The sequence below is a fragment of the Streptomyces atratus genome, from assembly GCF_040655115.1.
GTDB lineage: Bacteria > Actinomycetota > Actinomycetes > Streptomycetales > Streptomycetaceae > Streptomyces > Streptomyces atratus_D.
Genome location: NZ_JBFAJH010000049.1, coordinates 1 through 55,992, shown reverse-complemented (window position 1 = coordinate 55,992; position 55,992 = coordinate 1). Strand labels below are relative to the sequence as shown.

The following is a 55,992-nucleotide window of genomic DNA, read 5'->3' as shown; positions in this document are numbered from 1 at the left end:
AGGGGCAGATCTTCGTCAAGGGCGAGATCATCAAGACCGTTCCCGAGTCGAAGATCGTCGAGACGCTCATCGAAGAAGCCCTGAAGATCGCCGAGCAGATGGAGAAGGACGGCATCGCCTCCGGCGAGCCCGAGGTCTCCATCAGCTGAGACCGAAGTGGCTGAGGCCGAATTGACCGAGGCCGAATTCCCGCTCCAGTGACCGTGCCCCGTCCGACGAACAAGCCGTCGGGCGGGGCACGGTCGTGAGAGACCTCACGGTGGCCCGTGGATGCTGTTGACGGGCATGGGGCGGCGCCTGCCAGCCTCTTTCGGTACAGTGCGGAAATCAGCAGACCGCATGGTGAGGCCCCCTTGTGTTGACGCAGACCACCACCCGGGTCCTCGAACCCAGTGACCTCGGCGCCGCACTCGCCATCCTGGAGAGCGACCCCGTCGCCAATGCTTTCGTGACATCCCGGGTCCACATCGCAGGGCTCGATCCGTGGCGCCTCGGCGGTGAGATGTGGGGCTGGTACGCGGACGGCCGGCTGCGTTCGCTCTGCTACTCCGGCGCCAATCTCGTACCCATCTGTGCCACCCCCGAGGCCATCAGGGCGTTCTCCGACCGGGCCCGCCGGGCCGGCCGCCGCTGCTCCTCGATCGTGGGTCCCGCCGAGCCCACCGCCCAGCTCTGGCGGCTGCTCGAACCGGGCTGGGGTCCCGCCCGCGAGGTCCGGGCCCGCCAGCCGCTCATGGTGACCGAGAGCCCCGCCGCCGGCGTGACGCCCGACCCGCTCGTACGCCGCATCCGCAAGGACGAGATAGAGGTCCTGATGCCGGCCTGCGTGGCGATGTTCACCGAGGAGGTGGGCATCTCGCCGATGGCCGGTGACGGCGGACTCCTCTACCAGGCACGCGTCGCCGAACTCATCGGCACCGGCCGCTCCTTCGCCCGCATCGAGGACGGCAAGGTCGTCTTCAAGGCGGAGATCGGCGCCGCCACCCCGCAGGCCTGCCAGATCCAGGGCGTCTGGGTCGCCCCCGAACACCGCGGCCGCGGCCTCTCCGAGACAGGGATGGCAGCGGTCCTGCGCTATGCGCTGGCCGATGTCGCACCGGTCGTCAGCCTGTACGTGAACGACTACAACACCGCGGCCCGCAGGGCATACACCCGGGTCGGCTTCCGTGAGGTCGGCGCGTTCATGAGCGTGCTCTTCTGACCGGGACGAAGCGGCCGCGGCCGAGAACGGCACGGCCTCGCCGAAGTGCGCGCTCGACGCCGCCGTCGTCAGCGCTCCTCCCCGTCACCGCGAGCACTCCTGACACGTACCCCACAGCCCGGTGCGGACAGTAGGGTTCGGCGCATGGCAGCTGATTCAGGGGGCGGCGCCCACACCCCGCATGTTCTGGTCGGTCCGATCGATCTCGCCGCGCGGGTGGACGAGGCGCTTGCCGTGCAGGCCGTCGCCTTCGGCCTCGGCCGGGACGAGGTCGAGGTACGCCGCCGTATCGTCCTCAGACACCTCGAGCACCCCCGCTCCCGCGCCCTCGGCGCCACCACCGAGACCGGCCGGCTCGTCGGGTTCGTCTACGGCATGCCCAACGAACGCGGCCACTGGTGGTCCACCGTCGTCGAGCCCTATCTGCGAGCCACCGGCGCCGAGGACTGGCTCGACGACTCCTTCGTGATCACCGAACTGCATGTCCATCCGGAGTTCCAGAAGCGGGGGATCGGCCGCGCGCTGATCACCACCATCACGGACGCCGTCGACCAGCCGCGCTCCATCCTCTCCGCCATCGACACGGAGAGCCCGGCACGTGGTCTGTATCGCACACTCGGCTACCGGGACCTGGCCCGGCAGGTGCTGTTTCCCAGCGCTTCCAAGCCGTACGTGGTGATGGGAGCACCTCTCCCGCTGCGCCGCCGGGACCGGGGCTGAACCAATCGATTTCCGCCCGCCCCCGCCACCCGGCTAACCTCCTGCACATCACCCTTCCGAGCAGGAGTTCATCATGGCCCAGGTCCAGCGCATGTCCCGATTGATGATCAAGACACTGCGCGACGACCCGGCGGACGCCGAGACGCTCAACCACAAGCTGCTCGTCCGGGCCGGTTACGTACGCCGCACCGCGGCCGGCATCTGGACCTGGCTGCCCCTGGGCAAGAAGGTCCTGGAGAACATCACCCGCGTCGTGCGCGAGGAGATGGACGCCATCGGCGGTCAGGAAGTCCTGCTGCCCGCGCTGCTGCCCAAGGAGTCGTACGACGCGAGCGGCCGCTACGACGAGTACGGCGACCTGCTTTTCCGGCTCAAGGACCGCAAGGGCGCCGAGTACCTCCTCGGCCCCACGCACGAAGAGATCTTCACCCAGGTCGTCAAGGATCAGATCACGTCCTACAAGGACCTGCCCGTGATCCTGTACCAGATCCAGACCAAGTACCGCGACGAGGCCCGCCCCCGCGCCGGTGTGCTGCGTGGCCGTGAGTTCCAGATGAAGGACTCGTACTCCTTCGACACCACGGACGAGGGCCTCATCGAGGCCTACCAGCTGCACCGCGCCGCCTACATCCGCATCTTCGAGCGGCTCGGTCTCGACCACCGCATCGTCTCCGCGGTCTCCGGAGCCATGGGCGGCTCGGCGTCCGAGGAGTTCCTGGCGCCCGCCCCGGCCGGTGAGGACACCTTCGTCGACTGCCCCGCCTGCGACTACGCGGCCAACACGGAGGCCGTGACCTTCAAGGCCACCCCCGCGGACGGCTCGGCACACGGCCCGGTCGAGGAGCTGGACACCCCCGACACCCCGACCATCGAGACGCTCGCGGCGCACCTCGGTGTCCCGGCCTCCGCGACGTTGAAGAACCTCCTGGTCAAGGTCGACGGCGAGATCGTCGCCGTGGGCGTACCCGGCGACCGCGAGGTCGACCTCGGCAAGCTCGGCGAGCACCTCGCACCCGCCGTGGTCGAGCTGGTCACCGCAGAGGACTTCGAGGGCCGTCCCGACCTGGTGCGTGGCTACGTCGGCCCGCAGGGTCTGGAGAAGGTCCGCTACATCGCCGATCCGCGCATCGCGCCCGGCACCGCCTGGATCACCGGCGCCAACAAGCCCGGCACCCATGCGAAGAACGTCGTCTGCGGCCGCGACTTCGAGGTCGACGACTATCTCGACGTCGTCGTGGTCGAGGCGGGCGACCCGTGCCCCAAGTGCGGCACCGGCCTCAAGCTGGACCGTGCCATCGAGATCGGCCACATCTTCCAGCTGGGCCGCAAGTTCGCGGACGCGTTCCAGCTCGACGTGCTCGGCCAGAACGGCAAGCCGGTGCGGGTCACCATGGGCTCGTACGGCATCGGCGTCTCCCGCGCTGTCGCCGCACTCGCCGAGCAGACCGCCGACGCGCAGGGTCTCTGCTGGCCCCGCGAGATCGCCCCGGCCGATGTCCATCTCGTCGCCGCCGGCAAGGCGCTCCAGACCGAGCTGGCTCTCGACGTCGCCGAGAAGCTCGGCGCCGCGGGCGTGCGGGTCCTGGTCGACGACCGTGCGGGCGTCTCGCCCGGTGTGAAGTTCACCGACGCAGAGCTGATCGGTGTTCCGCAGATCCTGGTCGCGGGCCGCCGCTCGGCCGAGGGCGTCCTGGAGCTCAAGGACCGCCGTACGGGCGAGCGCGAGGAGCTCACGGTCGACGAGGCGATCGCCCGTCTCGTCGCCCAGGGCTGACACACAAAATCGCCGAAGGCCCCCGCGCTGTCCGACAGCGCGGGGGCCTTCGAGCCTGTCGGGTGACCTTCGATCGGAGAGCGGACGCGGCATGGTGCGTGCGATTCCAGGGCGCCGGGATAGCCTTGGACGGGGTCTCCCCTGCTCGAACGAAGCTGAGAGCTTGGGGAAGGAGCTACCAGGGCATTTCGGCAACGCCGGAAGTGTGCGTGCCAGGGCGTGGCCGCCCGGTCAGAGGTCACCCGACAGGCTCTGAGGCCGTTCTGCGGGGCCGGGGCGCTACAGCCAGCCCGCGAACTCCAGCGACAGTTCGCCTTCCTGACGACGGCCGGCGGTCAGCGCACGGGTGCCCGACTCCACCGCACGGAACAGCGTCCAGCCGTGCAGCCGTTCGCGGTCCACGTCCAGCGAATCCGCGAGCTTGTTGATCCGGCGACGGGCTGTCACGGGGCCGCCCGGGGAGGCGATGAGGTCCTCCACCCGGTCCCGTACCAGCCGCGCCAGGTCATAGGCACGCTCGCCGACCAGCGGCTCGGGGCCGACCGTCAGCCACGGCGCCCGTTCCCCCGCCAGCACCTTGCTCTGGCGGAAGTTGCCGTGCAGCAGCAGGACTTCGGGGGAGTGGGTGACGAGCTCGTCCCGCGCGGCCAGGGCCGCGGAGACCAGTGGTTCGAGCGTCGGGTCGGCTGCGGCTGCGGTCCGCATCGGTCCGGTGCACCGGCCGGTCCGCTCGGTGACCGTTTCGAAGGAGTGCCCGCTGGGTGGCTCGACCCACAGCCGTCGCACCGTACCCGCCGCCTCCAGGAGCGCCTTCGCCTCCGGCAGCGAGCGCAGCGACACCTCGGGATGCAACCGTTCCAGCAGCAGTGCGTCGCCGCCGGAGCCGAGAAGCCGCACCGCTCCCCAGCCGTTCCAGTGCGCCAGCGCCGCCTGCTCCAGGTCGGGCGCCGCCCCGGCCGGAGCGATCTTCAGCACGGCCGGGGTGCCGTCGGCGCGGCGCACCAGCAGAACCAGGCTGCTGCGCCCACCGGGGGCGGCCATACGCTCGACAGTCAGCTCCGGCCCGTTGGCGGACAGCGACTCGTCGATCAGCTCGGGGAGCCGCGCGAGCCAGTCGGCGGCGGCCGTGTCCCCGTACACCTCGCCGAGCGCTCGCACCAGACGCTGCGGCGGTTCGAAACCCATACGTGCTGTGTTCCCTTTCAGAGACTTCATGAGTGCGTCGGACCCGTCCCGGCCCTCGCATCGGTCACGTCCGTCGGACCGGTCCCGGCCTTCGCTTCGGTCATGCCCGTCGCACCGGCCCCGTGGGCCCGTCCGCTCAGGCGGTGCCGTCGGCGGACCGCTCGGTGAGTCCGGGAAAGGTTACGCCGCTGCCCCGCCAGCGAACCGCACGCACCGCGGCCTCCCGGAGTGCGTCTGCGGCCTCTTGCCTGAGCGGCCCCCCGGCAGCCCGTACGAGATCGGAGTAGACGCCCGCGATCCGGTCCTCCAGCGCGGCGGCGAGTTTCACCGCCGCCGCCGAATCCGGCACCGCGAACGGCAGAGCGTACGCGGACTCCGCCGCCACCGGCTCACCGCCCAGGTCACGCACGGTGCGCACGAGCGCGTCGCGCCGGGCCCGGTGCTGGTGGTAGGCGGCCGTCGCCTCGGCCCGGCGACCGTCGGCGACGCGGCCGCCGACCACCCCGTACCCGTACACCGCAGCATGCTCGGCGGCGAGAGATGCCTGCGCCGCCTGCAGCGTCTGCGCACTCATGACGAGGTCTCCTTGGCCAGTTCGGTCAGCAGGTAGGCATGGGCTGCGTCGGCGGCCGCGATCGACGCGAGCAGCCGGGCCAGCTCGGGCGGCGCTGTCAGGAGCGTCGCCGTATGTGCGTCCGCGGTGCGGCGTTCCGCCGCGGCCAGTTCCTTGACGGCGGTCTTGGCGTCGGCGGCGGGAGAACTCGAAACGGGGGGCGAACCCGAAGGGGTGGGCGAACCCGAAGCGGCCGGTGCCCGGTCCGCGCCGCGCAGCGCAGCCGTGCCCGTGGTTTCGCCGGCACCCGTCCGCACCGTCTTGTCCGCCCCGGGCGACAGCGCCTCCATATGGGCCCGTACGGCGTCCCGCAGCGGTGCGAGCCCGGCCGCGGTCGACGGATGGGCCGTGACGACCTGCTCGTACCGGGCGAGCAGGGTGCCGCTCGTGCGCGCGGCTGTCATCCGCAGCGAGCTCTCGGCCTTCGCCGCCGCCTCCCGCGCGTCGGCCGGCGCAGAACCCTTTCGGCCCTCGCCGCTGTCACCGTCCCCGCAGCCGGCCAGCGCCGCCACCAGGGCGATCGCCCCCGTTACGGTGAGGGCACCCCTGCGCGTCGTCCCCGTGCGCCGCACCTGTTCTCCTTCGGGCGTTGATCTGTCCTGACTGGATCTGTCCTGAAGTGATCACTGCAGGCGAGCGTACCTGCGGTTGAGCAGCCGACGGACGGCAACACCCCTCGGGACCGGATACCCTTTGACCTGACACGCGATGAACCACACAACAGCACACGCGGCCGAGGAGTCACCCGGATGAGCACCACCCAGAGCGAAAGGCTGCGCGGGCTGCTCGAGTCGCTCGTCAGCGCCAAGCAGCTGGATCTTGAAGAGATCGAGGTGTCCCGGGCCGGCCGCCGACGTGTGCTGCGTATCGTCGTGGATTCCGACGAGGGCGTGGAGCTCGACGCCTGTGCGGAGCTGAGCCGCGCGATCTCCGAGAAGCTCGACGAGACCGACGCGATGGGTGAGGACGAGTACGTCCTCGAAGTGAGCTCTCCCGGTGCCGACCGTCCACTGACGGAGCACCGCCACTACGTGCGCGCCACCGGCCGCCTGGCCAAGCTGCAGCTGCATGAGGGCGGCGAGCTGGTCGCCCGTATCCTCGCTGTCGACGAAGAGGGGCTCGACCTCGAAGTGCCGGGCGTCAAGGGGCGTAAGCCCACGTCCCGCCGGGTCCCCTTCGACGGGATCGCCAAGGCGCGCGTGGAGATCGAATTCAACCGCAAGGACAAGAAGGAAGAGGAGGCGTAGCCGTGGACATCGATGTGAAGCTCTTGAGGGGCTTGGCACAGGACAAGGAGATCCCCTTCGACGTGCTCGTCGAGGCGATCGAGTCGGCCCTCCTCATCGCCTACCACCGCACCGACGGGAGCTACCGCCGTGCGCGCGTGGAGCTCGACGAGCGCGGCCATGTGACGGTGTGGGCGAAGGAGGACCCGGCCGACCTCGAAGAGGGCCAGGAGCCGAAGGAGTTCGACGACACCCCGTCCGGCTTCGGCCGGATCGCCGCGACCACCGCCAAGCAGGTCATCCTGCAGCGGCTGCGCGACGCCGAGGACGACAGGACGTTCGGCGAGTACGCGGGCCACGAGGGTGATGTCGTCACCGGTGTCGTCCAGCAGGGCAAGGACCCGAAGAACGTCCTGGTCGACATCGGCAAGCTGGAGGCGATCCTGCCGGTGCAGGAGCAGGTGCCGGGCGAGGAGTACAGTCACGGGCTGCGGCTGCGTACGTATGTCGTGCGGGTCGCCAAGGGCGTCCGCGGTCCGTCCGTGACCCTCTCCCGGACGCACCCCAACCTGGTCAAGAAACTCTTCGCGCTGGAGGTCCCGGAGATCGCCGACGGTTCCGTCGAGATCTGCGCGATCGCCCGCGAGGCCGGCCACCGCACCAAGATCGCGGTTCGTTCGACCCGCTCGGGTCTCAACGCCAAGGGCGCCTGCATCGGCCCGATGGGCGGCCGTGTGCGTAATGTCATGGCCGAGCTGCACGGCGAGAAGATCGACATCGTGGACTGGTCGGACGACCCGGCCGAGATGGTCGCCAACGCACTGTCACCCGCCCGGGTGAGCAAGGTCGAGGTCGTGGACCTCGGGGCGCGGTCCGCCCGGGTCACCGTCCCCGATTACCAGCTCTCGCTCGCCATCGGCAAGGAGGGCCAGAACGCCCGCCTCGCCGCCCGCCTCACCGGCTGGCGCATCGACATCCGCCCCGACACCGAGACCGACGCCGAGCGGGACATCGCCGACCGTGAGCGGGCCGAGCGCGCCCAGGACCGGTCCGAGCGCGGCTGAACCGGTACGGAACCGGCCGACGCCGGTCCGAGCAGTGGACCGGCGCCTGCCCGGACGATGGACGGAATCGGTCCGGAGACCGGCCGGGCCCGAGTCCGGAGTGCGGGACCGATGCCGGTCCCGGGGAATAGATCCACGCGGAATGCCGCTGAGATCACGACAACATCCGTTCGATTCTTGCCCCAAAGGGGTGAGGTCGGTGCGGGGAGGTAGACTTAACCGTGTCTGGCCGGACGCACGCCCGCGCTTGCCCCGAACGAACCTGTGTGGGATGCCGGGAGCGAGCGGCCAAGAGCGAGCTGCTGCGCATCGTGGTGGATGAGGACGCATGCGTCCCCGATCCTCGCGGTACGCTGCCCGGCCGGGGTGCATATATGCACCCCGTCACTGTCTGTCTCGATCTGGCGGTTCGCCGTCGGGCATTCCCCCGGGCCTTCAAGGCCATGGGGCCGTTCGATTCCGCGGCACTGCAGCGGTATGTCGAGCGGGTGACACCGTAAGAAACTAGAACGGCACGGGACCCCGTGCGGTCAGGTACCTCGCGAGTTGGAAGTAGGTCGAGATTGCGATGAGCACTCGATGAGTACGCGATGAGTACGCCCATGAAGTAGCGACGGTCCGGCGGTAACCCGGACCTAAAAGGAGCGAAGTGGCTAAGGTCCGGGTATACGAACTCGCCAAGGAGTTCGGCGTCGAGAGCAAGGTCGTCATGGCCAAGCTCCAAGAACTCGGTGAATTCGTCCGTTCGGCGTCCTCGACGATCGAGGCGCCGGTTGTACGCAAGTTGACTGACGCACTGCAGGGGCCCGGCGGCAACGCCGGCAAGTCCGCTGCGAAGCCGGGCGCGCCCCGCAAGGCCGCGCCCGTAAGGCCCGCAGCGCCCTCCCCGGCAGCTGCGGCACGTCCCGCTGCCCCGAAGCCCGGCGCCCCGGCCCCCAAGCCGGCCGCAGCCGAGGCACCCGGCAGCACCCCTTCCGCTGCCGCGCCTTCCGCGCCGTCGGCGGGCCCGCGTCCGGGCCCCAAGCCCGCGCCGAAGCCCGCTCCGGTCACCCCGGTGCCCGCGGCAGAGTTCTCCGCTCCGGCCCCGGCTCAGCCGGCCACGCCGCAGCAGGCCCCGCGTCCCGCGGGTGCCACCCCCGGTCCTCGCCCCGCCCGTCCGGCCGGCGGTCAGCGTGACGGCGGCCGTGGTGGCGAGCGCGACGGTGGCCGTGGCGGCGACCGTCCGGCCCGTCCCGCAGGCCAGGGCGCCCCGCGCCCCGGCGGCGCACGTCCGGCCGGTCCCCGTCCGGGCAACAACCCCTTCACCTCCGGTGGCTCGACGGGCATGGCCCGTCCGCAGGCACCCCGTCCCGGTGGCGCCCCGCGTCCCGGTGGCGGCCAGGAGCGTCCCGGCACCCCGCGTCCGCAGGGCGGCCCCGGTGGCGCACAGACCGGACGGCCCCAGGGCCCCGGCGGTGCCCGTCCGACTCCGGGCGGCATGCCCCGTCCGCAGGCTCCGCGTCCGGGCGGTGCGCCCGGTGGTAACCGTCCGAACCCGGGCATGATGCCGCAGCGTCCCGCTGCCGGCCCGCGTCCCGGTGGTGGCCCCGGCGGTGGCCGTGGTCCCGGTGGCGGCGCAGGCCGTCCCGGCGGCGGTGCTGGTCGTCCCGGCGGCGGCTTCGCCGGTCGTCCGGCCGGTCCCGGTGGCGGTGGCGGCGGTTTCGCCGGTCGCCCCGGTGGCGGCGGTGGCGGTGGCGGCGCAGGCCGTCCCGGCGGTGGTGGCGGCGGCTTCGGCGGTCGTCCCGGCTTCGGTGGACGTCCCGGCGGCCCCGGTGGCCGTGGTGGCACACAGGGTGCGTTCGGCCGTCCCGGCGGTCCCGCGCGTCGTGGTCGCAAGTCGAAGCGGCAGAGGCGCCAGGAGTACGAGGCCATGCAGGCCCCGTCGGTGGGCGGCGTCATGCTGCCCCGCGGCAACGGACAGGCCGTCCGTCTGTCGCGCGGTGCCTCCCTCACCGACTTCGCGGAGAAGATCAACGCCAACCCGGCGTCGCTCGTCGCCGTGATGATGAACCTCGGCGAGATGGTCACCGCCACGCAGTCGGTCTCGGACGAGACGCTGAAGCTGCTGGCCGAGGAGATGAACTACGTCCTCGAGATCGTCAGCCCCGAGGAGGAGGACCGCGAGCTGCTCGAGTCCTTCGACATCGAGTTCGGCGAGGACGAGGGCGGCGAAGAGGCTCTGGTCTCGCGTCCGCCGGTCGTGACCGTCATGGGTCACGTCGACCACGGTAAGACCCGACTGCTGGACGCGATCCGCAAGACGAACGTCGTTGCGGGCGAGGCCGGCGGCATCACGCAGCACATCGGTGCGTACCAGGTCTCCTCCGAGGTCAACGGTGAGGACCGCAGGATCACCTTCATCGACACCCCGGGTCACGAGGCGTTCACCGCCATGCGTGCCCGTGGTGCGAAGTCCACCGACATCGCGATCCTCGTGGTGGCGGCGAACGACGGTGTGATGCCCCAGACGATCGAGGCGCTGAACCACGCCAAGGCGGCCGACGTGCCGATCGTGGTCGCGGTCAACAAGATCGACGTCGAGGGTGCCGACCCGACCAAGGTGCGCGGTCAGCTCACCGAGTTCGGTCTGGTGGCCGAGGAGTACGGCGGCGACACGATGTTCGTCGACATCTCCGCCAAGCAGGGCCTCAACATCGAGGCTCTTCTGGAGGCCGTCGTCCTCACCGCCGACGCCTCGCTCGACCTGCGGGCCAACCCGGAGCAGGACGCGCAGGGTATTGCGATCGAGTCCCACCTCGACCGCGGCCGCGGTGCCGTTGCGACCGTCCTGGTCCAGCGAGGCACGCTGCGGGTCGGCGACACGATGGTGGTCGGCGACGCGTACGGCCGAGTCCGCGCGATGCTCGACGACAAGGGCGAGAACGTCGAGGAAGCGGGTCCGTCGACCCCCGTCCTCGTCCTCGGTCTCACCAATGTCCCGGGCGCCGGCGACAACTTCCTGGTCGTCGACGAGGACCGTACGGCCCGTCAGATCGCCGAGAAGCGTGCCGCCCGTGAGCGCAACGCCAACTTCGCCCGCAAGGGTGTCCGGTTCTCCCTGGAGAACCTGGACGAGGCGCTCAAGGCCGGTCTGGTCCAGGAACTCAACCTCATCATCAAGGGCGACGCGTCCGGTTCGGTGGAGGCTCTCGAGTCCTCGCTGCTCCAGCTCGACGTCGGTGACGAGGTCGACATCCGGGTCCTGCACCGCGGTGTGGGTGCGGTCACCGAGTCGGACATCGACCTGGCGACCGGCTCCGACGCCATCGTGATCGGCTTCAACGTGCGCGCCGCAGGGCGTGCGCAGCAGATGGCCGAGCGCGAAGGTGTGGACGTCCGGTACTACTCGGTCATCTACCAGGCGATCGAAGAGATCGAAGCGGCCCTCAAGGGCATGCTCAAGCCGGAGTACGAAGAGGTCGAGCTCGGTACGGCGGAGATCCGCGAGATCTTCCGCTCGTCCAAGCTGGGCAACATCGCCGGTGTGCTGGTCCGGTCCGGCGAGGTCAAGCGCAACACCAAGGCGCGCCTGCTGCGCGATGGCAAGGTCATCGCGGAGAACCTCAACATCTCCGGTCTGCGCCGCTTCAAGGACGACGTCACCGAGATCCGCGAAGGCTTCGAGGGCGGTATCAACCTCGGAAACTTCAACGACATCAAGATCGACGACGTCATCGCGACATACGAGATGCGCGAGAAGCCGCGAGGCTGACCCGTACCTCAACAGTCGGGGCCGGTCGACGGGTCATAACTCCGTCGATCGGCCCCGGCCGTTCCGTGTACGGTTCTTGTGTCCCTGCCAAGCGCTGGTAGGGCGCGAACCCGAACCGGCGGGACATCCGGGCATCCATGTATGTGGGGACACTGTCCTTCGATCTGCTCCTCGGCGACGTACGGTCGTTGAAGGAGAAACGCTCCATCGTCCGGCCGATCGTCGCCGAACTCCAGCGCAAGTACGCGGTGAGTGCGGCGGAGACAGGCGAACAGGATCTCCATCGCAGGGCCGAGATCGGTCTTGCCGTGGTCTCCGGGGACACCGGACACCTCACGGACGTACTGGACCGGTGCGAGCGGCTGATCGCCGCCCGGCCCGAGGTGGAGCTGCTGTCGGTTCGACGGCGGCTGCACAGCGACGAAGACTGAACAACGTCAGAACTGCTCGACGTGGAATCGTCCGACGCGGAAGCGCAGGACGCCGGAAGCGTCGGACCGTAAGCAACCCAGAAGGAAGAGTGACGGACCGGTGAGCGACAACGCGCGGGCCCGAAAGCTGGCCGATCGCATCCAGGTCGTGGTCGCGGAGACCCTGGACCGGCGTATCAAGGATCCGCGGCTCGGATTCGTGACGATCACGGACGCCCGGGTCACCGGCGACCTGCGGGAGGCCACGGTCTTCTACACGGTCTACGGCGACGACGAGGAGCGGGCGGCCTCCGCCGCGGCGCTGGAGAGCGCCAAGGGCGTGCTCCGTTCCGAGGTCGGCCGGCAGACCGGGGTCCGGTTCACGCCGACCCTGGCCTTCGTCCCCGACGCCCTGCCGGACAACGCACGCACCATCGAGGACCTCCTCGACAAGGCGCGGGCCAAGGACGCGGAGGTGCGCGAGGTGTCGACCGGTGCGAAGTACGCGGGCGACGCCGACCCATACCGCAAGCCGGAGGACGCCACCGACGAGTCCGACGAGAACGAGGGCTCAGCCTCCGAATGACACAGCAGAACAGGACGCCCGGTCAGAGGAGCGGGAGCGAAGCGACCTCGGGCAAGGGTGGCGGCGGGCGAAGGGAGGGCGGTCTTGTCATCGTCGACAAGCCGTCCGGCTTCACTTCGCACGACGTCGTCGCCAAGATGCGCGGCATCGCCCACACCCGCCGCGTCGGCCACGCCGGCACGCTGGACCCGATGGCGACGGGCGTTCTCGTGCTCGGCGTCGAGAAGGCCACCAAACTTCTCGGTCACCTCGCGCTGACCGAGAAGGAGTACCTCGGCACGATCCGCCTCGGCCAGGACACCGTCACGGACGACGCGGAGGGCGAGATCACGTCGTCCACCGACGCTTCGGGCGTCACGCGTGAGGGCATCGACGCGGGTGTCGCGGCACTGACCGGCGCGATCATGCAGGTGCCGTCCAAGGTCAGCGCCATCAAGATCGGCGGCAAGCGGTCGTACGCACGGGTGCGCGGCGGTGAGGAGTTCGATATCCCGGCCAGGCCGGTGACCATCTCGTCCTTCAACGTCTACGACGTCCGCGAGGCGGTCGCGGAGGACGGGACCCCGGTCGTCGACCTGGTTGTCTCCGTCGTCTGTTCCTCCGGTACGTACATCCGTGCCCTCGCCCGCGATCTCGGCGCCGGGCTCGGCGTCGGCGGGCATCTGACCGCGCTGCGGCGCACCCGCGTCGGTCCGTACGGTCTCGATGCTGCGCGGACACTCGATCAGCATCAGGAGAAGCTGACCGTGATGCCGGTCGCGGAGGCCGCCGCCTCGGCGTTCCCACGCTGGGACGTGGACGAGAAGCGGGCCAGACTGCTGCTGAACGGCGTGCGGCTGGACATGCCCTCGTATCCGCCGGGGCCGGTCGCCGTCTTCGGGCCCGACGGGACCTTCCTGGTGCTCGTCGAGGAGCAGAAGGGCAAGGCCAAGAGCCTGGCCGTCTTCGCCTGACGGGACGGGTTCCGCCGGTCGCGGATCCGGATTCCCCTCGTGGAGCGGGCAGCCCCCGTGCCCGCTCCACGATCCCCCTGTGGTGTCTGTCCACCGGAACTCGCCGATTCACCTGAACGGGCAGGCGCTCGGAGTGACTCGGGGTGCACTTGGGGGCGCTTTTTCTCCGAGTGGCTCTCGCGCCGATCATCGCCGACCTCGCGTCGGACCATGGAGAGGCCGGTCAACGCTGGTACGTATCTGCGATCCGGCCGGCCGGGTGCGGGAAACCGGGTTCGTCGCGGACGACTGCGGCACGGTCGTGACCGGTCATGAAGCGGTCGACGGGATCGCCCGACTTGTCCTGTACGGAACAGGCGACCGGAGCCGCTCCGTGGGGGCCGAGGCGATCACCGCGCTTCCCGAGCTGGACCTCGCACCGGTGCGCACCGGGGGCTCGATGTACTCGGTGTGGAGCCGCCGATCGTCCCGCGGGAGCGGATCGAGCCCGGTACGTACGTATCGCCGTCCATGGGTGGCGGGAGGCGCGGGTGCTGGGCGTGGTGCCGGTGACGTACGGCGCGGCCGGTCGTGCGCACCGGGTCGGCGCCGCCCTGGAGCTGGCGCTCGGCACGGACGGCAGTGACGCGCTGCGGCTGCGCGGCGCGGCCATCGGCGGACCCGTGCTCGATCCGGAGACCGGCGCCGTCTTCGCGATGCTCGGCACCGCCCTGCGCGCCGCACACGCTGCCGCCGGATTCGCGGTGCCGCTCGCGGCCGGGGGTGAAGGGCCGCTGGGTGCCCTGCTGCGGCGCAACGCGACGCGCGTCCCCGGGTACGGGCATGACCTCAACCTTGCGGGCGCCCTGCAGCTCACCGCGATGTCGATCGGTTCGGCGGGCGGCCCCAGCGCCTGGCCCGACCCGGTCGAACGCCCGCACACCACTGCGGAGTTCACGGCGTTCACGGCCGCCGGGGAGCGTCCCGACGTCGTCCTCGGCCTGGTCGGACTGCCGGGTACCGGCCGCACCGCCGAACTCGCCGCCCGCCGCTCCGACCCCGCCCTCACCGTCTGGCCGCGCAGCGCCGACCTGCTGGCCGAGGACACCTCGGTGGCCGACGCGATCGCCCGTACGCCCGGACAGGCCGGGTGGATCGTCAGCGCGGCCGGGGCAGGGGGGACATGGCGACCGCCACCCCCGAGCGAGTGGCACGGCTCGCCACGGACTCGGGAAGCCCGCTCCTCCCGGCCCGGCAGTCGTCGGGCACTGCCCAGTGCGGAACGAACAGTTCCGGCGGCGTCGCGGGAGCCCCGCACCCTGCCCGTACCGCGTCATGGGATCGGCCCGGTGTCCAGGCGCTCCTGCTCCTGGGCCGCCGACAGGGCTCCGCCGCGTTCGCCCGCCGGCTCACCGATCTGATCGAGGCGATGGACCGGCAGCCGCCGCGGCAGATCGATCCGGTCCGCCTCGGGCAGCCGCAGCCGCAGCCGCAGCCGCCGCCAGAACCGAGCGCCGGACGATGCGCCCCGCGAGCAGCCGTGCCACCTCGAGGTACGGCTGATCACCGGGTGGCCGGCCGATGCCACGCGGGAATGGGCGGCGGTCATCGGCCCCCGCGCGCGGCGGACCGTGGAGGCGGTGTCCACCGCGATGCCGATGCCGATGCAGGCCGCAGGTCGCGGGCATGGCAGTCTTAGACCTGCATAAGAGGTACACCCACGTACACAGGTTCGGGCGAGGAGCGGTCAGAGTGCAGCGCTGGCGTGGCTTGGAGGACATCCCCCAGGACTGGGGACGCAGCGTCGTCACCATCGGCTCCTACGACGGGGTGCACCGCGGGCACCAGTTGATCATCGGCAGAGCAGTCGACCGGGCGCGCGAGCTCGGCGTGCCGTCGGTCGTCGTGACCTTCGACCCGCACCCCAGCGAGGTCGTACGGCCCGGCAGCCACCCGCCGCTGCTCGCCCCGCACCACCGGCGGGCGGAGCTGATGGCCGAGCTGGGCGTGGACGCGCTGCTGATCCTGCCGTTCACCACCGAGTTCTCGAAGCTGGCACCTGCCGACTTCATCGTGAAGGTGCTGGTCGACAAGTTGCATGCGCAGCTCGTCATCGAGGGGCCCAACTTCCGTTTCGGTCACAGGGCAGCGGGGAATGTGCAGCTGCTCAGCGAGTTCGGTGCGACGTACGACTACGGCGTCGAGGTCAACGATCTGGTTCTGAGCGGCGAGGCGGGCGGCGGCGAGCCGTTCTCCTCCACCCTCACCCGCAGGCTCGTCGCCGAGGGCGATGTGGCGGGCGCCGCCGAGGTCCTGGGCCGCCCGCACCGGGTCGAGGGCATCGTCGTCCGCGGCGCTCAGCGCGGCCGTGAGCTGGGCTTCCCGACGGCGAACGTGGAGACCCTGCCGCACACCGCGATCCCTGCCGACGGCGTGTACGCGGGCTGGCTGAACGTGGACGACGAGGCGATGCCCGCCGCGATCTCGGTCGGCATGAACCCGCAGTTCGACGGCATGGAGCGGACGGTCGAGGCGTACGCGATCGACCGCGTCGGTCTTGATCTGTACGGGCTCCATGTCTCCGTCGACTTCCTCGCGTACGTCCGCGGGATGAAGAAGTTCGACTCGATAGACGACCTGCTGGTGGCGATGGCCGCCGATGTGAAGCGGGCCGGCGAGCTGATCGCGGCGCACGACCGCGGCTGACCTTCCTCGGGTACGCCTCCGGCCGGGACCGCGGACAGCGGTCCCGGCCGGAGGCGTACCGGGCACGGGTCGGCCTACACCTCCACGCCGGCCATCGCGTGCGCCCAGTGGCACGCCACCTGCGTCTCCCCGCCGCCCGCGAGCACGGGAAGATCCTTCGTACGGCAGGCATCCGCCACCCCCGCCCGCTCGGCCTCGCCCGACGCGAGGACCTGACAGCGGGCATGGAACCGGCAGCCGGACGGCACCTTCGACGGGTCCGGCGGCTCGCCGGTGAGGATCACCGGATCGCCCTCGGCCTCCGGCAGCACCGACAGCAGTGCCTGGGTGTACGGATGCTGCGGAGCCGTGAGGATCTGCTCGACATCGCCCGTCTCCACGATCCGGCCGAGATACATCACCGCGACCCGGTCGGCGATGTTCCACGCCAGCCCCAGGTCGTGCGTGACCACCAGCGCGGACAGTCCCAGTTCCTCCCTCAGCCGCAGCAGCAGGGCCAGGATCTCGCCGCGCACCGAGGCGTCGAGCGAGGCCACGGGTTCGTCGGCCACGATGAGTTCCGGTTCCAGGACGAGGGCGCCCGCGATCACGACGCGCTGGCGCTGACCGCCCGACAGCTCGTGCGGATAGCGCAGGAAGAACCGCTCGGGAGGCCGCAGCCCCGCCCGCGACAGCGCGTCCGCGACCGCCGTCCGCTCGTCACGCGCGTACCCGTGGATTCGCAGGCCTTCCGCGACCGCGTCGTACACCGTGTGCCGCGGGTTGAGTGAGCCGCTGGGGTCCTGCAGTACCAGCTGGACCCGCTTGCGGTACGCCTTCAGGGCGCGGCCCGAGTAGTCGAGCGGCGTGCCGCCGAACGTGACCCGGCCGGACGTCGGAGGGACGAGCCCCAGCAGGGAGCGCGCCAGCGTCGTCTTGCCGCACCCGGACTCGCCGACCAGCGCGACGATCTCGCCGGGCCGGATGTCCAGGTCGACACCGTCCACCGCGCGCGCTGTCGCGGCTCCGCGTCGGCCGGGGAAGGCGACCTTCAGATCCTCCGCGCTGAGCAGGGGAGTGGGGGTGGTCATGTTGTGCTCCTTGCTTCCTCGGCACCCTGCCGGGGCGCGGCGCCGGCCGCCCCCGGCTCCACCAGCACACAGGCGGCCCGCCGCAGGGCATCGGACTCCCGCAGCTCCTGGTCCTGCGTGGTGCAGGAGTCCAGCGCCACCGGACAGCGCGGGTGGAACGTGCAGCCGGCGGGCAGCGCCGACGGGTCCGGCGGATCGCCGGGCAGCCCGCGGGGCGCGAACCGGGACGCGGGGTCCCCGATGCGCGGGAACGCGCCGGACAGGGCCTTGCTGTACGGATGGTGAGCGTCCTCGTAGACCGCGGACGCCGGGCCCTCCTCCACGACCCGGCCCGCATACATCACCGCGAGCCGGTCGCAGGTGTCGGAGAGCACGGCCAGGTCATGGCTGATCATGATCAGACCCAGGTCCTCTTCGGACACCAGCTGCTCGATCAGGCGCAGGATCTGCGCCTGGATCATCACATCGAGGGCGGTCGTCGGCTCGTCGGCGATGATCAGACCTGGGTCGCAGGCGAGCGCCATCGCGATCATCACGCGCTGCCGCTGCCCGCCGGAGAGCTCGTGCGGATAGGCGTCGGCCCGGGCGGCCGGCAGCCCCACCTGCTCCAGGAGTTCGCCGACCTTCTTCTTCGCCCCTGACGGCGTGGCCTTCCTGTGCAGCAGGATCGGCTCGGCGATCTGTTCCCCGATGCGGTGCACGGCATTCAGCGAATGCATCGCGCCCTGGAACACGATCGAGGCGCCTGCCCAGCGCACGGCCCTGACCTGGCCCCACTTCATGGTGAGGACGTCCTCGCCGTTCAGCAGGATCTGGCCGGAGACCTTCGTCCCGGCGGGCAGCAGCCGCAACAGTGCCAGCGCCAGCGTGGACTTGCCGCAGCCCGACTCCCCGGCGATGCCGAGCTTCTGGCCGGCGTCGACGGTGAGGTTCACGCCACGGACCGCGCGGGCACCGCCGGCGTACGTGACCGAGAGGTCGCGCACGTCCAGCAGGGGCGCTTTCTGTGTGCTCGGTGTGTTCAACGGGCCACCCCCAGCCTGGGGTTGAGGACGGACTCGATCGCGCGGCCGCACAGAGTGAACGACAGGGCCACCAGGGCGATGGCGACACCGGGCGGTGCCAGGTACCACCAGTCGCCCGCGCTCACCGCGCCCGCCTCGCGTGCGTCCTGGAGCATGCCGCCCCAGGAGGTGACGGTCGGGTCGCCGAGGCCGAGGAAGGCGAGCGTGGCCTCGGTGAGGATCGCGCTGGAGATCACGAGCGTGGTCTGTGCGAGCACCAGCGGCATCACGTTCGGCAGCACATGACGGGTCATGATGTGCCCGTGCCCGCCGCCCAGCGCGCGGGCGCGCTCGATGTACGGGCGTGACTCCACGGCGAGCGTCTGGGCGCGGACGAGCCGGGCCGTGGTCGGCCAGGTCGTGACGCCGATCGCGATGATGATCGTCCAGATGGAGCGGTCCATCACGGTGGCGAGCGCGATCGCGAGAACCAGGGTCGGCATCACCAGGAACCAGTCGGTGACGCGCATCAGAACCGTCGAGTACCAGCCGTGGAAGTGGCCCGCGACGATCCCGACGATCGTGCCGATCGCCACGCACAGGAACGCGGCGAGCAGCCCCACGGTGAGCGAGACGCGCGCGCCCCACACCAGGAGTGCCAGGACGCTGCGTCCGAACTGGTCGGTACCGAGCGGGAATTCTCCGCTGGGTGATTCGAGGGCGCCGCCCGGTGCGGCGGTGACGCTCTGCGAGTCGGGGCCGGCCAGCGTGGGCGCGAACACGGCGATCAGCGCGATCAGGACGAGCCCGGCCAGCCCCCACAGGCCACCCCGGTGCGTGCGGTACTCCCGCCAGAAGCGGGCCACGGACTGGCGCTTACGGGCCCGGGCGAGGGCGCGCGGGTTCGTGGTCACGCCCGCCTCGTTCTGCACGGGCAATGGTTCGGTCGTCATCGGCCCACCCGGGGATCGAGCAGCGGATACAGCACGTCGGCGAGGGTGTTCGCCAGGATCACCGCAGTGGCGAAGACGAAGAACAGTCCTTGGACGAGGGGAAGGTCGGGAACGCTCAGCCCCTGGTAGAAGAGACCGCCCAGACCTGGCCAGGAGAACACTGTCTCGACCAGGATCTGGCCCGCCACCACTTGCCCCAGATTCACGAACATCAGCGTGAATGTCGGCAGCATCGCGTTAGGGACGGCGTGCTTGCGCCGTACGACGTCGTCACGGAGCCCCTTTGCGCGGGCCGTCGTCAGATAGTCGCTGCCCATCTCGTCGAGGAGCGAGGAACGCATCACGAGAAGCGTCTGCGCATAGCCGACCGCGACCAGTGTGATCACCGGAAGGACCAGGTGATGGGCGACATCGATGACGTACGCGAAGCCGGTCTCCCCGCCCGACTCCAGGCCCCCCGTCGGGAACATGCCGGGGATCGGGCCGATGCCCACCGAGAAGACGATGATGAGCAGGAGACCGAGCCAGAACGACGGCACCGAGTAGAGGGTGAGCGCGAACGCGGTGTTGAAGCGGTCGCTGCGGGAGCCGTTGCGCCAGGCGGTACGGGTGCCCAGCCAGATGCCGAGCGCCGTGTACAGGACGTACGCCGTGCCGGTGAGCAGCAACGTCGCCGGGAGCGCCTCGGAGATCTTGTCGATGACGGGGGCGTGGAACTGGAACGAGGTACCGAAGTCCCCGGTCAGCGCGTCGCCCACGTAACTCGTGAACTGCTTCCAGAGCGGCTGGTCGAGGCCGAACTGATGTCTGAGCGACTCCAGCTGCTCGGCGGAGACGCGGCGGCCGCCGGTCATCTGCTTCACAGGGTCGCTGGGGATGAGCCGGAAGAGGAAGAAGCTGGTGACCAGAACGGCGAACAGCGAGACGACCGCTCCCGCGATCTTGGCTGCCACGTACTGGAGATAGGCCTTGGTGTTGCGCGCCCGTGGGCCGCGGGCGGCCGACGGCCCGGCCGGAGCCGGGCCGTCGGTGTCCGCATCCGCGTTCCGCACGAGCGCCGGAGTGCTGTCAGCTGTCATGAGGGAACTCTCGCTACTCGTGCTGCACGTGGAGGGACCGGCAGGGGGGGTGTCGCGACCCCGTGCCGCCGGTCCCTCTCATCCCGTCCGCGTGATTATTCGCGGTCCTCCGCCGTGGTGCGGCGGCGACGCGTGATGAGGAACCCGCCACCGGCGAGCACCACCACGGCGACGACGATGCCGATGACGACACCGGTGGAGTTGCCACCGCTGTCACTGCCCGAACCGCTCTTGCCGTCGGCCGCCGGAACGGCCGACCACCAACTCCAGTACCCGTCCTGGCCGTAGATGTTGCCGGCCGCCTCGGGCATGGTGGTGATGGACTTGATCTGGTCCGTCCGGTACGCCTCGACCGCGTTCGGGTACGCGATGATGTTCATGTACCCGGAGTCGTACAACCACGACTCCATCTGCTTGACGGTGTCCGCCCGCTTGGCCGGGTCGTACTCGGCGAGCTGCTTCTTGTACAGCTCGTCGTACGTCTTGTCGCAGATGAAGTTGTCCGTGGCGGCGCTCTCCTTGGCCTTGGCGGGCAGGGCGGAGCAGGTGTGGATGCCGAGGACGAAGTCCGGGTCCGGGTTGACGGACCAGCCGTCGAACGCGAGGTCGTACTCACCGGCGTACCAGGGCACGGAGACGTCGTCGAGGCAGTCCACCTTCAGCCCGATGCCGAGCTTGCCCCACCACTCCTTGAGGTACTTGCCGATCGCCTTGTCGTTGGGGTCCGTGGCGTGGCACAGGATGCGCAGGTCGAGCGGCTTGCCGTCCTTGCCGACACGCTGGTCGCCCTTGAGCTTGTAGCCCGCCTGGTCGAGCAGCTTGGCCGCCCGGGCCGGGTCGTACGCCAGATTCTGGCTGTCGGACGGCTGCCAGAAGTAGTCCCCGTAGCGCGGCGGGATGTAGCCCTGGCCCTCGACGGCGTGCCCCTGGAAGACCTTGTCGATGATGGTCTTGCGGTCGACCGACAGGAAGAGTGCCTGACGCACCTTCTGATCGAGCAGGGCCTTGTTGCCGTTGCCGAACTTCTTGCCGTCCTTGGTCTGCGCGCCCGGGTTGGTCGCCAGTGCGAAGAAGCGGCGGCCCGGACCCTCGTTGACCTTGATGTTCTTGTCGCCCTTGAGGGACGCGGCCTGGGCGGGCGTCAGCGCGGGAGCGCCCGCGACGAACGACACCTCACCCTTGCGCAGCGCGGCGACCGCGGCGTCCTGGTCCTTGTACGTCTTGAAGACCAGCTCGTCGAACTTGGGCGCACCGCGCCAGAAGTCCTTGTTGGCCTTGAGCTTCACATACTGGTCGACCTTGTAGTCGGTCAGGATGAACGGTCCGTTCCCCACGATGGGGAACTTCGTGTCGTTGTTGAACTTCGAGAAGTCCCCGACCTTCTCCCAGACGTGCTGGGGAACGATCGGTACATCGAGCGCGGCCATGGTGGCCTGCGGTTCCTTGAGCTCGATGACCAGCTTGTCCGGGCTGGGCGCGGTCACCTTCTTGAAGTTGGCGACGAAGCTGCCGTTCGCGGTGGCGGCGCCTTCGTCGGTCATCATCTTGTTGAAGGTCCACGCCGCGTCCTCGGCGGTGGCCTGCTGCCCGTCCGACCACTTGGAGTTGGACCGAATGGTGTATGTCCAGGTCAACTTGTCCGCGGACGGCTCCCACTTGGTGGCGAGGCCGGGGATCGTGTGGTTGTCCTTGGCGTCGTAGTTGGTGAGGAAGTCGTACATGAGCCGGTGGACGCTGGTGCTCATGAGCCGCTGAGCGAGGAACGGGCTCAGCGAGTCGACGCTCTGCGCGACCGCGACGGTCAGCGTCGTCTTGCCGTTGTCGGCGGCCTGCGCCTGCTGAGGGGTGGCGCCGAGGGGCATCCCCGGGACGATCGACCCCGCGGCCAGGGCAAGGGCCGCGGCACCGGAAGCCAGGAGGGTACGCAGACGTGAACGTGGCTGAGCGGAGGGTGGTGGGACTCTTGTGACCATGGACGGGGACCTCGCGTCATGACTCGCACGGAGAAGGCGGTTTGATCTCTGGTTCGCCAGCTGGTGAAGCGAAGGTTTATCAGCGGTGGTCGAGCCGCGTCAACGGTGTGCCAAATGGCGTGTGGGCTGCAGGAATGCGCAGAGGACCCGCATCGTGGAAACGGTGCGGGCCCTCATTGGTTCAGACCTCTGACGCCTTACTGCTGAGGCGCTGGCGGCGGCTGTGGCGGCTGCTGCTGCCAGCCGTTCTGCTGCCCGGGGCCCGGCTGTGGCGGGTACGGCTGCTGGGGCTGCCGGCCGCCGTAAGGTTGCTGCGGCGGGTACGGCTGTCCCGGGCCCTGGGGCTGCTGGGGCGGATACGGCTGACCCGGTTGCTGCGGTGCGTACTGCTGCTGACCGGGCATCTGGTGTCCGGGCATCTGGTGTCCGGGCATCGGCGGAGCGTACTGCGGCGGCGGGTTGCTGCCGTTCGAGGTCCACAGCCCCTGCTGCTGCTGGGCGCGCGCGAAGTCCTCGGCCACCATCGCGGAGAGGTTGAAGTACGCCTCACGCGTTTTCGGGCGCATCATGTCGAGGTCGACCTCGGCACCGGCCGACAGATGCTCGTCGAACGGCACGACGACCACGCCCCGGCAGCGAGTCTCGAAGTGCTGCACGATGTCATCGACTTTGATCATCTTGCCGGTCTCGCGGACCCCGGAGATGACGGTGATGGACCGTTGGACCAGATCGGCGTACCCGTGCGCCGAGAGCCAGTCCAGCGTGGTGGAGGCGCTGGACGCACCGTCGACCGACGGGGTCGAGATGATGATCAACTGGTCGGCGAGATCCAGCACTCCGCGCATCGCGCTGTAGAGCAGACCGGTGCCCGAGTCGGTGAGGATGATCGGGTACTGCCTGCCGAGGACGTCGATCGCGCGCCGGTAGTCCTCGTCGTTGAAAGTCGTCGAGACCGCCGGGTCCACGTCGTTGGCGATGATTTCCAGGCCGGACGGTGCCTGCGAGGTGAAGCGGCGGATGTCCATGTACGAGTTGAGATACGGGATCGCCTGGACCAGGTCACGGATGGTCGCCCCGGTCTCGCGGCGCACCCTGCGGCCGAGCGTACCGGCGTCCGGGTTGGCGTCGATGGCGAGGATCTTGTCCTGCCGCTCGGTGGCCAGGGTCGCGCCCAGCGCGGTGGTCGTCGTGGTCTTGCCGACGCCGCCCTTGAGGCTGATGACTGCTATCCGGTAGCAGGACAGCACGGGTGTACGGATCAGGTCGAGCTTGCGGTGCCGCTCGACCTCTTCCTTCTTGCTGCCCAGCTTGAAGCGGGATGCGGCGGACGGTGTGCGGCTGCTCTTCGCCTTCTGCTTGCCACGGACCAGACGGTCGGAGGAGAGCTCGACGGCCGCTGTGTAGCCGAGCGGAGCACCCGGTACGGACCGCTCGCGCTGGTCGTGCGTGACTGCCGACGGCCAGGCCGCCCCGGTCCGCGGATCGGCGGGCGGCCCCTGCTGCGGCAGTTGCTGCGGCGGCTGCTGGTGGGGCTGTTGCTGCGGCATCTGCTGGTGGGCGGGAGGTTGCGGAGTGATCGGCGCGGGCAGGTGGGGAGCGCCCTGGACCGGCGGCTGGGGCGGCTGGAGCGCCTGGTGGGGCTGTTGCTGCTGCGGGAATCCGTAACCACCCTGTGGCGCCTGCTGCTGCGCAGGCCACTGGGGCGCCTGCGGTGCCTGGGGGAATCCGTAACTGCCCTGCGGCGGCGGTGTTCCCTGAGCGGGCGGCTGCGGTGCGGGCTGCGGGAACTGGGGCGCCTGCGGTGCCTGTGCGGCGTTCGGGAATCCGTAACCACCGGGAGCCTCGCTCGCCGGAGCCGGCTCCGTCGCGGGCCACTGCGGCGCCGACTGGGGCGCGTTGGGCTGCGGAGCGGCGGGCTGGAATGCGGGCGGCAGCGGCGGCAGACCGCCTTGAGCGGGCGGCGCCGGGGTCCACGGCGTCGGCGCGGCGATCGGCATGGCGTCCTGAGGCGCCGGAGCCGGAGCCGGAGCCGTGGGCACGGAGTCGGCGGGCGCGTCGGACGGAGCGTCGGCGTCGGCGCCGTCGCCCGGAGCCTCTTCGGCAACGGAGTCCGTGCCGCTGTCGGCTGCCGCGTCGGAAGACTGTGCGGCTTCGCTCCGGCCGGCCTGCTCGCCTTGCTCGGACCGGACGGAATCCGACGGTACGGAAGCGGCTTCGGCCGTCCCACTCGTGTCCGTACCGACCGGGCCACCGCCAGGGCCTTCGGAACCGGTACCGGACCCGACCCGTGCCCCCTCCGCAGCTGCCTCCCGCTCCGCGATCTCACGCTTCAGCGCGGCGGGTGAGAACCGCATGGTCGCGCCGCTCTCCACATCGCCGCCCCCGAACGGATCCGGGGCACCGTTCCCCGCGCCCTCCGCGGGGGTGGACGAAGGAGCTGCGGCGGAAGCGGCCGGAGACGTCTGACCCACAGGGGCCACAGCGGCGGCAGGTGCCACAGGCGGAACGGGCGCAGGCGTGGGCGGCGCCGGGTTCCAGTCGGGTTCGAAGCCGCCCCGGGCCGGCAGTCCGGGCGCGGACACAGGCGCCCCATGGGGCGGCGGAGGCGGCGCCAGGTGCGTTCCGGCTCCGCCCGACGAGTCCCCCGACGCGCTCTGCGTGTACCAGGCGGGCGGGGTGTAGTCGATGGTGAACTCACCCGTCATCTCGGCGGGCTCCGCGTCGGACGACTCGTCGACGGGCCTGCTCCAGCCCTCTCGGATTTCGTCCCGATCGCCGTTCACTTTGCCTCCTGGTGTGGTCGAGCACCCTTGTGCCGTGGTGGGTGGGGGCGACCGTTCCCGTTGTCCGATCCGCCCGGCTCTCCCCCTTGCGACGCGCAGTGCCTGCCCGCAGGTTTCTCTGCCGCGCCCAGGCCCACCCTAATCGCCATCGGGCTCAGCGCGGCAGGCCGTACCGCGTAGCAGTAACTGTCCCTCAGGTCACGTGCAGCGCTCAAGTGAACCGAGTACGGCAGAACGTGAACGAAGAAGCAGGCGGTGTGTCACAGACCGGGACGTGTCCGGGCGTAGTGAGAGGGCGGCGTCGTCCGGACAGCCGCCCTCGCGCTGGGCTGTTGCCTACGTGAGGTCGAATTCACCGTCCCGTGCGCCCAGCACGAACGCGCGCCACTCGGCCTCCGTGTACCGCAGTACGGTCTCCGGATCCAGCGAAGAGCGCATGGCCACCGCGCCCCCGGGGAGGTGCGCGATCTCGACTCGTTCCTCGACGTTCTCGGTACCGGGTGCGCTCAGCCACTCCACATCCGAGATGTCGAGAGCGTAGAGCTCGTCCTTTTCCTGCTGGGTGCCCATGAGTACGTCCCTTCGATCGAACTGTGTCGTTCCCCCGCCATGATCCTGAAAAGCGGCGGGTCCGGGGTGCAAACGAGACAGGATTCAGTCCATCCTGCGAGCATTGCCCAGCAAGCCGGTCTCGACGTCCGTCGCACTGGTCATCACCCAGTGGCGCTCGCGGCCCGCCACCCAGAGCGTGACACCGTCCGCCAGAGTGGGCAGGGCCTCGCTCTCGACCCGCGCGAGCCCCAGAATCCTGCCGATCTGCTCCGCCTCGGCCGGCGAGACCCGCTGAATGCCCACGAGCGTCGAAGCTCGCAGCAACCGAGGTGCCACGGGGCTCAGATAGGGCAGCAGCGTCAGCACCGACTGCCACGGCGAGGACACCACCCGGCCACGCGGCGGACGCATACCGCAGTCGCGCACCACCACCACCGGGCTGCCCACGGTCGCTCCTGTCGGCGGAACCCGGCCCACGTCATGGAGGGAGATGCACTCGAGACCGGCGCCCGCAGCCTGTGCCACCGTGGTCCACGCCTGGGTGCGCCCCGTCTCGACCGCTACCCGCGCACCGGTACCGGCAGCGCGCAGTGCCAGCACCTGCGCGGTCCACAGTCCGCCGATCAACAGGACGTCGTACGGCACCGGTCGGTGGAACCCGATCATCTGCGGGCGTCCCTCGGCGTCGTCGCCGATGATCACGCCGTCGTCCCCCACCGGCAACGAAAGCGCGCCCAGGTGGTCCGCCGCCAGGGTGTGGCCGGCGTGACGCGGGCCGAGCAGTCCCCGCCTCGGAGCGATGTGCTTCGTCACTGTGCGCCTCCCAGCGGGAGCGTCGCCAGGACACCCGGCAGCTGTTCGCGATCCAGCCGTACGAGGCCGACTTCCGCATGCCGGGCAGCTTGCTCCAATGTCCTTCGTACCCCGACGAGTTCGGTGTCGGAGCCACCGGTGATCCGTACATGGCCGCGTACGGACATGTGGCCTTGGTGTGCGCCGCGGCGCACCGTCAGGCTGAACGTCGTCGCATACGCGGGGACCGAGGTCAGCAGCGAGACGAGCCGCGGGAGCGGAGTTGCTCCCCGGCCCAGCTCGGGCCAGCGGTCCACCGCGTAGGTGGTGTGCCAACGGTCGTCGCAGCGCCAGACCCGTGGTGTCTCCATCGTCCGTCGCTGCGGCGCGGCATCCGGGCGTCCGGCGCGCGCCGACAGGATGGGGTTGGCACACGCGGACGTCGCCACGGCGGAGTTCAGCTCCTCCTGGTCCAGCACCGCGGCCCGGAACCCGTCGCCGGTGATCCGGCTCGCCACGTGGTCCGCGACCCGCACCAGACAGCGCTGAGCTCCTCCGATTCCGCCACCGCGTGCCTCCACGGCCTCCCGGCACAGCTGCGGATCCAGCTTCAACGCCACCCAGGTCATCCGCAGCGCGGGCGCCCCGGTCCGGTCCTGGAGAGGGGCGTACGAGAGCCGGGCCACCGAGCGCTCCGGCAGATGCGGCGCCGGAGCGGGGCGCACCTGCTGCACGAGCTGCGCGGACTCCAGCACGATGTCGTCCACCGTGAGGGCATCGCCCAGGAGGGACAGCGGAAGTGCCCGCGCACCCAGCGCCTGACGGAGCGATTCACCGCTCGCCTCGACCCGTACGACAGCGGTCAGAAACGTGCCGTCCCCGAGCATGCCCACCGTGCGGCGGTCCCGGTCCACATAGATGTACGGAGCGAATCCCGGCACGCTCTCCGCCACCGGCGCCAGCTGCGGCTCCGTCTCCGTGGGGGGCGCCGCAGCGGTCCGCCTGCGATCGCGGAGGGACAGCAGCGTCGACAGCCAGTCCTGTACGGCACGGCCCCGGCGACGTACCACCGCGAGAAGAATCAGCAGGCAGGCGACCGCGACGCCGGGCACCAGCCACGGACCGCCGAGCGCGGCGCCCACCACGGCGACCGCCAGGGCTGTCTCGACGAGCACCATCTGCCGCAGTGCGGGCCCGACGCGACCGGTCCGGGAGATCGAGCGCAGAGTGGTTGCCGCAGGGGCGTTCGCCGACGGATGGGAAGCTGCGTCGGCCGACCCGTTGCTGCGTTGCCGCCGGGAAGGGTCGGACGTTCGGCGGGTAGACCGCCTCGTGCGCTCGCGCGTCGCTGAACCCATCGCCGCGTTGCCCCCTCGTGTCCGTATTTACTGTTTTTTTCACGGGCGTTGATCGGGCGATCACCCTACCTGAGCAGTGAGAGCCAAGTGTCAACAGGCATAGTAGAGAGGCCTGGTCGACGGCAGAGGCTCACGGCGGGTGTGGGAACCTGGTCGCCCACTGGGGAGAAGGGGCAGCGCGCACATGGCATCACGGCGGGACGAACTCAATGCCTACACCTTCGCGAAGCGGAGGTTGATCGCACAGTTCCTGCAGCCCAACCCGTCCGGCTCGGAGGAGGGTGCGCCGCGCCCCCTGCGTGCGGTGATGCCCGGCGCGATCGTCGGCGCGGTCGTCCTGGCGGTCTTCGGAGCCTGGGGGATGTTCAAGCCCGTGGCACCCCAGAAGTGGGACACCCCCTACGAGAACGTCATCATCGCCAGCAAATCCACCACTCGATATGTCGTGTTGAAGACCGACGGCAAGAAACAGCTCCACCCGGTGCTGAACATGTCCAGCGCCAAACTCCTCCTCGCCCCGGACAAGGGCAAGGTCATCAACGTCGACGAATCGGTCCTCGACAGCGGCAAGATCCCGCACGGCGCCACCCTTGGCATCCCGTACGCCCCCGACCGGCTGCCCGACAACCGCGAAGCCGGCTCCACGAAGCGCTGGGCGGTCTGCGAGCGGCCCGGTGAGGGCGGCAGGGCCATCCAGAAGGCCGCGTTCGTCTTCGCGGAGCGCGAGCAGAAGAAGACCGAGGGCACAGGCCGGCTGCACGGCGGTGAACTGATGTACGTCGAGGGGCCGGGACCGGACAGGACCCGCTACATCGTGGACGCCACGGGCAAGGCGTACGCGGTGCAGAAGGGCGAGCTGCTGCTGCGCACCCTCGTCGGCCAGGACCGCGTCCCCCAGCGGGTGTCCGCCCCCTGGCTCGCCACGCTGCACACCGGGGACGAGATCACCTTCCCGACCATAGAGGGAATTCCCGGCGCCGACGCGGGTGTCCCGGGAAAGCTGCAGCCCGACGCGAACAAGGTGGGCATGGTCCTCGCGGCGACCTCCGGTACCAGGACCCAGCAGTACGTGGTCCTGCCGGGCAGGGTCGCCCCGGTATCGGACTTCGTCGCCAAACTCCTGCTCAGCAGCCGCGCCCTGGTCAACCTCGACCAGGACGGCAAGGCGAAGCACGTCAGCGCCGGAGCGTTCGAGCCCGGTGAGGCGTTCGGGCAGGAGAGGGACTGGCCCACGAGCGAGTTGACGCCCGTCAACTCCGCGAGCACGGCGAAGGGAAGCCGCAACACCGTGTGCAACGTCCTGCGCGACGTCGCCGCGAAGAACGGCACCACCACACTCAGCACCTGGGCGGGCACGAGCTTCCCCGCCACGCTCCCCACCGGATCCAGCAGCGCCTATGTGACCCCTGGATCCGGCCAGCTCTTCCGGCAGTTCAAGGGGTCCAGCGCCGACTCCGGGCCTCTCTTCCTGGTGACCGACACCGGTCTGCGCTACGCCATGCAGTCCAACGGCGACAGCGTCCAGGACGATTCCGGCATCGGTGAATCCGGCACGAAGGAGGAGAGGGAGCAGCGTCAGCAGGAGGCACAGCAGGCGCAGAACCGGCTGGGGTACAAGGACGTCGATCCCGCGCCCATTCCGGCTGCCTGGTCCACGTTCCTGCCGACGGGACCGCGTCTGTCGACCGGCGCCGCCCGCCAGCCGCAGGGTTCGTGAGGAGCGACCACGTGACGACGCACCCCTCTCCTCGCCCCCGGCGCCTGCTGACAGCCGCGGCTGCCACCGCCGTCCTCTTCGTCACGCTGCCCGTACTGCCCGCGGCCGCGGATGATTCCACCCAGTGCACCTTCCCTTCGAAGAAGTACGCGGGCCGTCCCTGGGCACTGCAGCGCGTTCTGATGGACGAGCTGTGGAAGCAGTCCACCGGCAAGGGCGTACGGGTGGCCGTCATCGACACCGGCGTCGACGTCAAGAACCCTCAGCTCACCAAGGCCGTGGACACCGGGAGTGGCCGCAACTTCCTGCCGAAGAACCTCAAGGACGACAACGGCACCAAGATCGACCGCGGCAAGGAGAACGGCACCACCGACGTGGTCGGCCACGGCACCAAGGTCGCCGGAATCATCGCCGCGCGAGAGGTGAAGGGCACCGGCTTCACCGGCCTGGCTCCGGACGCGACGATCATCCCGATCCAGCAGAACGACGCCGAGGGCCACGGAACGGCCGAATCGCTGGCGGCCTCCATCCGCTACGCAGCCGACGTCGCCGACGCGGACGTCATCAACATCTCCCAGGACACGGCCAACGCGGTGAAGCCCGCGCCCGTCCTCAAGCAAGCGGTTGACGCTGCTCTGGCCAAGGAGATCGTGATCGTCGCCTCGGCGGGCAACGACGGGCTGGGCGGAAACGTCAAGGAGACCTACCCGGCCTCGTACGACGGTGTCCTGGCAGTGGCCTCGTCGGACCGCAACAACGAACGGGCCGCCTTCTCCCAGTCCGGCGAGTTCGTGGGTGTGGCCGCCCCCGGCGTGGACATGATCTCGACGGTGCCCGGCGGAGGACACTGCGCCGACAACGGCACCAGCTTCTCGGCCCCGTACGTCGCAGGAGTCGCCGCCCTCATCAAGGCCAAGCACCAAGGCTGGACGCAGAAACAGATCGTCGCCCAGATCCAGCAGACGGCGGAACGCTCGGTCGCGGGTCACGACCGCCTGGTCGGCTGGGGCGTCATCGACCCGGTGCGCGCCCTGACCGAGGACGACAAACCCATCGAACACCCGGTGGCGCACGAGGGCGTGAGCAAGGGCGCAGCACCGGTCCCGGCCGCCCTCCACCTGGGCGAGACGGCGGACGAACGCAACGCCCGCCTGGCGACCTACGTCATGGTGGGTGGGGGCGTACTGGTCGCCGCCATAGCGGGTGCGGCCGTGGCCGTGCGCGACATGCGACGACGGGCCGGGCGCCCGGGAAGAGTGGGCCACGCTTGACGAGGCCGTCAACTGGGAAACGGTCTGCGGAAGTTACGTGATGGGCAAGTGAGTTGGTCCTCTCGTAGCCAGTGGCTAGAGTTTATGGAATGAGGCCAGACTTGTTCACGCGGGTGCGATAGCAACGAGTGGCAGTCTGAGCGAACGGGGAGTCGGGGAGGGGGCGGATCGTGACCGGTCCAGGTGGTGGCGAGGGGGGCTCGGGCGACCTCCGGCGTGGTGTTGGCGCGCTGGAGAAGTTCAGGGGGCGTGTCAATACACTCCTTGCGGAGCTCGAGGGTTCGGCAGCCGGTAAGTCGAAGATCGCGGCGCAGACGGTGTCGCGCGCTGCCTTGAGTGGTCAGAATGCGTGCTTCGCAGAGGCGGACGGGCTGTACACGCAGTACAACCGAGTCCACGAGGAACTCGTCTCGCTCTCCAAGTCGCTCGGCGACCAGATCGAATACCTGAGCCTCGGCGTGCACGCGGCGGCCGTCGGCTTCGACAACGTGGACGACGACGTGCGGCGGCGGTTCTACGAGATCCAGGTGCGTTTGGACGCTGAGCGCGAGAGGGCGCAGGCCGAGAAGGCCGACAAGCCTGAGCAGAACGCTGACAAGCAGAGCGACTCGGGGTGGGCAGCCGAATGAGCGAATCGAAGAAGCCGGAACTGACTCCGCAGGAACAGCAGCAGCAGGATCAGGAACGCGTCCAGGGCCAGCTGCTCGTCACGGACGCCAACCGGCAGCTCCAGGGCGTCCTGGAGGTATTCGGCCTCGGGAGCTCCGGCTCCTCGGGACGGACCTCGTTCGAGGGCCATGAGCTCAACGCGATGATCGACTTGATCGAGAACTCCAACCCGGAGCACCTCGAGGAGGCGGGCCAGGCGCTTTTGAAGGCAAGGACCGCGATCAACGACGCCTCGAAGGACCTGGGCGACTTCATCGCGGCTGTCGACTGGGAGGGCGAGTCCGGCACTGCCTTCCGTGACTGGGGCAACGGCTTGGTCGCCCATGCCTACAAGCTGGGTGAGTTCGCGCAGGCGGCCGGCACGCAGATCATGGTCGCGGGGACAGGCCTCGCCTCGGTACGCAACTCACTCCCGCCCCGTGACAGCCGTCTCAGTCGCAAGTCCCCCGACGAGATCGAGGCACCGAAGCGGATCGAGGGCAACCCGGAGTACGCCGCGGCGGTCAAGGTCGAGAAGGACCGCCAGGAGGCCATCAACCAGGCGAACCGACTCGCGTCGTACTACTCGGTTTCGGAGGAGACGCTGGCGGCGCAGGAGCCGCCGCGGTTCGACAAGCAGCTTGATGTTGCGATGCCGCGGCCGGGGGGTCTCAGGGAGAATGACGAACCCGGCGCCTCTTCCGTGGGCTCCGAGGCAATGGGCAACAGCATGCCACGGGGAGGCTCAGAGCGTGCTGCCACGGCTGACACAGGCACTTCTGGCGGCACCAGCAATCGAGCTGCAATCGATGCACTCGGAACTGCACCTGCGCTGGACACAAGCACCTCGACGGAGATCGACAGTGTGGCCGTGCCACCGGCCCCCGTGTCAGTTTCCGACACGTCCCCCATGCCGTCGGCTACAAATCCTACGAGCCCGAGTACAAGCTCGACTCCGCCCATGGCGGATGGCTTTGTGAACCCCGTGACAGGCAGCTCGCGGCGGTACACGGCATCAACTGGTTTGCCCAGAGCAATCGGGCAGCCCGGAAACAGCGGCCCCATGCGCAGCGCGCCTGCGGCGAATGGGCGCACCGGAGCTCCGATTGGGCGTTCGGGTCCCATGGGCGGTGGCTCGGGCTCAGGCACGTCTGGGCGCCCTGGTGGGAGCGGGAGCCAGCCACCCGCTGCTGGTCGGTCTGGTGTGACTGGCGCCAGGCCCATGGCAGGAGGCCATGCCGGTACCTCCAAGTCTCCTGGTCCGCGTACTGGGCGGGCAAGCGGCATCGTAGGTGGGACTCCGCAGCGCACCGTTCCGGGCCCAGGTACGTCTGGGGGAGCTCGTGGTGTTTCGCGCGGAACGGTTATCGGAGCCGGGGGACCAGCGCAATCCGGCGGCTCGGTCAGCGGCGCCGGACAGCGGGGAGTGATCGGAGCCGGCGGAACGAACAGCGTGACTCGTCCTGGTGGGCGGGGAACTCCCAGTTCGAACGGCGTCGTGGGTACGCCTCGTGGTGCTGCCGGATCCGGCTCGGGGGCAAGAGGCTTCACGGCTGGGGGCGCGGGCCTCGTACGTGGGCCCGCAGGCCGACGGGACTCTGACGACGAGGACCAGAACGGCGGCACCTCGCGGCCGGATTACCTGACGGACGACAGAGAGACGTGGGAGGCCGGACGGCGTGGAGTCGCACCGCCGGTGATCGAGTAGGTACAGGGAAGGTTCGGAAGTCAGGATGACAGCAGGAATGAGCCAGACCCGGAAGTGCCGTATGCCTGTCGGATTGCGAGGACGTCTGCTTGGCACGGTGGCCGTGGTCGCTGCATGGAGTGCGGGATTTGCGGGGGTTGTCCCCTCTGCGATGGCCGCAGACGTGCAATCGAAGCAGTGGTACCTCAGCGCCATGCAGGCGGAGGAGATGTGGAAGGTCACCACGGGCGCAGGTATCAAGGTTGCTGTCATCGACTCCGGTGTCAACCCGTCGACGCCGTCCCTGAAGGGACAGGTCCTGAAGGGGTTTGACGCTACAGGAGCCGACGGCGATGAGTACGACGACTACCGCGGACATGGCACAACCATGGCTGAGTTGATTGCCGGAACGGGCAAGGGTGGGGGGCTGCGAGGCCTTGCCCCGGGCGCGAAGATCATCCCGATGCGGATCACCGATACGGAGTTTCAGAATCAGCATTCAGTGAATGCGTATGACTCCGAGGACGCTATCCGAGCTGCGGCGGACAGTGGTGCAAAAATCATCAGCATGTCGTTTGGCAGTGAGTTTCCCACGCAAGGGGAACGAGATGCTGTCCAGTACGCGCAAGATAAGGGGAAGCTGTTCTTTGCGTCGGTCGGCAATGGGGCACAGAGCGGAAACAAGGAAGAGTATCCGGCAGCATATCCCCAAGTCATCGGAGTAGCTGCAGCAGACCGGAACGGCAAGGTTGCCGAATATTCTCAGTACGGTCAGATTGCCGACATCGCTGCTCCTGGTAGTGACATACCGCGCTGGTGTGATGAGACCTTCCAGAGGTATTGCGATGGCAATGGCACCAGCCCAGCCACCGCCATCGCTTCTGCCTCCGCAGCCTTGGTGTGGTCCGCCCACCCCGACTGGACCGCGAACCAGGTCCTCAACGTTCTCTTCGACACCGCTAGCCGTGACTGGGAGAAGGGCACGCTCAGTAAGTACCTCGGCCACGGCCTGATCCGCCCCTCCATGAACATCCTCAAGGGTAAGGGCAACCCCGGCGCCCCGGACATCAGCCCTCTCACCAAGGAAAAGACGTCCGGCTCTTCGGCCTCACCTGCCCCGTCCGCATCAGCTTCGTCACAGCCCGACAAGAATGAGAAGGCTGACGACGCTGCCATGGCAGGCTCCAGCACTGAGAAGGACGACAACAGTCAACTGGGCCTGATCATCGGCGGAGCGGCAGCGGTAATCCTGCTCGGCGGCGGAGCCTTCACGCTCGTCCGTAAGCGCCGTAAGGCCTGACTGTTCGTAGGGTCTTCACCCGTACCCACCGGCGAGTAGAGCCGGACCGAATAAGAGCACCAGGAAGGAAGCCGAAACCATGGCTGATCAAAAGCTCTCAGATGCCGCTCTCCTCAAGCTGGAGGGTGAGCTCTCCACGCGGTTCGACTCCGTGAAGGGCCAGCTGAAGACGCTGCAGGCGACGATCGACAGCCTGGAAGGCGCCTGGAAGGGCATCGGCGCCGGCGCCTTCAACACGAAGCAGGAAGAGATCAACCGGAAGATGGTCAGCATCGCCCATCGGCTCCTCAATTACCAGGAGGCCATCAAGGCGGCGCGAACCATTTCGGGCAACACCGAAGACGAAGTCAGGCAGGCGCTCCAGGGCGTCGACGTCGTCGGCGGTTACTCGGGTGACGCGACCGCGGAGGCCAGGACCTCAAACCTCAACAACTTCTGACCTTGCCGCGCCTGCACCACGTACGAGGCCTTCACACCAAACCTAGATAACACGGGAGGACCGCATGCCGAACAACAACGACGGCACGATGGTTGTCACTTACTCGAGCCTGGATCTCGCAGCCGGTGCCATTGACCGGCAGAGCAAGCAGCTCCAAGAGGACCTTGCGTCCATCAAGCGGATGATCGCCAATGTGTCCGAGCTCTGGGTGGGCGAAGCCAAGAGTGCCTATGACACCGCTCAGCGCGGCTGGGACGCCGACGCCACGGCGATTCACACCGCCCTGAGCGAGATCTCCCGCAAGGTGCGCGAAGCTGGTACCGCTTACCACGCCGGCGACAAGCGGGCGAGGGCCAACTTCGAGTAGAACTCGGCAGAAAACAGGTCAGGGTGGGCACGCACGGGAGGTGCCCACCCTGACCTGTGTCCCGAACACCAAGCCGAGCACAGAGCAGCGCCCCGGCCACCAGGCGGGGGTGCTGTCACCGGACCCCTGAGCAGCCCCATCCCCGTCTCGGAGGCTCAGCAGGTACGGGGCGAAAAAGTTGATCTATATCAACTCGCGGGCGTAATTAGGGTGGTTGGTTCCGGCCACACCAGGCATCCGATGCTTCCCGGGTGCAGGGAAATCAGCTGGGTCGCACGGTCGGGAGTGCGCAGCGACATCCGGAACCCGCCGTCCACAGCGGTGACCTGGGCGCTCCCGTCGTCGTGTGCGACGCCCCACGCGGCGACACGGGCGTCAGGCTCGCCGCTGTCGGTTTCGAACTGCTCTACCACGGCGAAGAGGCGGGGTGCGGTGGCTTCGACGAGGGCGCGGATCTCGTCGGTGAATCGGTCAGGAGGGTCGCTGGGGGAGGAGGGCGGACAAAGTGTTCCGCAGCTGCGGCCCGATGAGGTCGAGCACCGTGCCTCGTTTCGAGTCAAGCGCCAAGCAGTGCTCTTCGGGGAGTACGCGACTCCCTACACCGCTATCGTCCATGAAGCAGCGCTGCGCATGCGGTTCGGTGGGCCCGAGATCACGCGAGCCCAACTGCTTCACATGGCCGCGATGATGGACCAGTGCAACGTCACGATCCAGGTGATTCCCTTCGATCGCGAGGACTTCCCAGCCGCTGGTCAGCCGATCACCTACGTCGCCGGACGGGTCCCACAGTTGGACACTGTTGTGCTGGACTCCGATCACGCTGCGATTTCCTCGACGCCGAGGCGCAGCTTCGACGCTACAGATCAGTCCTGGGCCGCATGGAGGGCTGCGCGCTCAGCCCCGTGCAGAGCCGGGACTTCATCCGGCAGATCGTCAAAAGTATCTGAGAGGCCATTCCATGTCCGAGTACAACTGGCAGAAGTCCTCTTACAGCACCGAAGGAGCGAACTGCGTCAATGTCGCCGGCGCGCCTGACGGGACGTTCCGGTTGCGAGAGAGCGACGAGCCGGATGTGATGCTCGTCACCAGTGGTGTCGGCCTGTCCGCACTGCTCACATCGATCAAAACTGACCGGCTGACCGGCGTGAGGGGAGGGGCCGGGCGACTGCGGAACACCTCGACCTGGGATCGGTAAGGAACGGGTCCATGACCGCAGCGCGTGTGGGGGTATGCCCCGTACCCGTACCCGGACTGGTGCTGACGTTGGAGCATGCTCGAGCAGTGTTCAGGCAGTTCCGCACTTGCGCCCCTGACCCTCACAAGTGGGGGCGTCTCGTCCGGATTTCCCCGCTCCAAAGAGAGCGGCGGTAAGGCCTCCGCCTGACAGTGCTGGAGGCGACGCTGCGAAAGGACCGCTCAGCACTCGCCCTCGCGGCTTGTCACCGCGAACTTGTAACTCGGAACGGTCACCGTCCCGGCGCCGCCCGCCACGCCGGGGGGTTCCCAGTCGTCGTCCTTCGACCTGATCCGTTCGACGTGCACGCAGAATGCCGCGGCCGCGCCGGAGGCACTGACCGTGTAGCGGGCATCGGAGGCCTTGTTCGTGTCTGAGGAGGCGGCGTCCACGCCGGTCTGCGGGGCGCCACCGCCGCCGTGTTCGACGACCTCCTCCTCGATCATCCTCGCGTACTCGTCATCGAAGCTGCTGTCGTCACCGAAGATGTCGCCGAAGCGGGAAGCGCCGTCCAACGCTGTCGTGGCCTGGCTGACCGCACTGGTCAGTTCGTCATCGCTCCACTCCGCGTCGGCGGAGACGGCCATGGACTGGAAGGCCGTATAGACGCCGATGCCCGCCATCCCGAAGAGAAGGACGCGACCGACGACGAAGGCGGAATCGGGAAGTTCGGGCGCCGAAGGGTTGAAGGACCGGCGCCATCCACGGACCCGGGCCGCCTTGAGGCAGCCCATGGCGACGAGCACGGCAACCAGCACAAATATGAGTGTGACCATCGCTGTCAATGACTTCCCATTCTCTCTGGCCTGAGCCTCACGCCTGGTACCTCCACAGCTGTCATGGCAAAGCCCGCGCCAAAACTCATTGACTTCGTACCCTCACCCCATGTCTCGAAAAATGAAGAAGGGATCCGCCAGACCTCATTTGGGTTTCAGATCAATTTTCTCAGTCCATTTTGAAAGGGATGGTGCAACCGGCATCCTTGTGGGCGAACGCGGCCGAGCTGCTGACTATGTCAATCAGCTCCTGGCGGTATCGGTCTTTCGCTCTATCGGGCTCCGCCGAATCCCTCAGTAGTACAACGGTGGTGAGACTCTGTTCTCCTTTGGGGAAGCAAGGGACAACTACGGCTGCCTTGCTCTTCGATGCCACCCCCCATGTATCGGTGCCGAATCTTTCGAAGTTCTTCGGGTCCTCTGTGTCGACCATCTTGCTCGCCGGTCCATTCACCCAGGTGTCGAAGGTGCTGTTTCCCAGCATGGTGAACTCGGTTCTGGTGACGAGGAAATCTACCTCTTCTGCCCGGACGGAGCAGCCGGAAAAGTAGGTGTCCAGTCCCTGGTTTTCCTGTTCGATGAACGAATAATCCGGCTTTGGTGGAGCTATTTCCCTGATGGCTGGGATGACTTTCTCTGGAGAGCCGAGGTTCTTGCACGCCTCTCCTGCCTCGGTGGTCCCGGTGCGCTTGAAAGGTGGGGCGCCCAGGAGGTAGGCGGCGCCGACCGCCAAAACGGCAGCAGTCACCACAGCTGTCGCGAGAATCCGTACCTTGTTCTTCTTCATGAATTACTTCTCCTCCTCGAGCTTCCTCGGGTTTCCCTCACCATCGAGAGAGGAACGAATGTTGGTGCTGGCGTTATTGAACCCCTCTTCTGCTGCGGGTGCCACGGAGGCAACAATGTGCGGCGACGGATTCCCTGACCGCTGCCCGGCTGTTTCGGCAGATTTCTCGACCAGCTTATAGGTCGATTCCTTGGTCGCGTCCATGTCTTGGCCGTTGCTGTAGATGACCTCCCCGGAGCTGTCTTTCATGGCACCTTCTGTGAATGCGCCGATGATCTCGTCCGCAGCGGTGCCCGCCAGCCCTCCTGCCACGGCCCCGCCCGGCCCGATCATCGGGGCCGTGCCCAGTCCGACACCGATGCCGACAGCACTGCCGACCCAGGTACTTGTGGTCTCGATCGCCTTGTTGTAATCGGCGTCCTTGGCTCCGCCCTCTACTTCCACTTCGTACGAACGTCCCGCGCCAATGGTTCCCTGGATCTCACCGGCCACCTCTGCGGTCGATACGATCGCTTGCTTCAGGTTCTCGCTCTGTGAAAATTCAGGGTCTGTGATGAACGCATCAGGGTTGCGGAAGTGGTACTCCATCAGGTTTGCCGTGTAGCTGTGCTGTCCGACATTGACTGCGGCGTATCCCTCCGGGTTTCGTCCCAGCATGTAGAGGAAACGAGTGGTGTCGTGCTCCGTGAGCGAGGCCGGGGAGCCTGCGATGGGGAACAAATTCTCCTGGCCGCTGCGGTTCGCATTCAGTGACCGGTGAATATCCGGCATGTATTCCGCTGCGATCTGCCCGATACTGTCGGACATGTAACTGTGGCCACTCAAGAGTTCGGGCTTCTCCGAAATGGCTTCGACCAGGCTCTTCGTCAGTGCGGCCTGATCCGCATTGTGTGCCGGCGTGTCTTCCGTAGGCATTTCGCCCGCGGGATGGCCGGTCGTCGCTGCTTCCAGAGCCAAGGCCATGGCGTTTCGGCCGGTGACGCTGTCGTCGCCCTTGTCGTTCTGGTCCTTGGGCCAGTCCCGCTCCCCGAAGAGGTAGTCGAAGTTGCTGAGTTCCCTCTTCTCGTTCTTCCCGTTCTTGTCGGCGTCTTCCTCGAAGTCGTGATCCTCATCCTTCGTCACGAAGGTGTCGCTGAAGAAGTCCGTGGCGGCGTCGGGGCTGTTGGAGAGGGCCTTCATGAAGCCGGTCATCGGGTCCGATCCGGAGTCGGTTCCGGTGCGATTGAGGAGAGGATCCATCCCCATGCGCGTCCAGGCGAACCCTCCAGTGTGTGCCGGGAATGCCGGACTTTCGGAATCTCTTCTGGGACAGGCAGCCGCATCAACCACCCGCCCGGTGCCGGGCGAGGGGAGGGCGGAACGGGGCGTACCGACCGCCACCGGTACACCGCCCCGCCACCTCACTCGCCCCTACGGTTCCCCGTCCATGAGCCCCGACTGCACCAGCGGATTCCCCCGCCGCCGCGTGACGAAGACCCCGCGCCCCGGGGGCATCGGGCGCGGTCGTACGTTGCCGAGGACGTCCCCCTCGACGGGGTCGCCCGAGAGCATCAGGCCCTGCGCGCCCAGCTCCATGATGCGCTGCATGAACGGCTCGTACAGGGCCCGTCCGGCCCCCGCCGTGCTACGGGCGATGATGAACCGGACGCCGACGTCACGTGAGAACGGCAGCATCTCCGTGAGCTTGGCCAGCGGGTTCCCGCTCGACGTGGAGACCAGGTCGTAGTCGTCGACGACCACGTACACCGTCGGACCGCTCCACCAGCTGCGTTCGCGCAGCTCCTGCGCCGTGACGTCGGGCGACGGCGTACGACGCTTCATCAGGTCGTACAGCGCGTCCATGTGGTGCTCCATGTTGTTGGACATGGGCACGTACTCCGCCAGGTGCGTCGCAGGCGTGACGTCCAGGAGCGTTCGCCGGTTGTCGATGACGAAGAACTTGCAGACGTTCCCGTCGTACCGCTCGGCCAACTGCTTGATGAGCAGCCGCAGCAGATTGGACTTGCCGGACTCGCTCTCGCCGAACACCAGGAAGAACGGGTCGCGTTCGAAGTCGAGGAAGACCGGCTCCAGGTTGTTCTCGTCGATACCGAACGCGATGCCCCGCTCCGGATGCGCGTAGCCCGCGGGCAGTTCGTGCGCCGGGAGTTCGCGGGGCAGTAGACGGACCCCCGGGGCGGGTGCCGCGGTCCAGTGCCGGGCGACCTCCTGGTTCATGGCCGCCGTCGCCTCGGAGAGGTCGCTGTCGGAGTTGATGCCGTCGATCCGCGGTACCGCGGCCATGAAGTGCAGCTTCTCCGGCGTGAGACCACGACCGGGCACGCCGGCCGGCACGTTGACCGCGGCCTTGCGGTCCAGTTCGGAGTCCATGACGTCACCGAGCCGCAGTTCGAGCCGGTTCATCAGATGGTCCTTGAGGTTGGCCCTGACCTCCATGGAGCGTGACGCCGTGACGATCAGGTGGATGCCGTATCCGAGGCCGCGTGCCGCGATGTCCACGGCTGCCGCTTCCAGGCCCTCGTAGTCCGTACGGAAGTTGCCCCACCCGTCGATGATCAGGAAGACGTCGCCCCAGGGCTGGTCCGTGACTGAGATGTCGCCGCGCGCCCGCAGCCTGCGGAAGGTGGCGATAGAATCGATGCCCGCGCTGCGGAAGTACTCCTCACGCCGCGCCATGATCCCGTACACCTCGGAGACCGTACGCCGTACCCGCTCCGGATCGAGCCGGGACGCGATCCCTCCGACGTGGGGCAGACCGGAGACCGAGGCCATGCCGCCGCCACCGAAGTCGAGCCCGTAGAACTGGACTTCCTGGGGCGTGTGGGTGAGTGCGAAGCCCGCGATGAGTGTGCGCAGCAGCGTGGACTTGCCCGACTGCGGACCGCCGGTGATCTGCATATGGCCCGCCGCACCGGAGAAGTCCCGGTAGAGCGTGTCGCGCCGCTGCTCGTACGGCTTGTCGACCACACCCAGCGGTACGACCAGTCGGCCCGCGCCCTCGAACCCGGGCTGGGTCAGCCCACGGCCCTCGACCGCGGAGAGCCCCGGCAGGAGCTCGTCCAGCGACGGCGGGTTGTCGAGCGGAGGAAGCCAGACCTGGTGTGCGGAGGCCCCTCGGCCCTCCAGCCGGCGCACGATCACATCGAGCACCGTGTCCGCCAGCGCGTCGTCCTCCGCCGTACGCGCATCGGGTACGAAGGTCCCGGGCTGCGGGCTCGGCTGTACGTACCGCACCGGCACCGGAGCCGCCGTGAACACCACCGGCCTGCGGTCCACCGGCAGAGGGCCGGAGGACGCGGCGGGCTGGGCGACCGAGCGGTACACCCCGGAGACGTACGCGGCCTTGAACCGCACCATCTCGTCCGTGCCGTACTTCAAGTAGCCGGAACCGGGGACGTTGGGCAGGTGGTAGGCATCGGGCACGCCCAGCGCCGCCCGGGACTCGCCCGCGGAGAACGTACGCAGACCGATCCGGTACGACAGATAGGTCTCCAGTCCGCGCAGCCGCCCCTCTTCGAGGCGCTGTGAGGCCAGCAGCAGATGGACGCCCAGCGAACGGCCGATACGCCCGATCTGCACGAACATCTCGATGAAGTCGGGTTTGGCCGTGAGCAGTTCGCTGAACTCGTCGATGACCAGGACGAGGGAGGGAATGGGCTGCAGCGGGGCACCCGCGGCACGCGCCTTCTCGTAGTCATGGATGTTGGCGTAGTTGCCGGCGTCGCGCAGCATCTCCTGGCGGCGGTTGAGCTCACCGCTGATGGAGTCACCCATGCGGTCCACCAGCGTCAGATCGTCCGCGAGGTTGGTGATCACCGCTGCGACGTGGGGCATCTGTGCCATGCCGGCGAAGGTGGCACCGCCCTTGAAGTCCGCGAGGACGAAGTTGAGCGTCTCCGAGGTGTGGGTGACGGCAAGGCCGAGTACGAGCGTACGCAGCAGTTCGGACTTGCCGGAACCGGTGGCGCCGACGCACAGGCCGTGCGGCCCCATGCCCTCCTGCGCCGCCTCCTTGAGGTCCAGCATCACCGGGGCGCCGTCCTCGCCGACGCCGATCGGGACACGCAGCCGCTCCGCCTGCGAGCGGGCCCGCCAGGTCCGGCTGACGTCGACCGAGGCGGCGTCGCCGAGATTCAGCAGATCGGTGAACTCCAGATTGGCGAGCAGCGGTTCGTCGTCGTCCCCGCCCGAGGCCACGTGGAGCGGGGCCAGTTGCCGGGCCAGTGCTTCGGCGGCCTCGTGACTCAGCAGGTCGGGAAGACCGTCGTACACCAGTCCGTGTCCGGACTCCAACCGCAACGAGTGGGGGTCCACCACGATGGAGAGGCCGCCGCGCGCTCCGTTGACCTGGCCCGGGACGATCTCGACGACCGTCACGCCCTGAAGGCCCTCGGCCGCGGCGAGCGCGGACGTCGCCGGTACGGACTGGCCGTCGAGCACGACGACGACATGGGGCTGGTCCAGGAGCGGCTGGCCATCGGGCTGGAAGCGCGGCCGCCCGTCGAGACGGCCCGCGAGCATCTCCTCCAGCTCCGCGGCACTCGTGGTGATCAGGCGACGGCTGCCGGCACCGTCGATGGAGCCCGGGGCCTGCACGTGCGGGAGCCACTTCGTCCATTCCCAGTGCGGGGCGGCGTCCCGGCCGGTCGCGACGGTGATGATCAGGTCCTCGGGGGAGTGCAGCGAGGCGAGCGCACCGACCATCGCGCGGGCTGTGGAGCGCACGGACTCCGCCTCGCCGCTGATCGTCAGGTGGTAGAAGGCGCGCAGCGAGACCGCCATCGGCAGGCCGTCCAGCGTGCTGTGGGTCGTGATGAACTGCTGCATCGCCCCGGCGGTCAGCGGCTCCAGCTCATCGACAGGCGCGGTGTCGGGCGCGACGAGCGGCGTGGCGAGTTCCTGGCTGCCCAGGCCTATGCGTACGTGCGCGAAGTCCGCGTCGCCGACGCGGCGCTCCCACACCCGGCTGCCCTCAGCGACGAGCGCCCACAGCTGTTCCGGGGACGGGTGGAGATAGAACTGTGCGTCGCGCTGCATGCGGGCCGTTTTCAGCACGGCGCGCCTGGTCTGCGTCAGATATTTCAGATAGTCACGCCGCATGTCTGCGAGCTGACCCTGGGTGCCGCGCCGGAAGCGAATGATCATCGCAATGGCCATCGCGACCGTGGACGCGATCATGATCATGCCCATGATCCGCATGATCGGGTTCGGCGTCATGAAGAAGAAGACGACGGAACCTCCCATGCCGAGCATCGGCAGCAGTTGCATCATCACCCCCTCCTGCTGGCCACGAGGCAGCTCGGGTGGAGGTTGCAACTGCACCTGCTCGCCCGGAACTTCGGAGGGGAGGGCCCGCGGTGGGCGCTTGACGACAATCTGGCTCACAGCTCACCAATTCCCTTGCCGGACGGAACTGTTCCTATCGGCGCCCCCGTGGCGACGGGCCCCGTCCGCGGGAGGATCCTACTGGCGTACGGGATGACCCGAGGGCGGTAGGGTGTCGCGACGCGTGTACGCATCCGCTAACTACCGCAAAAAAATGGGTCATTCGGGACGCGGGTTGATCCCGTGATCCAGGGGTGCGTTCCAGGAGAGCCAGCAGAACCATGAGGGGGAGCAGCACGTGACTATGACGACCCAAACGGCGGCTACCGGATCCGGTCGACCGGGTCCCGGAGTTCCGGCCGGCAACGGAACCGGTTTCTGCCGGGTCACGGTCGTCGCGCCCGACAGCCGCGTCGACGTGGCGCTGCCCGAGGACATCCCCGTCGCGGACCTCTACCCGGAGATCCTCCGGCTGGCGGGGCAGAGCCCCACGCAGGGCGCTCCGGTCGGCTATCACCTGGTACGCCGCGACGGCGCCGTCCTCGACGGCGGGCGCACCCTGGCCGGCCAGCGCATCCTCGACGGCGAACTGCTGTCCCTGCGGCCCTTCTCCGAGTCGCTGCCCCCCGCGGTCTTCGACGACGTCTCCGATGCCGTCGCCACCGCCGTCGCCCGGGACCGCACCCTCTGGGGCGACAGCCTCATGCGATCGGCCGGGCTCTTCGGCGGGTCGGTCCTGCTGGTCCTGCTCGGTTTCGTGCTGTGGACCTCCGACCTCCGGCACGACATGCACGGCCTGCCGGGCATCCTGGCCGCCGTCACCGCCGTACTTCTTCTCGCGCTCGCCTGCGTACGCGCGCGCGTGTACGTCGACCGTGGATCGTCCATCGCGTTGGGGATCGGCGTACTCGCGAACGCGGCGGTCGCCGGTGCCGGGCTGTTGCCGCTCGGCGAGGGCCAGGGCATCGGCAGGCTCCAGTTCCTGCTCGCCTGCACCGCCGTGCTGGTGGCGGCGGTGATCCTCATGATCGCCGCGCCCGAAGGCGACGGCACCTTCGTCGCGTTCGTGTTCGCCGCTGCCATCGGCGTGCTGGTGACCTTCGTCGCGATCACGACCGGTATGGAGCCGGCCGAGACCGCGGCCGTGTCCGCCCCCCTCTCCGTGGGGCTCCTCGCCTTCCTGCCGGGACTCTCCACCCGCTTCGCCCGCCTCCCCATCGGTTTCGAGCCGCCCCGTACCACCGTCGGTGACTACGGGATGTCCGACCCGGCGCCGCAGGGCCCGGTCGACGCCGACCGCATCGCCGCTCAAGCACGGCGCGGCCACGAGCTGCTCGTCGGCCTGGTCGGCGGATGCGCGCTGGTGGCCGTGGGAGCCGCAGCCGTGCTCGGCTTCTCGGACAGCGTCTGGGGCCAGCTGCTGGCCCTCGCCACCGGGATCGCGATGCTGATGCGCGCCCACCTGTTCCGTTACACCGCCCAGGTCGGCTGCGCCCTGGCGGCGGGCCTCGGCGCACTGGTGCTCCTCGGCCTCGGACTGTCTCTCAACCCGCCGACGGCGCTGGTGCGCGAGGCGTTCGAGGGGGACACCGCAGGGCTCGACATCCGTACGATCTGGTTCACCGCCGCAGTCGCGGGCGTTGCCGCGCTGATCACTGCCGTGGGGCTGATCGTGCCGCGCAAGGGAGTCACCCCGTTCTGGGGGCGCTTCCTGGAGATCGCCGAAGCGTGCGTGCTCCTGACGCTGCTGCCGCTGTGCCTCGCCGTTTTCGACGTCTACCACTCGATCCGCGCACTCACCAGCTGATCCCCAGGTGCCACGGACGGCCGGGGCCTCGGCGACTGGTAGTCTGACTGGTGGCCGTTTGTGTACGCGCCTCCGGGGCCTCCTGGGGACTGCGCTCATCGGACCCTCGCCTCCGAGTCACGGAAGCTCCCCTGAGATCAAGACCAGGGGCACTCGTGGGCGCATCGAACACCAAGAGGAGTACGCGTGCCGCTCGACGCCGCTACGAAGAAGCAGATCATGTCCGAGTTCGCCCAGAAGGAGGGTGACACCGGATCCCCCGAGGTCCAGGTCGCCATGCTCTCCCGCCGGATCTCGGACCTGACGGAGCACCTCAAGACGCACAAGCACGACCACCACTCCCGTCGTGGTCTGCTGATCCTGGTCGGCCAGCGTCGCCGCCTCCTGCAGTACCTGGCCAAGAAGGACATCCAGCGCTTCCGTGCGCTCGTCGACCGCCTCGGCATCCGCCGTGGTGCGGCCGGCGGCGCCAAGTAAGGACGCTGTGAGAGGGAGCGGTACCCCGGTTCCAGGGGGCCGCTCCCTTTGCTGTACGTGCAGGACCGGGGTCAGCCTCAGTAACCTGGACGTACAACACCAGAACGAGGAGAGGCGCGCCACGGCCGCCGCCGGTCCTCGGTAGTGGCCCCCGGGACAACGCCCGGGAGCTTCGATCGAAGACCGGCCCGCACACACGGCGCGCTTCTCCGCGCCGTCCTCCGCCACACGGGCGGCAGGACGAAAGACGACGAGTATGGAGAAAACGCTAGTGGAGAACGAGACCCACTACGCCGAGGCCGTTATCGACAACGGAACCTTCGGCACCCGCACCATCCGCTTCGAGACGGGCCGCCTGGCCAAGCAGGCCGCCGGCTCCGCCGTTGCGTACCTGGACGACGACACCATGGTGCTGTCGGCCACCACCGCGTCCAAGAAGCCCAAGGACCAACTGGACTTCTTCCCCCTCACGGTCGACGTCGAGGAGCGGCAGTACGCCGCCGGTAAGATCCCCGGCTCCTTCTTCCGCCGCGAGGGCCGCCCCTCCGAGGACGCCATCCTCACCTGCCGCCTGATCGACCGGCCGCTGCGCCCCTCCTTCAAGAAGGGCCTGCGCAACGAGATCCAGATCGTCGAGACGATCATGGCGCTCAACCCCGACCACCTGTACGACGTGGTCGCGATCAACGCCGCCTCCTGCTCCACGCAGCTGGCTGGCCTGCCCTTCTCCGGCCCGATCGGCGGCACCCGTGTCGCCCTGATCAAGGGCCAGTGGGTCGCGTTCCCGACGCACACCGAGCTCGAGGACGCCGTCTTCGACATGGTCGTCGCCGGTCGCGTCCTCGAGGACGGCGACGTCGCGATCATGATGGTCGAGGCCGAGGCCACCGAGAGGACCATCCAGCTCGTCAAGGACGGCGCCGAGGCCCCGACCGAGGAGATCGTCGCCGCCGGTCTCGAGGCCGCGAAGCCGTTCATCAAGGTCCTCTGCAAGGCCCAGTCGGACCTGGCCGCCAAGGCTGCCAAGCCCACCGGCGACTTCCCGGTCTTCCTCGACTACCAGGACGACGTCCTGGAGGCGCTCACCGCCGCGGTCAGCACCGAGCTCGCCAAGGCGCTCACCATCGCCGGCAAGCAGGAGCGCGAGGCGGAACTGGACCGCATCAAGGAGATCGCCGGCGAGAAGCTGCTCCCGCAGTTCGAGGGCCGCGAGAAGGAGATCTCCGGCGCCTACCGCGCGCTGACCAAGAAGCTGGTCCGCGAGCGCGTCATCAAGGACAAGGTCCGCATCGACGGCCGTGGCGTCACGGACATCCGTACGCTCGCCGCCGAGGTCGAGGCCATCCCGCGCGTGCACGGCTCGGCGCTGTTCGAGCGTGGCGAGACCCAGATCCTGGGCGTCACCACCCTCAACATGCTCCGTATGGAGCAGCAGCTGGACACCCTCTCCCCGGTGACCCGCAAGCGCTACATGCACAACTACAACTTCCCGCCGTACTCCGTCGGTGAGACCGGCCGTGTGGGCTCGCCGAAGCGCCGTGAGATCGGCCACGGCGCGCTCGCCGAGCGGGCCATCGTGCCGGTGCTGCCGTCGCGCGAGGAGTTCCCCTACGCGATCCGCCAGGTCTCCGAGGCGCTGGGCTCCAACGGCTCGACGTCCATGGGATCGGTCTGCGCCTCCACCATGTCGCTGCTGAACGCCGGTGTGCCGCTCAAGGCCGCCGTCGCCGGTATCGCCATGGGTCTGATCTCCCAGGAGATCGACGGCAAGACCCACTACGTCGCCCTGACCGACATCCTCGGTGCCGAGGACGCGTTCGGTGACATGGACTTCAAGGTCGCCGGTACGAAGCAGTTCGTCACCGCGCTGCAGCTCGACACCAAGCTCGACGGCATCCCCGCCTCGGTCCTGGCCGCCGCGCTGAAGCAGGCCCGCGACGCCCGCCTCCACATCCTTGATGTGATGAACGAGGCCATCGACGTCCCGGACGAGATGTCCCCGAACGCCCCGCGGATCATCACGGTCAAGATCCCGGTGGACAAGATCGGCGAGGTCATCGGCCCCAAGGGCAAGATGATCAACCAGATCCAGGAGGACACCGGCGCCGACATCACGATCGAGGACGACGGCACCATCTACATCGGTGCCCAGCAGGGCTCGCAGGCCGAGGCCGCCCGCGCCACGATCAACGCGATCGCCAACCCGACCATGCCGGAGGTCGGCGAGCGCTACCTGGGTACGGTCGTCAAGACCACCACCTTCGGTGCGTTCGTCTCCCTCATGCCGGGCAAGGACGGCCTGCTGCACATCTCGCAGATCCGCAAGCTCGCCGGTGGCAAGCGTGTGGAGAACGTCGAGGACGTGGTCGCGGTCGGAGCCAAGGTCCAGGTCGAGATCGCCGAGATCGACTCCCGCGGCAAGCTCTCCCTCATCCCCGTGATCGAGGGCGCTGAGTCCGACAGCGGCTCCGCCGCGGGGTCCGAGAAGAAGGACGACGCTGCCAAGTGACGTCCCGTAGTTCCGTGACGACGGCCCGTGCCTCCTCCGAGGCGCGGGCCGTCGCCCGTACCCAAACGCTTCTCAAGGGCAGCAACGGCGTCGGCACCGTCCGCCGCACGATCCTCCCCGGCGGTCTGCGGATCGTCACCGAGACCCTGCCCTCCGTACGCTCCGCCACCTTCGGGATCTGGGCCAACGTCGGATCACGCGACGAGACACCCACGCTGAACGGCGCGACGCACTACCTCGAACACCTCCTCTTCAAGGGCACGGACCGGCGCAGCGCCCTCGACATATCGTCCGCGATCGACGCGGTCGGCGGCGAGATGAACGCCTTCACGGCGAAGGAGTACACCTGCTATTACGCGCGAGTGCTCGACACCGACCTGCCGCTGGCCATCGATGTCGTCTGCGACATGCTGACCGGCTCGCTGATCGCCCCGGAGGACGTCGACGCCGAGCGCGGCGTCATCCTCGAAGAGATCGCGATGACGGAGGACGACCCGGGCGACTGCGTGCACGACCTGTTCGCGCACACGATGCTCGGCGACACCCCCCTCGGCCGGCCGGTCCTCGGCACCGTCGACACGATCAACGCGCTCAGCCGCGGCCAGATCGCCCGCTTCTACAAGAAGCACTACGACCCGACCCACCTGGTCGTCGCCGCGGCGGGCAATGTCGACCACGCCACGGTCGTCCGCCAGGTCCGTCGGGCCTTCGAGCGTGCCGGCGCGCTGACCCGCACCGACGCCATCCCGGTCGCACCGCGCGAGGGCTCCCGCACCCTGCGCACCGCAGGCCGGGTCGAGGTGCTGAACCGCAGGACCGAGCAGGCCCACGTCGTCCTCGGCATGCCGGGTCTGGCCCGCACCGACAAGCGCCGCTGGGCACTCGGCGTACTCAACACCGCCCTCGGCGGCGGCATGAGCTCCCGCCTCTTCCAGGAGGTACGGGAGAAGCGCGGACTCGCCTACAGCGTGTATTCGTACACCTCGGGCTTCGCCGACTGCGGACTCTTCGGCGTGTACGCGGGATGCCGGCCCAGCCAGGTCCACGATGTCCTGAAGATCTGCCGTGACGAGCTCGAGCGGGTAGCGTCCGACGGACTGAGCGACGAGGAGATCGACCGCGCCATCGGCCAGCTCTCCGGCTCCACCGTCCTCGGCCTGGAGGACACCGGTGCGCTGATGAACCGTATCGGCAAGAGCGAGCTGTGCTGGGGCGACCAGATGTCGGTCGACGACCTGCTGTCCCGGATGGCGCGGGTCACCCCCGATGACGTCCGCGCGGTGGCCGGCGAAGTCCTCGGACAGCGACCGTCGCTCTCCGTCATCGGGCCGCTCACGGACAAGCAGGCCGGCCGCCTCGACGAAGCGGTCTCCTAACTCCACCCGTAAGGAAGCAGAGCAATGAGCAAGCTGCGCGTGGCCGTTCTCGGCGCCAATGGCCGCATCGGATCCGAAGCCGTACGAGCCGTCGAGGCCGCCGACGACATGGAACTGGTGGCTGCTCTCGGCCGGGGCGACAAGCTGGAGACCCTCGCCGAGAACGACGCCCAGGTCGTGGTCGAACTCACCACGCCCGGGTCGGTGATGGGGAACCTCGACTTCTGCATCCGGCACGGCATCCACGCGGTCGTCGGCACCACCGGCTGGACCGACGAACGGCTCGCGCAGCTGAACACCTGGCTCTCCGGCTCCCCGGAGACCGGTGTGCTCATCGCGCCGAACTTCTCGATCGGCGCAGTCCTCACCATGAAGTTCGCCGAGCAGGCAGCCCGCTACTTCGAGTCCGTCGAGGTCGTCGAACTGCACCACCCCAACAAGGTCGACGCCCCGTCCGGCACCGCCACCCGCACCGCCCAGCTGATCGCCGAGGCCCGGCGGAAGGCCGGCTGCGCCCCGCAGCCGGACGCCACGGCCACGGCGCTCGACGGCGCCCGTGGCGCGGACGTGGACGGGGTCCGGGTCCATGCGATCCGGCTCCGCGGCCTCCTGGCCCACCAGGAAGTGCTGCTCGGCGGTGAGGGCGAGACCCTCACCATCCGCCACGACTCCCTGCACCACAGCAGCTTCATGCCGGGCATCCTGCTCGGAGCACGCCGCGTGGCGACCACTCCGGGCCTCACGTTCGGCCTGGAACACTTCCTCGACCTGAACTGACTGAGCCCACCGCCATGCGCGCAAAGATCACTTACCTCGTCACCGCTGCCGTTCTGGTCTTCTACTTCGGCCTGGTCGGCAGCCGTGGCCTGCTGCTCATCGAGCACGGCACGCTGATCACCGTCACTTTCGGGGTCGCGGTGCTGATCCTGCCGGTGATCGGTATCTGGTTCCTGTGGAAGAACACCCAGTTCGTCCGCAGGGCCAACGCCCTTGCCACCGAGCTCGACGCCGAGGGCGGCCTGCCGGTCGACGAACTGGTCCGTACCCCGGGCGGCCGTATCGACCGCGACTCGGCCGACGCCGTGTTCGCACGGCGCCGCGAGGAGACCGAGGACTCCCCGGACGACTGGCGCTGCTGGTTCCGCCTCGCCGTCGCCTACCAGGACGCCCGGGACACTCCGCGCGCCCGCAAGGCCATGCAGCGCGCCATCGCCCTGCACAGGAACCCGGTGCCGACAGGTGCACCGGGCTCGTCCGCCGGCTCGGTGCCGTCCGGCGACTGAGGACATCGTCCGATCCCGTACGGCGGCCGAGGGCAGACCGGCCGCCGTACGCCAAGGCCCATGGGTGTCCGGCGGATCATGGCCGGGGCCGAGGCGTCCGGCATCCCCACGTTTCCGGCTTCGCTCGAACAGGGGAGACCCCACTCCTCGCGGCGTTGCCGGAGCGTCCGGACAGCGTCGCTGTACGGACGCTCCGGCGCCTTGCGACGCATCGCACCGGACGCCGCGACCTGCCCGGCCCCGATTCGCCGGACAGCCCTAGCCGCGCCGGTACTCGTCCCCCCAGGCCTCGATCGTGTCGGCGGCCCGGTCGAACGCCTCGCCACGCCCGAGGAAGTCCGCATTGCTGTCGGTGAGCAGCGGCGGCACGGCCTCGCCACCCTTCCGTACGACGATCAGGGCCTGCCCCTGCACGGTGCGCGGGAACCCGAGCCACCTCACCGGCTGCTGCACCGTACGGACCGCTGTGGCCCGGTTCCACGGCACGGTCGTCGTCACGAAGAAGCCCACCCGTCGCACCCCGTGCCGGCTCACCCAGGCTCCTACTCGCAGCAGTCGCAGGGCGCAGAAGATCACCACAAGGGCGAGCCCGACACATACGGCGGCCCCGGAAAACGCCCCGGCAAACGCGGTGATCATGCCTGCGATGAGCACGAACGAGGCGAGCAACAACAGGGTGGCCGCCGCCGCGACCCGCCACGGCCCGGGGCGGTAGGGGCGCCGCCAGCTGTCGTGGTCGTCGAACGGCAGCGCAATGTCCTCAGCGCTCGCGTCAAACGCGCGGTCGGCCGTCAGAAAGGGCAGGGGCACGACTGATCCTCACTCACAAGCACGCTCGATTGCTGTGCCTGGTGAGGCTACCGAGCAGGCCCCCGCCCCTACCACCCCAGGGGTCCGTACGAGTCAGCGGTGGGCGGCCTCGCTCTGCTGGCTGTGCGACGGAGCCTGCTTCGGGGCGAGGGCTGGAAGACCGAGGAGCAGCGATCCGGCGAGACCGGCGACCACGGCGAGCCCCACGAGGGAACGGGCCGCCAGCTGGGAGACGGTGGCGCGCTCCCGCGGCGGCGGGGCGACATTGCTGCGGAATCGGTCGGCCTCGGCCACGAAAGCGAACGGGACGGCTTCACGCCGGCGGAACATGAGGAAACTCTCCTTGAACTCTGCTAGGGCTGGTGCTATTGAGTCAGACGCACGGCGGATCCGTTCGGTGCCCCGAATCGGTGAATTGGTCGAAGAATGTCCCGGACGGACCTTCTGAGGCTCGTTGTCGGTGGCGGCCCGTAGAGTGGGCGCCGCCCGAGCGACGCAATTGGAAGGACCCCGCCGGTGACCGAGACCCCCGAGCCCGCAAAGCCCAGCTTCCGCAGCGATGTGACCGTCGAGCTGGTGAAGCACTCCGCGGCCGACTCCGACGTCCTGTTCGCCGCCCGTGTCTCCACGGCCGGAGAGCAGTCCCTCGAAGAGGTCACCAAGGACCCGGAGCGCTCGAAAGGGCTCATCAACTTCCTGATGCGGGACCGTCACGGATCCCCGTTCGAGCACAACTCGATGACGTTCTTCATCAGCGCACCGATCTTCGTGTTCCGCGAGTTCATGCGCCACCGCGTCGGTTGGTCGTACAACGAGGAATCGGGCCGGTACAGGGAGCTGGAGCCGGTCTTCTATGTTCCCGGCGAGGCCCGCAAGCTCGTCCAGCAGGGCCGCCCCGGCAAGTACGAGTTCGTCGAGGGCACCACGGCCCAGCAGGAGCTCACAGGCCGCGTGATGGAGGACTCGTACGGCCAGGCGTACGAGGCCTACCAGGAGATGCTCGCCGCCGGCGTCGCACGCGAGGTCGCCCGGGCCGTGCTCCCGGTCGGCCTGTTCTCGTCGATGTACGCCACGTGCAACGCGCGCTCGCTGATGCACTTCCTCGGCCTGCGCACCCAGCACGAGCTGGCGAAGGTCCCGTCCTTCCCTCAGCGCGAGATCGAAATGGTCGGCGAACAGATGGAGGAGCACTGGGCACGGCTCATGCCGCTCACCCATGCAGCCTTCAACAAGAATGGACGCGTAGCCCCGTAGGCGGTGTCCATATTGCGACGTTTCGTGAAGTTCATCTAGGCTGATCAAACGGACCCGGCACTGCTTGAACCCCCGAGCAGGCAGTGCCGGGCTCCTATCCCTTCCTCCCCCCGAGGGACCACCGGGCGCTGAGCAGCGAGTAGCGTGTTACCCATGGCTCCGATCTCCACTCCGCAGACCCCCTTCGGGCGGGTCCTCACCGCGATGGTCACGCCGTTCACGGCGGACGGCGCACTCGACCTCGACGGTGCCCAGCGGCTCGCCGCCCACCTGGTGGACGCAGGCAATGACGGCCTGATCATCAACGGCACCACCGGCGAGTCCCCGACCACCAGCGACGCGGAGAAAGACCAGCTCGTCAGGGCAGTCCTCGAAGCCGTGGGGGACCGGGCCCATGTCGTCGCCGGTATCGGCACCAACGACACCCGCCACAGCATCGAGCTCACCCGCACGGCCGAGCGTTCCGGCGCTCACGGCCTTCTGGCGGTCACGCCGTACTACAACAAGCCGCCGCAGGAAGGCATCTTCCGCCACTTCACGGCGATCGCGGACGCCACCGGTCTGCCGGTCATGCTCTACGACATTCCCGGCCGTAGTGGTGTGCCCATCGACACGGAGACGCTGGTCCGGCTCGCCGAGCACCCGCGTATCGTCGCCAACAAGGACGCCAAGGGTGACCTCGGCCGCGCGAGCTGGGCCATCGCCCGGTCCGGCCTCGCCTGGTACTCCGGCGACGACATGCTGAACCTCCCGCTGCTCTCGGTCGGCGCAGTCGGCTTCGTCTCCGTCGTCGGCCATGTAGTCACCCCCGACCTGCGCGCCCTCATCGAGGCGCACCTCGGCGGCGACGTCCAGAAGGCCACGGAGATCCACCAGAAGCTCCTGCCGGTCTTCACCGGCATGTTCCGTACCCAGGGTGTGATCACGACCAAGGCCGCACTGGCGCTCCAGGGCCTGCCCGCAGGCCCGCTGCGCCTTCCTCTGGTGGAACTCACCGCGCAGGAAACGGCCCAGCTCAAGATCGATCTCGCCGCCGGCGGGGTACAGCTGTAACCACAGACTTCACAACTGAATAAGCGAAGAACACTCGCAAGAGCGACATCAGACAACAGCAAGTGCACGAATGACATGCGCGCCACGTGCCTCAGCGGTACGTGGCGCGCGTGGTAAGGAGAGTCTTTTGAGTCATCCGCATCCCGAACTCGGCACCCCGCCGAAGCTCCCGAAGGGTGGCCTCCGCGTCACCCCGCTCGGCGGCCTCGGCGAAATCGGCCGCAACATGACGGTTTTCGAGTACGGCGGCCGCCTGCTCATCGTCGACTGCGGAGTGCTGTTCCCCGAGGAGGAACAGCCTGGAATCGACCTGATCCTGCCGGACTTCTCCACGATCCGGGACCGCCTCGACGACGTCGAGGGCATCGTCCTCACGCACGGCCACGAGGACCACATCGGTGGCGTCCCGTATCTGCTGCGCCTGAAGCCGGACATTCCGCTCATCGGCTCCAAGCTGACTCTCGCACTCATCGAGGCGAAGCTGCAGGAGCACCGGATCCGTCCGTACACCCTTGAGGTGGCGGAAGGCCAGCGCGAGCGCATCGGCGTCTTCGACTGCGAGTTCATCGCGGTCAACCACTCCATCCCGGATGCCCTCGCGGTCGCCATCCGCACCCCCGCGGGCATGGCTGTCGCGACCGGTGACTTCAAGATGGACCAGCTTCCGCTGGACGGCCGTCTCACCGACCTGCACGCCTTCGCCCGGCTGAGCGAGGAAGGCATCGACCTCCTCCTCTCCGACTCGACGAACGCAGAGGTGCCCGGCTTCGTACCGCCCGAACGGGACATCTCCAACGTCCTGCGCACGGTCTTCGCGAACGCCCAGAAGCGCATCATCGTGGCGAGCTTCGCCAGCCACGTGCACCGCATCCAGCAGATCCTCGACGCGGCACACGAGTACGGCCGCCGGGTCGCCTTCGTCGGCCGCTCGATGGTCCGCAACATGGGCATCGCCCGGGACCTCGGTTATCTGACGGTCCCCGCGGGCCTGGTCGTCGACGTCAAGACCCTCGACGACCTGCCGGACGACGAGGTCGTGCTGGTCTGTACGGGTTCACAGGGCGAGCCGATGGCCGCGCTGTCCCGGATGGCCAACCGCGACCACCAGATCCGGATCGTCCAGGGCGACACCGTGATCCTGGCGTCGTCCCTGATCCCGGGCAATGAGAACGCGGTCTACCGCGTGATCAATGGCCTGACCCGCTGGGGCGCCCACGTCGTCCACAAGGGCAACGCCAAGGTCCACGTCTCGGGTCACGCCTCGGCCGGCGAGCTGCTGTACTTCTACAACATCTGCAAGCCGAAGAACCTGATGCCCGTACACGGCGAATGGCGCCACCTGCGGGCCAACGCCGAACTGGGCGCCCTTACCGGCGTTCCCAAGGACCACATCGTCATCGCCGAGGATGGCGTCGTCGTCGACCTCGTCGACGGCAAGGCCAAGATCGTCGGCAAGGTCCAGGCGGGTTACGTGTACGTCGACGGCCTCTCGGTCGGAGACGTCACCGAGACCTCGCTCAAGGACCGCCGCATCCTCGGCGACGAGGGCATCATTACGGTCTTCATCGTGGTCGACAGCTCTTCCGGCAAGATCACCGGCGGTCCCGACATCCATGCCAGGGGTTCCGGTATCGACGACGCTGCATTCACTGCCGTCGTACCGAAGATCGAGGAAGCGATCAACAGGTCCGCCCAGGACGGCGTGATGGAACCGCACCAACTGCAGCAGCTCGTCCGCCGCACGGTGGGCAAGTGGGTCTCCGACACCTACCGCCGGCGCCCGATGATCCTCCCCGTCGTCGTCGAGGTCTGACCCTCCGACAGGCGCGAACTCCGGAGCGGGGCCCCCGATTTGCATCGGGCGCCCCGCTCCAGTACGTTTACGGCTCCGCCCGACCGGGAAGCAGCCCGCGCACTCGTGCGCAGAGGTCGCCCCGAGGGGGTCGGAAATTCCGACTCAGAACTTCTGATAAAGTCGGATCCGCCGAAAGGCGAAGGCCATTCCAAAGGCCACCGGAATCAAATTCGGACCGGAAACGGAATCGAAAAGAGTCTGGTAAGGTTGGAACCGCCGGAAAGGGAAACGCGAAAGCGAAGAACTGGAAAGCGGAGTAACAAATCTTCTGCTTCGCAGAGGGCC

The 55,992-nt window shown here is 68.6% G+C and carries 45 protein-coding genes and 4 pseudogenes; 31 read left to right on the top strand and 18 right to left on the bottom strand.

Features of this window, described 5'->3' with window-relative positions; translation table 11 throughout:
• The 4 genes and pseudogenes from AB0I23_RS33690 to AB0I23_RS33675 form a co-directional block, all read left to right on the top strand.
• Positions 1-149, top strand: a pseudogene (locus AB0I23_RS33690) (flavodoxin-dependent (E)-4-hydroxy-3-methylbut-2-enyl-diphosphate synthase); the annotation flags it as partial.
• A 206-nt stretch (positions 150-355) separates the two neighbouring features.
• The gene (locus AB0I23_RS33685) at positions 356-1,201 is read left to right on the top strand and encodes a GNAT family N-acetyltransferase (RefSeq protein WP_359115155.1); all 846 of its coding nucleotides are present in this window, start codon (positions 356-358) and stop codon (positions 1,199-1,201) included.
• A 144-nt stretch (positions 1,202-1,345) separates the two neighbouring features.
• Positions 1,346-1,921 carry a GNAT family N-acetyltransferase gene (locus tag AB0I23_RS33680; protein WP_359115152.1) on the top strand — a complete coding sequence of 192 codons (576 nt, stop codon included), beginning with the start codon at positions 1,346-1,348 and terminating at the stop codon, positions 1,919-1,921.
• A 73-nt stretch (positions 1,922-1,994) separates the two neighbouring features.
• Positions 1,995-3,695 (top strand): proline--tRNA ligase, encoded by a 1,701-nt coding sequence (locus AB0I23_RS33675; protein ID WP_359115149.1) that lies wholly within the window; start codon positions 1,995-1,997, stop codon positions 3,693-3,695.
• A gap of 279 nt (positions 3,696-3,974) precedes the next feature.
• On the opposite strand, the gene AB0I23_RS33670 is transcribed toward AB0I23_RS33675, so the two are convergent.
• The 3 genes from AB0I23_RS33670 to AB0I23_RS33660 form a co-directional block, all read right to left on the bottom strand.
• A complete protein-coding gene (locus AB0I23_RS33670; protein WP_359115147.1) occupies positions 3,975-4,880 on the bottom strand; it encodes an aminoglycoside phosphotransferase family protein in 906 nt (301 codons plus the stop codon).
• Between the two features lie 136 nt (positions 4,881-5,016).
• Positions 5,017-5,454: a ferritin-like domain-containing protein gene (locus tag AB0I23_RS33665; RefSeq protein WP_359115145.1), complete on the bottom strand. Its 438-nt coding sequence runs from the start codon at positions 5,452-5,454 to the stop codon at positions 5,017-5,019.
• Complete coding sequence (locus tag AB0I23_RS33660) at positions 5,451-6,065, bottom strand: hypothetical protein (RefSeq protein WP_359115142.1); 615 nt, start codon at positions 6,063-6,065, stop codon at positions 5,451-5,453. The genes AB0I23_RS33665 and AB0I23_RS33660 overlap by 4 nt, the downstream gene beginning before the upstream one ends.
• 177 nt (positions 6,066-6,242) lie before the next feature.
• Here AB0I23_RS33660 and rimP point away from each other — a divergent pair, with 177 nt between their 5' ends.
• From rimP to AB0I23_RS33615, 9 genes and pseudogenes are all read left to right on the top strand, one after another.
• On the top strand, positions 6,243-6,740 hold the full coding sequence (gene rimP / locus AB0I23_RS33655; protein WP_359115140.1) for a ribosome maturation factor RimP: 498 nt from the start codon (positions 6,243-6,245) through the stop codon (positions 6,738-6,740).
• 2 nt (positions 6,741-6,742) lie between these two features.
• Positions 6,743-7,783 carry a transcription termination factor NusA gene (gene nusA, locus AB0I23_RS33650; protein ID WP_359115138.1) on the top strand — a complete coding sequence of 347 codons (1,041 nt, stop codon included), beginning with the start codon at positions 6,743-6,745 and terminating at the stop codon, positions 7,781-7,783.
• Between the two features lie 221 nt (positions 7,784-8,004).
• Positions 8,005-8,283, top strand: a complete 279-nt coding sequence (locus AB0I23_RS33645) for a YlxR family protein (RefSeq protein ID WP_359115135.1) — start codon at positions 8,005-8,007, stop codon at positions 8,281-8,283.
• 149 nt (positions 8,284-8,432) lie between these two features.
• On the top strand, positions 8,433-11,534 hold the full coding sequence (gene infB, locus AB0I23_RS33640; protein ID WP_359115132.1) for a translation initiation factor IF-2: 3,102 nt from the start codon (positions 8,433-8,435) through the stop codon (positions 11,532-11,534).
• A gap of 137 nt (positions 11,535-11,671) precedes the next feature.
• On the top strand, positions 11,672-11,965 hold the full coding sequence (locus AB0I23_RS33635) for a DUF503 domain-containing protein (RefSeq protein WP_359115129.1): 294 nt from the start codon (positions 11,672-11,674) through the stop codon (positions 11,963-11,965).
• Between the two features lie 100 nt (positions 11,966-12,065).
• The gene (gene rbfA / locus AB0I23_RS33630) at positions 12,066-12,530 is read left to right on the top strand and encodes a 30S ribosome-binding factor RbfA (protein ID WP_359115126.1); all 465 of its coding nucleotides are present in this window, start codon (positions 12,066-12,068) and stop codon (positions 12,528-12,530) included.
• The gene (truB, locus tag AB0I23_RS33625; protein ID WP_359115124.1) at positions 12,527-13,483 is read left to right on the top strand and encodes a tRNA pseudouridine(55) synthase TruB; all 957 of its coding nucleotides are present in this window, start codon (positions 12,527-12,529) and stop codon (positions 13,481-13,483) included. The genes rbfA and truB overlap by 4 nt, the downstream gene beginning before the upstream one ends.
• A gap of 229 nt (positions 13,484-13,712) precedes the next feature.
• A pseudogene (locus AB0I23_RS33620) lies at positions 13,713-14,708 on the top strand (serine protease); the annotation flags it as partial.
• 506 nt (positions 14,709-15,214) lie between these two features.
• On the top strand, positions 15,215-16,168 hold the full coding sequence (locus tag AB0I23_RS33615) for a bifunctional riboflavin kinase/FAD synthetase (RefSeq protein ID WP_359115122.1): 954 nt from the start codon (positions 15,215-15,217) through the stop codon (positions 16,166-16,168).
• Between the two features lie 74 nt (positions 16,169-16,242).
• Here the strand turns inward: AB0I23_RS33615 and AB0I23_RS33610 are convergent, their stop codons facing one another.
• From AB0I23_RS33610 to eccE, 9 genes are all read right to left on the bottom strand, one after another.
• Complete coding sequence (locus tag AB0I23_RS33610; protein WP_359115119.1) at positions 16,243-17,238, bottom strand: ABC transporter ATP-binding protein; 996 nt, start codon at positions 17,236-17,238, stop codon at positions 16,243-16,245.
• Positions 17,235-18,263, bottom strand: coding sequence for an ABC transporter ATP-binding protein (locus AB0I23_RS33605; protein ID WP_359115116.1), 1,029 nt, complete (start codon positions 18,261-18,263; stop codon positions 17,235-17,237). Before AB0I23_RS33605 ends, AB0I23_RS33610 begins: the two co-directional genes overlap by 4 nt.
• Positions 18,260-19,195, bottom strand: coding sequence for an ABC transporter permease (locus AB0I23_RS33600; RefSeq protein ID WP_359115114.1), 936 nt, complete (start codon positions 19,193-19,195; stop codon positions 18,260-18,262). The genes AB0I23_RS33605 and AB0I23_RS33600 overlap by 4 nt, the downstream gene beginning before the upstream one ends.
• Positions 19,192-20,274: an ABC transporter permease gene (locus AB0I23_RS33595; RefSeq protein WP_359115111.1), complete on the bottom strand. Its 1,083-nt coding sequence runs from the start codon at positions 20,272-20,274 to the stop codon at positions 19,192-19,194. The genes AB0I23_RS33600 and AB0I23_RS33595 overlap by 4 nt, the downstream gene beginning before the upstream one ends.
• Before the next feature lie 95 nt (positions 20,275-20,369).
• Positions 20,370-22,247 carry an ABC transporter substrate-binding protein gene (locus tag AB0I23_RS33590; protein ID WP_359115109.1) on the bottom strand — a complete coding sequence of 626 codons (1,878 nt, stop codon included), beginning with the start codon at positions 22,245-22,247 and terminating at the stop codon, positions 20,370-20,372.
• Positions 22,248-22,444: 197 nt separating this feature from the next.
• Positions 22,445-25,030 carry an SCO5717 family growth-regulating ATPase gene (locus tag AB0I23_RS33585; RefSeq protein ID WP_359115107.1) on the bottom strand — a complete coding sequence of 862 codons (2,586 nt, stop codon included), beginning with the start codon at positions 25,028-25,030 and terminating at the stop codon, positions 22,445-22,447.
• 336 nt (positions 25,031-25,366) lie between these two features.
• Positions 25,367-25,600 carry a DUF397 domain-containing protein gene (locus AB0I23_RS33580; protein WP_351276327.1) on the bottom strand — a complete coding sequence of 78 codons (234 nt, stop codon included), beginning with the start codon at positions 25,598-25,600 and terminating at the stop codon, positions 25,367-25,369.
• Between the two features lie 84 nt (positions 25,601-25,684).
• Positions 25,685-26,395 carry a hypothetical protein gene (locus AB0I23_RS33575; RefSeq protein WP_359115104.1) on the bottom strand — a complete coding sequence of 237 codons (711 nt, stop codon included), beginning with the start codon at positions 26,393-26,395 and terminating at the stop codon, positions 25,685-25,687.
• On the bottom strand, positions 26,392-27,732 hold the full coding sequence (eccE, locus tag AB0I23_RS33570; RefSeq protein WP_359115102.1) for a type VII secretion protein EccE: 1,341 nt from the start codon (positions 27,730-27,732) through the stop codon (positions 26,392-26,394). The genes AB0I23_RS33575 and eccE overlap by 4 nt, the downstream gene beginning before the upstream one ends.
• A 184-nt stretch (positions 27,733-27,916) precedes the next feature.
• Here eccE and eccB point away from each other — a divergent pair, with 184 nt between their 5' ends.
• The 9 genes and pseudogenes from eccB (at position 27,917) to AB0I23_RS33525 (ending at position 36,356) form a co-directional block, all read left to right on the top strand.
• Positions 27,917-29,449: a type VII secretion protein EccB gene (gene eccB / locus AB0I23_RS33565; RefSeq protein WP_359115099.1), complete on the top strand. Its 1,533-nt coding sequence runs from the start codon at positions 27,917-27,919 to the stop codon at positions 29,447-29,449.
• A gap of 11 nt (positions 29,450-29,460) precedes the next feature.
• On the top strand, positions 29,461-30,720 hold the full coding sequence (gene mycP / locus AB0I23_RS33560; protein WP_359115096.1) for a type VII secretion-associated serine protease mycosin: 1,260 nt from the start codon (positions 29,461-29,463) through the stop codon (positions 30,718-30,720).
• A 167-nt stretch (positions 30,721-30,887) separates the two neighbouring features.
• Positions 30,888-31,349: a hypothetical protein gene (locus AB0I23_RS33555; protein ID WP_359115160.1), complete on the top strand. Its 462-nt coding sequence runs from the start codon at positions 30,888-30,890 to the stop codon at positions 31,347-31,349.
• A gap of 1,752 nt (positions 31,350-33,101) precedes the next feature.
• Positions 33,102-34,355, top strand: a complete 1,254-nt coding sequence (locus AB0I23_RS33550) for a S8 family serine peptidase (RefSeq protein ID WP_359115090.1) — start codon at positions 33,102-33,104, stop codon at positions 34,353-34,355.
• A gap of 79 nt (positions 34,356-34,434) precedes the next feature.
• Positions 34,435-34,794, top strand: coding sequence for a WXG100 family type VII secretion target (locus AB0I23_RS33545; protein ID WP_359115087.1), 360 nt, complete (start codon positions 34,435-34,437; stop codon positions 34,792-34,794).
• A gap of 64 nt (positions 34,795-34,858) precedes the next feature.
• Entirely contained in the window at positions 34,859-35,161 is a 303-nt protein-coding gene (locus AB0I23_RS33540; protein ID WP_359115084.1) for a WXG100 family type VII secretion target, read from the top strand.
• 240 nt (positions 35,162-35,401) lie between these two features.
• A pseudogene (locus AB0I23_RS33535) lies at positions 35,402-35,989 on the top strand (Scr1 family TA system antitoxin-like transcriptional regulator); the annotation flags it as partial.
• Positions 35,980-36,108: pseudogene (locus AB0I23_RS33530) on the top strand (transcriptional regulator); the annotation flags it as partial. The pseudogenes AB0I23_RS33535 and AB0I23_RS33530, both read left to right, overlap by 10 nt.
• An 11-nt stretch (positions 36,109-36,119) precedes the next feature.
• Positions 36,120-36,356: a DUF397 domain-containing protein gene (locus AB0I23_RS33525; RefSeq protein WP_359115082.1), complete on the top strand. Its 237-nt coding sequence runs from the start codon at positions 36,120-36,122 to the stop codon at positions 36,354-36,356.
• 221 nt (positions 36,357-36,577) lie between these two features.
• Here AB0I23_RS33525 and AB0I23_RS33520 read toward each other — a convergent pair whose 3' ends face one another.
• From AB0I23_RS33520 to eccCa, 4 genes are all read right to left on the bottom strand, one after another.
• Positions 36,578-37,171, bottom strand: a complete 594-nt coding sequence (locus AB0I23_RS33520; RefSeq protein WP_359115079.1) for a hypothetical protein — start codon at positions 37,169-37,171, stop codon at positions 36,578-36,580.
• 169 nt (positions 37,172-37,340) lie between these two features.
• The gene (locus AB0I23_RS33515) at positions 37,341-37,958 is read right to left on the bottom strand and encodes a hypothetical protein (RefSeq protein ID WP_359115077.1); all 618 of its coding nucleotides are present in this window, start codon (positions 37,956-37,958) and stop codon (positions 37,341-37,343) included.
• Between the two features lie 3 nt (positions 37,959-37,961).
• A complete protein-coding gene (locus tag AB0I23_RS33510; protein WP_359115075.1) occupies positions 37,962-39,197 on the bottom strand; it encodes a DUF6571 family protein in 1,236 nt (411 codons plus the stop codon).
• A gap of 171 nt (positions 39,198-39,368) precedes the next feature.
• A complete protein-coding gene (gene eccCa / locus AB0I23_RS33505; protein WP_359115073.1) occupies positions 39,369-43,343 on the bottom strand; it encodes a type VII secretion protein EccCa in 3,975 nt (1,324 codons plus the stop codon).
• 244 nt (positions 43,344-43,587) lie between these two features.
• Between eccCa and eccD the strand changes: the two genes are divergently transcribed.
• The 6 genes from eccD (at position 43,588) to AB0I23_RS33475 (ending at position 50,735) form a co-directional block, all read left to right on the top strand.
• Positions 43,588-45,090: a type VII secretion integral membrane protein EccD gene (gene eccD / locus AB0I23_RS33500; RefSeq protein WP_359115070.1), complete on the top strand. Its 1,503-nt coding sequence runs from the start codon at positions 43,588-43,590 to the stop codon at positions 45,088-45,090.
• A 186-nt stretch (positions 45,091-45,276) separates the two neighbouring features.
• On the top strand, positions 45,277-45,567 hold the full coding sequence (gene rpsO, locus AB0I23_RS33495; RefSeq protein WP_003965855.1) for a 30S ribosomal protein S15: 291 nt from the start codon (positions 45,277-45,279) through the stop codon (positions 45,565-45,567).
• A gap of 271 nt (positions 45,568-45,838) precedes the next feature.
• Positions 45,839-48,076, top strand: a complete 2,238-nt coding sequence (locus AB0I23_RS33490; RefSeq protein WP_359115158.1) for a polyribonucleotide nucleotidyltransferase — start codon at positions 45,839-45,841, stop codon at positions 48,074-48,076.
• Positions 48,073-49,452 (top strand): M16 family metallopeptidase, encoded by a 1,380-nt coding sequence (locus tag AB0I23_RS33485; protein WP_359115067.1) that lies wholly within the window; start codon positions 48,073-48,075, stop codon positions 49,450-49,452. The genes AB0I23_RS33490 and AB0I23_RS33485 overlap by 4 nt, the downstream gene beginning before the upstream one ends.
• 24 nt (positions 49,453-49,476) lie before the next feature.
• Positions 49,477-50,229, top strand: a complete 753-nt coding sequence (gene dapB, locus AB0I23_RS33480; RefSeq protein ID WP_037699108.1) for a 4-hydroxy-tetrahydrodipicolinate reductase — start codon at positions 49,477-49,479, stop codon at positions 50,227-50,229.
• Between the two features lie 14 nt (positions 50,230-50,243).
• Positions 50,244-50,735, top strand: coding sequence for a tetratricopeptide repeat protein (locus AB0I23_RS33475; protein WP_359115064.1), 492 nt, complete (start codon positions 50,244-50,246; stop codon positions 50,733-50,735).
• A 258-nt stretch (positions 50,736-50,993) separates the two neighbouring features.
• On the opposite strand, the gene AB0I23_RS33470 is transcribed toward AB0I23_RS33475, so the two are convergent.
• Both AB0I23_RS33470 and AB0I23_RS33465 read right to left on the bottom strand, forming a co-directional pair.
• Complete coding sequence (locus AB0I23_RS33470; RefSeq protein ID WP_359115062.1) at positions 50,994-51,545, bottom strand: hypothetical protein; 552 nt, start codon at positions 51,543-51,545, stop codon at positions 50,994-50,996.
• A gap of 93 nt (positions 51,546-51,638) precedes the next feature.
• Complete coding sequence (locus tag AB0I23_RS33465) at positions 51,639-51,875, bottom strand: hypothetical protein (protein ID WP_359115059.1); 237 nt, start codon at positions 51,873-51,875, stop codon at positions 51,639-51,641.
• 186 nt (positions 51,876-52,061) lie between these two features.
• Between AB0I23_RS33465 and thyX the strand changes: the two genes are divergently transcribed.
• From thyX to AB0I23_RS33450, 3 genes are all read left to right on the top strand, one after another.
• Positions 52,062-52,799, top strand: a complete 738-nt coding sequence (thyX, locus tag AB0I23_RS33460) for an FAD-dependent thymidylate synthase (protein WP_359115058.1) — start codon at positions 52,062-52,064, stop codon at positions 52,797-52,799.
• A 153-nt stretch (positions 52,800-52,952) separates the two neighbouring features.
• On the top strand, positions 52,953-53,852 hold the full coding sequence (gene dapA, locus AB0I23_RS33455) for a 4-hydroxy-tetrahydrodipicolinate synthase (RefSeq protein WP_359115055.1): 900 nt from the start codon (positions 52,953-52,955) through the stop codon (positions 53,850-53,852).
• Positions 53,853-53,979: 127 nt separating this feature from the next.
• Positions 53,980-55,665 (top strand): ribonuclease J, encoded by a 1,686-nt coding sequence (locus tag AB0I23_RS33450; protein ID WP_359115052.1) that lies wholly within the window; start codon positions 53,980-53,982, stop codon positions 55,663-55,665.
• Positions 55,666-55,992 lie beyond the last annotated feature (327 nt).

Bases quoted from the DNA above. Each gene is read 5' to 3' on its own strand.
- AB0I23_RS33680 (WP_359115152.1), top strand. From the start codon at position 1,346: ATGGCAGCTGATTCAGGGGGCGGCGCCCACACCCCGCATGTTCTGGTC.
- AB0I23_RS33675 (WP_359115149.1), top strand. From the start codon at position 1,995: ATGGCCCAGGTCCAGCGCATGTCCCGATTGATGATCAAGACACTGCGC.
- AB0I23_RS33670 (WP_359115147.1), bottom strand. From the start codon at position 4,880: ATGGGTTTCGAACCGCCGCAGCGTCTGGTGCGAGCGCTCGGCGAGGTG.
- AB0I23_RS33665 (WP_359115145.1), bottom strand. From the start codon at position 5,454: ATGAGTGCGCAGACGCTGCAGGCGGCGCAGGCATCTCTCGCCGCCGAG.
- rimP (WP_359115140.1), top strand. From the start codon at position 6,243: ATGAGCACCACCCAGAGCGAAAGGCTGCGCGGGCTGCTCGAGTCGCTC.
- AB0I23_RS33635 (WP_359115129.1), top strand. From the start codon at position 11,672: ATGTATGTGGGGACACTGTCCTTCGATCTGCTCCTCGGCGACGTACGG.
- truB (WP_359115124.1), top strand. From the start codon at position 12,527: ATGACACAGCAGAACAGGACGCCCGGTCAGAGGAGCGGGAGCGAAGCG.
- AB0I23_RS33610 (WP_359115119.1), bottom strand. From the start codon at position 17,238: ATGACCACCCCCACTCCCCTGCTCAGCGCGGAGGATCTGAAGGTCGCC.
- AB0I23_RS33600 (WP_359115114.1), bottom strand. From the start codon at position 19,195: ATGACGACCGAACCATTGCCCGTGCAGAACGAGGCGGGCGTGACCACG.
- AB0I23_RS33595 (WP_359115111.1), bottom strand. From the start codon at position 20,274: ATGACAGCTGACAGCACTCCGGCGCTCGTGCGGAACGCGGATGCGGAC.
- AB0I23_RS33590 (WP_359115109.1), bottom strand. From the start codon at position 22,247: ATGGTCACAAGAGTCCCACCACCCTCCGCTCAGCCACGTTCACGTCTG.
- AB0I23_RS33580 (WP_351276327.1), bottom strand. From the start codon at position 25,600: ATGGGCACCCAGCAGGAAAAGGACGAGCTCTACGCTCTCGACATCTCG.
- eccE (WP_359115102.1), bottom strand. From the start codon at position 27,732: ATGGGTTCAGCGACGCGCGAGCGCACGAGGCGGTCTACCCGCCGAACG.
- eccB (WP_359115099.1), top strand. From the start codon at position 27,917: ATGGCATCACGGCGGGACGAACTCAATGCCTACACCTTCGCGAAGCGG.
- AB0I23_RS33550 (WP_359115090.1), top strand. From the start codon at position 33,102: ATGACAGCAGGAATGAGCCAGACCCGGAAGTGCCGTATGCCTGTCGGA.
- AB0I23_RS33545 (WP_359115087.1), top strand. From the start codon at position 34,435: ATGGCTGATCAAAAGCTCTCAGATGCCGCTCTCCTCAAGCTGGAGGGT.
- AB0I23_RS33540 (WP_359115084.1), top strand. From the start codon at position 34,859: ATGCCGAACAACAACGACGGCACGATGGTTGTCACTTACTCGAGCCTG.
- AB0I23_RS33525 (WP_359115082.1), top strand. From the start codon at position 36,120: ATGTCCGAGTACAACTGGCAGAAGTCCTCTTACAGCACCGAAGGAGCG.
- AB0I23_RS33520 (WP_359115079.1), bottom strand. From the start codon at position 37,171: ATGGTCACACTCATATTTGTGCTGGTTGCCGTGCTCGTCGCCATGGGC.
- AB0I23_RS33515 (WP_359115077.1), bottom strand. From the start codon at position 37,958: ATGAAGAAGAACAAGGTACGGATTCTCGCGACAGCTGTGGTGACTGCT.
- AB0I23_RS33510 (WP_359115075.1), bottom strand. From the start codon at position 39,197: ATGGATCCTCTCCTCAATCGCACCGGAACCGACTCCGGATCGGACCCG.
- eccD (WP_359115070.1), top strand. From the start codon at position 43,588: ATGACGACCCAAACGGCGGCTACCGGATCCGGTCGACCGGGTCCCGGA.
- dapB (WP_037699108.1), top strand. From the start codon at position 49,477: ATGAGCAAGCTGCGCGTGGCCGTTCTCGGCGCCAATGGCCGCATCGGA.
- AB0I23_RS33475 (WP_359115064.1), top strand. From the start codon at position 50,244: ATGCGCGCAAAGATCACTTACCTCGTCACCGCTGCCGTTCTGGTCTTC.
- AB0I23_RS33465 (WP_359115059.1), bottom strand. From the start codon at position 51,875: ATGTTCCGCCGGCGTGAAGCCGTCCCGTTCGCTTTCGTGGCCGAGGCC.
- dapA (WP_359115055.1), top strand. From the start codon at position 52,953: ATGGCTCCGATCTCCACTCCGCAGACCCCCTTCGGGCGGGTCCTCACC.